Source organism: Arthrobacter sp. KN11-1C (assembly GCF_052180225.1).
Lineage (GTDB): Bacteria > Actinomycetota > Actinomycetes > Actinomycetales > Micrococcaceae > Arthrobacter.
The window spans coordinates 1934048-1991718 of the sequence record NZ_CP197467.1 but is presented as its reverse complement, the minus strand read 5'-3'; the positions used below and the strand labels follow the sequence as shown (position 1 = coordinate 1991718).

The 57671-nt window shown below is 64.4% G+C and carries 44 protein-coding genes (1 of these 44 cut by a window edge); 11 read left to right on the top strand and 33 right to left on the bottom strand.

What is annotated here, in order from left to right:
- Window positions 1–266: 266 nt before the first annotated feature.
- Window positions 267–1229, bottom strand: coding sequence for a heme o synthase (locus ACSBOX_RS09295; protein ID WP_442545734.1), 963 nt, complete (start codon window positions 1227–1229; stop codon window positions 267–269).
- Between the two features lie 481 nt (window positions 1230–1710).
- Between ACSBOX_RS09295 and tkt the strand changes: the two genes are divergently transcribed.
- From tkt to pgl, 6 genes are read left to right on the top strand one after another with little or no spacing between them, the layout of a single operon-like run.
- Window positions 1711–3828, top strand: a complete 2118-nt coding sequence (tkt, locus tag ACSBOX_RS09290; RefSeq protein WP_442546005.1) for a transketolase — start codon at window positions 1711–1713, stop codon at window positions 3826–3828.
- A 56-nt stretch (window positions 3829–3884) separates the two neighbouring features.
- The gene (gene tal, locus ACSBOX_RS09285) at window positions 3885–5003 is read left to right on the top strand and encodes a transaldolase (protein WP_442545733.1); all 1119 of its coding nucleotides are present in this window, start codon (window positions 3885–3887) and stop codon (window positions 5001–5003) included.
- Window positions 5004–5008: 5 nt separating this feature from the next.
- Window positions 5009–6640 (top strand): glucose-6-phosphate isomerase, encoded by a 1632-nt coding sequence (locus ACSBOX_RS09280; RefSeq protein WP_442545732.1) that lies wholly within the window; start codon window positions 5009–5011, stop codon window positions 6638–6640.
- Between the two features lie 15 nt (window positions 6641–6655).
- Complete coding sequence (gene zwf / locus ACSBOX_RS09275; RefSeq protein ID WP_442545731.1) at window positions 6656–8221, top strand: glucose-6-phosphate dehydrogenase; 1566 nt, start codon at window positions 6656–6658, stop codon at window positions 8219–8221.
- Window positions 8218–9141: a glucose-6-phosphate dehydrogenase assembly protein OpcA gene (locus ACSBOX_RS09270; protein ID WP_442545730.1), complete on the top strand. Its 924-nt coding sequence runs from the start codon at window positions 8218–8220 to the stop codon at window positions 9139–9141. The genes zwf and ACSBOX_RS09270 overlap by 4 nt, the downstream gene beginning before the upstream one ends.
- A gap of 8 nt (window positions 9142–9149) precedes the next feature.
- Window positions 9150–9968, top strand: a complete 819-nt coding sequence (pgl, locus tag ACSBOX_RS09265) for a 6-phosphogluconolactonase (protein ID WP_442545729.1) — start codon at window positions 9150–9152, stop codon at window positions 9966–9968.
- Here the strand turns inward: pgl and ACSBOX_RS09260 are convergent.
- The 17 genes from ACSBOX_RS09260 to ACSBOX_RS09180 form a co-directional block, all read right to left on the bottom strand.
- The gene (locus ACSBOX_RS09260) at window positions 9921–10316 is read right to left on the bottom strand and encodes an RNA polymerase-binding protein RbpA (protein ID WP_442545728.1); all 396 of its coding nucleotides are present in this window, start codon (window positions 10314–10316) and stop codon (window positions 9921–9923) included. The genes pgl and ACSBOX_RS09260 overlap by 48 nt on opposite strands.
- A gap of 83 nt (window positions 10317–10399) precedes the next feature.
- Window positions 10400–10657: a preprotein translocase subunit SecG gene (gene secG, locus ACSBOX_RS09255; protein ID WP_074589634.1), complete on the bottom strand. Its 258-nt coding sequence runs from the start codon at window positions 10655–10657 to the stop codon at window positions 10400–10402.
- Between the two features lie 47 nt (window positions 10658–10704).
- Complete coding sequence (gene tpiA / locus ACSBOX_RS09250; RefSeq protein ID WP_442545727.1) at window positions 10705–11520, bottom strand: triose-phosphate isomerase; 816 nt, start codon at window positions 11518–11520, stop codon at window positions 10705–10707.
- Between the two features lie 83 nt (window positions 11521–11603).
- Window positions 11604–12830 (bottom strand): phosphoglycerate kinase, encoded by a 1227-nt coding sequence (locus ACSBOX_RS09245; protein ID WP_442545726.1) that lies wholly within the window; start codon window positions 12828–12830, stop codon window positions 11604–11606.
- A 9-nt stretch (window positions 12831–12839) separates the two neighbouring features.
- Window positions 12840–13850, bottom strand: a complete 1011-nt coding sequence (gene gap / locus ACSBOX_RS09240) for a type I glyceraldehyde-3-phosphate dehydrogenase (protein ID WP_442545725.1) — start codon at window positions 13848–13850, stop codon at window positions 12840–12842.
- Between the two features lie 285 nt (window positions 13851–14135).
- Window positions 14136–14759 carry a superoxide dismutase gene (locus tag ACSBOX_RS09235; protein WP_028267347.1) on the bottom strand — a complete coding sequence of 208 codons (624 nt, stop codon included), beginning with the start codon at window positions 14757–14759 and terminating at the stop codon, window positions 14136–14138.
- 109 nt (window positions 14760–14868) lie between these two features.
- Window positions 14869–15849: a DNA-binding protein WhiA gene (gene whiA / locus ACSBOX_RS09230; RefSeq protein WP_133202987.1), complete on the bottom strand. Its 981-nt coding sequence runs from the start codon at window positions 15847–15849 to the stop codon at window positions 14869–14871.
- A 9-nt stretch (window positions 15850–15858) separates the two neighbouring features.
- Window positions 15859–16875: a gluconeogenesis factor YvcK family protein gene (locus ACSBOX_RS09225; protein ID WP_078108794.1), complete on the bottom strand. Its 1017-nt coding sequence runs from the start codon at window positions 16873–16875 to the stop codon at window positions 15859–15861.
- Window positions 16875–17798: an RNase adapter RapZ gene (rapZ, locus tag ACSBOX_RS09220; protein WP_442545724.1), complete on the bottom strand. Its 924-nt coding sequence runs from the start codon at window positions 17796–17798 to the stop codon at window positions 16875–16877. Before rapZ ends, ACSBOX_RS09225 begins: the two co-directional genes overlap by 1 nt.
- A gap of 88 nt (window positions 17799–17886) precedes the next feature.
- On the bottom strand, window positions 17887–19881 hold the full coding sequence (gene uvrC, locus ACSBOX_RS09215) for an excinuclease ABC subunit UvrC (protein WP_442545723.1): 1995 nt from the start codon (window positions 19879–19881) through the stop codon (window positions 17887–17889).
- 58 nt (window positions 19882–19939) lie between these two features.
- Window positions 19940–20608 carry a lysophospholipid acyltransferase family protein gene (locus tag ACSBOX_RS09210; protein WP_442545722.1) on the bottom strand — a complete coding sequence of 223 codons (669 nt, stop codon included), beginning with the start codon at window positions 20606–20608 and terminating at the stop codon, window positions 19940–19942.
- Window positions 20595–21311 (bottom strand): HAD hydrolase-like protein, encoded by a 717-nt coding sequence (locus ACSBOX_RS09205; RefSeq protein WP_253190919.1) that lies wholly within the window; start codon window positions 21309–21311, stop codon window positions 20595–20597. The genes ACSBOX_RS09210 and ACSBOX_RS09205 overlap by 14 nt, the downstream gene beginning before the upstream one ends.
- Before the next feature lie 100 nt (window positions 21312–21411).
- Window positions 21412–24339, bottom strand: coding sequence for an excinuclease ABC subunit UvrA (gene uvrA, locus ACSBOX_RS09200; RefSeq protein ID WP_442545721.1), 2928 nt, complete (start codon window positions 24337–24339; stop codon window positions 21412–21414).
- Window positions 24340–24404: 65 nt separating this feature from the next.
- Complete coding sequence (locus ACSBOX_RS09195) at window positions 24405–24782, bottom strand: GntR family transcriptional regulator (RefSeq protein ID WP_442545720.1); 378 nt, start codon at window positions 24780–24782, stop codon at window positions 24405–24407.
- The gene (locus tag ACSBOX_RS09190; RefSeq protein ID WP_442545719.1) at window positions 24779–26671 is read right to left on the bottom strand and encodes an ABC transporter ATP-binding protein; all 1893 of its coding nucleotides are present in this window, start codon (window positions 26669–26671) and stop codon (window positions 24779–24781) included. Before ACSBOX_RS09190 ends, ACSBOX_RS09195 begins: the two co-directional genes overlap by 4 nt.
- Window positions 26668–28479 carry an ABC transporter ATP-binding protein gene (locus tag ACSBOX_RS09185; protein WP_442545718.1) on the bottom strand — a complete coding sequence of 604 codons (1812 nt, stop codon included), beginning with the start codon at window positions 28477–28479 and terminating at the stop codon, window positions 26668–26670. The genes ACSBOX_RS09190 and ACSBOX_RS09185 overlap by 4 nt, the downstream gene beginning before the upstream one ends.
- Before the next feature lie 69 nt (window positions 28480–28548).
- Window positions 28549–29328, bottom strand: a complete 780-nt coding sequence (locus ACSBOX_RS09180; RefSeq protein WP_442545717.1) for a trans-aconitate 2-methyltransferase — start codon at window positions 29326–29328, stop codon at window positions 28549–28551.
- A 57-nt stretch (window positions 29329–29385) separates the two neighbouring features.
- Between ACSBOX_RS09180 and ACSBOX_RS09175 the strand changes: the two genes are divergently transcribed.
- Genes ACSBOX_RS09175 through ACSBOX_RS09165 form a run of 3 tightly spaced genes read left to right on the top strand, consistent with a single transcriptional unit; the run spans window position 29386 to window position 33795 of the window.
- On the top strand, window positions 29386–31911 hold the full coding sequence (locus ACSBOX_RS09175; protein WP_442545716.1) for a DEAD/DEAH box helicase: 2526 nt from the start codon (window positions 29386–29388) through the stop codon (window positions 31909–31911).
- Between the two features lie 20 nt (window positions 31912–31931).
- Window positions 31932–32432, top strand: coding sequence for a GNAT family N-acetyltransferase (locus tag ACSBOX_RS09170; RefSeq protein ID WP_442545715.1), 501 nt, complete (start codon window positions 31932–31934; stop codon window positions 32430–32432).
- A gap of 4 nt (window positions 32433–32436) precedes the next feature.
- Window positions 32437–33795 carry an alpha/beta fold hydrolase gene (locus ACSBOX_RS09165; RefSeq protein WP_442546004.1) on the top strand — a complete coding sequence of 453 codons (1359 nt, stop codon included), beginning with the start codon at window positions 32437–32439 and terminating at the stop codon, window positions 33793–33795.
- A 61-nt stretch (window positions 33796–33856) separates the two neighbouring features.
- On the opposite strand, the gene ACSBOX_RS09160 is transcribed toward ACSBOX_RS09165, so the two are convergent.
- The 3 genes from ACSBOX_RS09160 to coaE all read right to left on the bottom strand — a co-directional run bounded on the left by ACSBOX_RS09160 (window position 33857) and on the right by coaE (window position 38424).
- Complete coding sequence (locus tag ACSBOX_RS09160; RefSeq protein ID WP_442545714.1) at window positions 33857–34891, bottom strand: TerC family protein; 1035 nt, start codon at window positions 34889–34891, stop codon at window positions 33857–33859.
- A gap of 179 nt (window positions 34892–35070) precedes the next feature.
- On the bottom strand, window positions 35071–37158 hold the full coding sequence (gene uvrB, locus ACSBOX_RS09155; RefSeq protein ID WP_442545713.1) for an excinuclease ABC subunit UvrB: 2088 nt from the start codon (window positions 37156–37158) through the stop codon (window positions 35071–35073).
- 45 nt (window positions 37159–37203) lie between these two features.
- Window positions 37204–38424 (bottom strand): dephospho-CoA kinase, encoded by a 1221-nt coding sequence (gene coaE / locus ACSBOX_RS09150; RefSeq protein WP_442545712.1) that lies wholly within the window; start codon window positions 38422–38424, stop codon window positions 37204–37206.
- A 22-nt stretch (window positions 38425–38446) separates the two neighbouring features.
- Between coaE and ACSBOX_RS09145 the strand changes: the two genes are divergently transcribed.
- Window positions 38447–39136 carry an IMPACT family protein gene (locus tag ACSBOX_RS09145; protein WP_442545711.1) on the top strand — a complete coding sequence of 230 codons (690 nt, stop codon included), beginning with the start codon at window positions 38447–38449 and terminating at the stop codon, window positions 39134–39136.
- A gap of 335 nt (window positions 39137–39471) precedes the next feature.
- On the opposite strand, the gene ACSBOX_RS09140 is transcribed toward ACSBOX_RS09145, so the two are convergent.
- The 5 genes from ACSBOX_RS09140 to polA form a co-directional block, all read right to left on the bottom strand.
- Complete coding sequence (locus ACSBOX_RS09140; RefSeq protein ID WP_442545710.1) at window positions 39472–40188, bottom strand: hypothetical protein; 717 nt, start codon at window positions 40186–40188, stop codon at window positions 39472–39474.
- 459 nt (window positions 40189–40647) lie between these two features.
- Window positions 40648–42123 (bottom strand): 30S ribosomal protein S1, encoded by a 1476-nt coding sequence (rpsA, locus tag ACSBOX_RS09135; RefSeq protein ID WP_078108781.1) that lies wholly within the window; start codon window positions 42121–42123, stop codon window positions 40648–40650.
- A 166-nt stretch (window positions 42124–42289) separates the two neighbouring features.
- Entirely contained in the window at window positions 42290–43222 is a 933-nt protein-coding gene (locus ACSBOX_RS09130; RefSeq protein WP_442545709.1) for a polysaccharide deacetylase family protein, read from the bottom strand.
- Between the two features lie 42 nt (window positions 43223–43264).
- On the bottom strand, window positions 43265–44581 hold the full coding sequence (locus ACSBOX_RS09125; protein ID WP_442545708.1) for a GNAT family N-acetyltransferase: 1317 nt from the start codon (window positions 44579–44581) through the stop codon (window positions 43265–43267).
- Window positions 44582–44669: 88 nt separating this feature from the next.
- On the bottom strand, window positions 44670–47312 hold the full coding sequence (gene polA, locus ACSBOX_RS09120; RefSeq protein ID WP_442546003.1) for a DNA polymerase I: 2643 nt from the start codon (window positions 47310–47312) through the stop codon (window positions 44670–44672).
- A 163-nt stretch (window positions 47313–47475) separates the two neighbouring features.
- Between polA and ACSBOX_RS09115 the strand changes: the two genes are divergently transcribed.
- Window positions 47476–47943, top strand: coding sequence for a hotdog fold thioesterase (locus ACSBOX_RS09115; RefSeq protein WP_442545707.1), 468 nt, complete (start codon window positions 47476–47478; stop codon window positions 47941–47943).
- Here the strand turns inward: ACSBOX_RS09115 and ACSBOX_RS09110 are convergent.
- The 7 genes from ACSBOX_RS09110 to ACSBOX_RS09080 all read right to left on the bottom strand — a co-directional run.
- Window positions 47896–48492 (bottom strand): dihydrofolate reductase family protein, encoded by a 597-nt coding sequence (locus ACSBOX_RS09110; protein WP_442545706.1) that lies wholly within the window; start codon window positions 48490–48492, stop codon window positions 47896–47898. The two genes, ACSBOX_RS09115 and ACSBOX_RS09110, sit on opposite strands and share 48 nt — an antisense overlap.
- 36 nt (window positions 48493–48528) lie before the next feature.
- The gene (locus ACSBOX_RS09105) at window positions 48529–48750 is read right to left on the bottom strand and encodes a hypothetical protein (protein WP_442545705.1); all 222 of its coding nucleotides are present in this window, start codon (window positions 48748–48750) and stop codon (window positions 48529–48531) included.
- Window positions 48747–49961 (bottom strand): anion permease, encoded by a 1215-nt coding sequence (locus tag ACSBOX_RS09100; RefSeq protein ID WP_442546002.1) that lies wholly within the window; start codon window positions 49959–49961, stop codon window positions 48747–48749. The genes ACSBOX_RS09105 and ACSBOX_RS09100 overlap by 4 nt, the downstream gene beginning before the upstream one ends.
- A 175-nt stretch (window positions 49962–50136) precedes the next feature.
- Window positions 50137–50634, bottom strand: coding sequence for an HAD domain-containing protein (locus ACSBOX_RS09095; protein ID WP_442545704.1), 498 nt, complete (start codon window positions 50632–50634; stop codon window positions 50137–50139).
- 54 nt (window positions 50635–50688) lie between these two features.
- On the bottom strand, window positions 50689–54858 hold the full coding sequence (locus ACSBOX_RS09090; RefSeq protein WP_442545703.1) for a Pls/PosA family non-ribosomal peptide synthetase: 4170 nt from the start codon (window positions 54856–54858) through the stop codon (window positions 50689–50691).
- 29 nt (window positions 54859–54887) lie between these two features.
- Window positions 54888–56288, bottom strand: a complete 1401-nt coding sequence (locus ACSBOX_RS09085; RefSeq protein WP_442545702.1) for a diaminobutyrate--2-oxoglutarate transaminase family protein — start codon at window positions 56286–56288, stop codon at window positions 54888–54890.
- A gap of 109 nt (window positions 56289–56397) precedes the next feature.
- Window positions 56398–57671: the 3' portion of an aspartate kinase gene (locus tag ACSBOX_RS09080; protein ID WP_442545701.1), read on the bottom strand. 55 nt of this gene lie beyond the right edge of the window; only the last 1274 of its 1329 coding nucleotides appear in the window; the start codon falls outside the window, past its right edge; it ends in the stop codon at window positions 56398–56400.

Below are 57671 nucleotides of genomic sequence, written 5' to 3'. Positions count from 1 at the left end.
GCGCCAAACGTGAGAGAGCGTTCGCGAAAACACCGCCAAACGTGAGCGAGCGTCCGGAGCCGGCCGGACGACGTCGGGCCCTGGGAACTGGTCCGCTGGCCTCCCGCACGCACCCCCTGAGCAACCCGGATCGGCGGTGACCGGCGCAACTCACCTTTGCAGCAAAAGCGAGACCCTCCTTCACGTCAAACGTGAAGGAGGGTCTCGGTCTTTACCCGTATAGGTGAGCGGGGGTTTGGGTAAAACGCCCTAAAGGTGAGCGAGCGTCAGCCGCCGACGATCGGGGAACCGATGAACGGGTCCACCGCGAGGGCGATGAAGAGAAGCGTCAGGTAGCTGATGGAACCGTGGAAGACCTTCATGGCTCCCTTGTTCGAGACGTCGCCGCCCTGCGCACGGTTGTAGAGGGCGTGGGATTCATACAGGAACCAGGCGCCCGCGAGGACGGCGGCAATGGTGTAAACCCAGCCTGCGCGGCCGACCGGCACCAAAAGCAACGAGCACACCACCATGGCCCAGGCGTAGAGGACCACCTGGACGGAAACCACCTTGGCGCCGGCGATGGCGCCCAGCATGGGGACGTTGGCGTTGCGGTAGTCCTCGCCGTAGCGCATGGACAACGGCCAGTAGTGCGGAGGAGTCCACAGGAAGATCACCATGAAGAGCACGACGGCGGGCCACTCGACAGTGTTGGTGACCGCCGCCCAGGCGATCAAGACGGGGAAGCAGCCGGCCGCGCCGCCCCACACGATGTTCTGTGCCGTGCGGCGCTTGAGGATCATCGTGTAGATGACAACGTAGAAAACAATCGCACCGAGGCCGAGCCAAGCCGACAGCGGGTTGGCCCCGAACCACAGGATGGCGATGGACGCAGCCCCAAGGATCCACGCGAAGACGAGAGCTTCGCGGGGGGTGACTTCACCCGTCACGAGGGGCCGCTTTTCGGTGCGGTGCATCAACTTGTCGATATCGCGGTCGATGTAACAGTTGAAGACCCCTGCACTGCCGGCGGCGAAGGCGCCGCCCACCAACGTGGCCAGAATCAACCCGATCGAGGGGAAGCCCCGTTGCGCGAAGATCATCGTGGGCAAGGTGCTGACCAGCAGCAACTCGATCACGCGGGGTTTGGTCAGTGCCAGATACGCCTTGAACTTACGGGACATTCCGCCCTTCCCCACAGCCGGGGAAGCGTTGAGGGGCGTATCTGTTGTGCTCACGTTGGCAGTCACTCTGTTCTTTGCTCTGGTGTTCTCGCAGCGGCGGCGCCTGTTCATCCTGGCACCTCGTAATCCGGGGCACGGGGTGAAGCGTGCATTCGATCCCTGCTTGCAATCGATGGCGCACTCGCCGCTGGTGGCCTCCAGTTATCATACCGTGGCCTGTCCGACGCCACGGCACCCGGAACTTTCCGTTGTTTCCGAAAGTTCACCGGCGCTTTGCCGCCGAGGTGATTCATAAAACGGAATATGCGTCCATTTTTTGGGATTCCCACCATTTGGGGCCGCGAACCGGGCTAAGCTGTCTGCAGATCAGCTCACGCAGGTTTCCGAGAAAGCGTATTCTCAGATTTGCATGTCTGGATGATAGATCAACGTTTCAATGGTGAACGGCTGGTAGGAACTTCGCAGCGGGCGCCATCCTGTGCCCGAGGCTTGCCATGTGCCCTCACCAGCCGTCAGCACAGAGAGGGGCTCGGTTTACGTGCCACATTTGGAAGAGCAAGAACTGACTTGGACAAGCCTGGACCAGCGCGCCGTGGACACCGTCCGCGTTTTGGCCGCTGACGCCGTCGAGAAGGTCGGCAACGGTCACCCCGGCACGGCCATGAGCCTTGCACCGGCCGCCTACCTTCTCTTCCAGAAGCTGATGCGCCACGACCCGAAGCACCCGGACTGGCTCGGCCGCGACCGGTTCATCCTGTCCCCCGGCCACACATCGCTGACCCTGTACATCCAGTTGTTCCTTTCCGGCTACGGCCTGGAGCTCAAGGACCTCGAGGCCCTGCGCACCTGGGGATCGCTGACTCCCGGCCACCCGGAATACAAGCACACCGCCGGCGTCGAGATCACCACCGGCCCGCTGGGCCAGGGCCTGGCTTCCTCGGTGGGCTTCGCCTACTCGCAGCGCCGCCAACGCGGCCTGTTCGACGCCGATGCTCCCGCCGGCGAGAGCCCGTTTGACCACACCATCTGGGTCATTGCCTCCGACGGCGACCTCCAGGAAGGCGTCACCTCGGAAGCTTCTTCGCTGGCCGGCCACCAAGAACTGGGCAACCTCGTGGTGATCTACGACGAGAACCACATCTCCATCGAAGACGACACCAACGTCGCCTTCACCGAAGACGTCCTCAAGCGCTACGAGGCCTACGGCTGGCACACCCAGCGCGTGGACTGGACCAAGACCGGCGAATACGTCGAAGACGTCCAGGAGCTCTACGGCGCTCTGCTCGCCGCCAAGGCCGAGACGTCCAAGCCCTCCATCATCTCGCTGCGCACCATCATCGGCTACCCGGCGCCCAAGAAGCAGAACACGGGCAAGATCCACGGCTCCGCCCTTGGTGCCGAGGAAGTCGCAGCCCTGAAGGAAGTCCTGGGCTTCGACCCCGAGCGCTCCTTCCAGGTTGACGAGGACGTCCTGGCGCACGCCCGCGCCGTCGTCGAACGCGGTGCAACAGAGCGCAGCGAATGGCAGGCATCCTTCGAGGCATGGCAGACCGCCAACCCCGAAGGCGCTGCGCTGCTCGAGCGCATCGAGGCCAAGAAGCTTCCGGTCGAGCTCGACGCCGCGCTGCCGGTGTTCGAAGCAGGCAAGGAAGTTTCCACCCGCGCCGCGTCAGGCAAGGTCCTGAACGCGATCGGCCCGGTCCTTCCGGAGCTGTGGGGCGGCTCCGCCGACCTCGCCGAGTCCAACAACACCACCATCGAGGGTTCGCCGTCGTTCATCCCGGCTTCGCGCTCCACCGGCGCCTGGAAGGGCAACCCGTACGGCCGGGTGCTGCACTTCGGCATCCGCGAGCACGCCGCGGCGTCGATCGTGAACGGCATCTCGCTGCACGGCCGCACCCGGGCGTTCTCCGGTACGTTCCTGATCTTCAGCGACTACCAGCGTCCCGCGATCCGCCTCGGCGCGCTCATGGGTGTTCCGTCGCTGTACGTCTGGACCCACGACTCCATCGGCCTGGGCGAGGACGGCCCCACCCACCAGCCGGTGGAACAGCTGTCCACCCTGCGCGCCATCCCGGGCCTGGACGTCGTCCGTCCCGGCGACGCCAACGAGGTCGCGGCAGCATGGAAGACCATGCTGGAGAACCACGAGAACCCCGCCGGCATCGTGCTGACCCGCCAGAACATCCCGACCTACGCACGCGGCGAAGGCGTTGCCGATGGAGACACCTTCGGATCGACCGCCGGTGTCGCAAAGGGCGGCTACGTCCTGGCAGAAGCTTCAAAGGACGGCGCCACGGTCCCGGCCGAGGTCATCCTGATCGGAACCGGTTCCGAGGTCCAGCTCGCAGTGAACGCCCGCGAAGCGCTCCAGGCCGAAGGCATCGCCACCCGCGTCGTCTCCATGCCGTGCGTCGAGTGGTTCAACAAGCAGGACTCCGCGTACCGCGAATCCGTGCTTCCCGCCGCCGTCAAGGCCCGCGTCTCGGTCGAAGCCGGCCTGGCCCTGGGCTGGAGGGAATTCGTCGGCGACGCCGGACGCTCCATCAGCCTCGAGCACTTCGGCGCCTCCGCGGACTACAAGCGCCTCTTCAAGGAGTTCGGCATCACGGCAGAAGCAGTCGCCGCTGCCGCCAAGGACTCCATCGCGGGTCTCAGCAGCTGAAAAGCGTCTGAGAAGAATCCGACAGCAACGAACAGATTTCCAAGGAGATTACAGAAATGACTACGACTCCCACCCAGCAGCTCTCCGACGCCGGCGTGTCCATCTGGCTTGACGACCTTTCCCGGGAACGCCTTTCCAGCGGCAGCCTGCAGAAGCTCATCGACGAGAAGAACGTGGTTGGTGTCACCACCAACCCGTCCATCTTCCACGCCGCCATCACCGCCGGCAGTGACTACGACGCCGTGATCGCCGAAAAGGCCGCCAAGGGCGCGTCCGTCGAGGAGACCGTCTTCGAGATCACCACCACCGACGTCGCGGATGCCTGCGACCTCTTCGCCCCCGTCGCGGCAGCGAGCAAGGGCGTCGACGGCCGCGTTTCCATTGAGGTGGACCCCCGCCTCGCGTGGGACACCGAGGGCACCATCGCCGAGGCCAAGCACCTGTACAAGAGGGTCAACAAGGACAACGTCCACATCAAGATCCCGGCAACCCTCGAAGGCCTCGCCGCCATCACGGCAACCCTTGCCGAGGGCATCAGCGTCAACGTGACCCTGATCTTCTCCCTGGAGCGCTACCGCGCCGTCATCAACGCCTTCCAGTCCGGCCTGGAGCTGGCGAAGGAAAACGGCCACGACCTCTCCACGATCCACTCCGTGGCGTCCTTCTTCGTCTCCCGCGTGGACACCGAGATCGACAAGCGCCTCAATGCCCTCGGCACCGATGAAGCCAAGGCCCTCAAGGGCAAGGCAGGCGTCGCCAACGCCCGCCTCGCGTACCAGGTCTACGAGGAGCTGTTCTCCACCGAGCGCTGGGCAGTCCTGGCCGAAGCCGGCGCACTTCCCCAGCGCCCGCTGTGGGCCTCCACCGGTGTCAAGGACCCGGCATACCCGGACACCCTGTACGTGACCGAACTGGTCGCCGCGGGCGTCGTCAACACCATGCCGGAAAAGACCCTCGACGCCACGTTCGACCACGGCGTCGTCACGGGTGACACCGTCTCCGGGACCTACGAGGAGGCAAACCGCGTCCTCAACGACCTCGAGGGCCTGGGCATTTCCTACAACGACGTCGTCGCAATCCTCGAATCCGAGGGCCTGGACAAGTTCGTCGCCAGCTGGAAGGAACTTCTGGCCGACGTCGAAGGTGCCCTCGCCTCTGCACGGAAGGCTTCCTAACCCACATGAGCACTCTCAGCTACGACGCCAGCGGTGCTGCGCAGCAGGCCATCGAGCAGCACATCCCGGCACTTGTCGAAGACCGGATTGCCACCAGGATTTTCGCCAAGGACCACACTTTGTGGGGTCCGGACGCCGAGTCCGAGTCCGCCATCCGTCTCGGATGGGTGGAAGCGGCAACCGTTTCCCAGCCCTTGGTCGAAGGGATCCTGGAACTCCGGGATGCCTTCCGGGCCGAAGGCGTCTCCCGCATTGTCCTGTGTGGCATGGGCGGCTCTTCGCTTGCCCCCGAGGTCATTGCCGGCACCGCTGGCGTCGAGCTGACCGTGCTGGACAGCACAGACCCCGAACAGGTCGGTGCTGCCCTCGCGGACCGCCTCGCCGAGACCGCCATCGTGGTCTCCTCCAAGTCGGGCTCCACCGTGGAGACCGACTCGCAGCGACGGGTATTCGAGCAGGCCTTCACCGAGGCCGGCATCGATGCCAAGAGCCGTATCGTCATCGTGACCGATCCCGGTTCCCCGCTGGACAAGGCGTCCCGTGAAGCCGGCTACCGTGCCGTCTTCAACGCCGACCCGAACGTCGGCGGCCGTTTTTCGGCGCTGACGGCTTTCGGCTTGGTCCCCAGCGGCCTTGCCGGGGTCGACATCCAGGCGTTCCTGGATGAGGCCGAGGAAGCTGCGGAAATCCTGAACGAGGACTCCCCCGAAAACATCGGGCTCCGGCTCGGTGCCGCGCTGGGCGGAACCACTCCGCTGCGCAACAAGATCGTGATTGTCGAAGACGGTTCCGGCATTGTCGGCTTCGCCGATTGGGCCGAACAGCTCATCGCCGAGTCCACCGGCAAACTCGGCACGGGCGTTCTGCCGGTTGTCGCAGGTCCTTCCGCTCCCGAGGTCAGCAGTGGCGCGGAAGACGTCCTGGTGATCCGCCTTGTCGGTGCGGAGTCCGACGTCGAACTCGGCGAAAACGAGGCAGCCATCGCCGGTGGCCTGGCCACCCAGATGTTCGTGTGGGAGTTCGCCACCTCGGTGGCAGGGCGCCTGCTGGGCATCAACCCGTTTGACCAGCCCGACGTCGAGGCAGCCAAGATTGCCGCGCGCGGCCTGCTGGACGCCCGTCCCGAGCCGACGCCGGCGAACTTCGTCGACGGCGCGATCGAGGTCCGCGGCGGTGCGTGGCTCGGCGACGCTGCCACGGCCGCCGATGCCGTCAAGGCGCTCCTCGGCGAACTCGGCACGGACGGCTACCTGAGCGTTCAGGCATATTTCGACCGGATCGCCTTCGCGGAGCTCGCAGGCATCCGCGACGAACTCGCCGGAGTCAGCGGCCGGCCGGTCACGTTTGGCTGGGGCCCGCGCTTCCTGCACTCCACCGGACAATTCCACAAGGGCGGACCGGCCATCGGTTCGTTCCTGCAGGTGACGGCCGCCGCAACCGGCGACATCGCCATCCCGGAACGGCCGTTCACCTTCGGTCAGCTGATTGCGGCCCAGGCGGCCGGCGATGCCCAGGTCCTCGAGGACCACGGCCGTCCGGTCCTGCGGCTGCACCTCACGGACCGCGGAGCCGGCGTAGCCCAACTCCAGGACATTGTTGCCGCATTGGCCGGCCAGGCCAGCGCGCTCGAAAGCTAAGGCACAAACCCAAACATGCCAGAAACTGAAATCGGTTACCGGTCCACCGGAAAGGCAAGCCACCGCAATCCCCTCCGGGATCCTCGGGACCGGCGCCTGAACCGCATCGCAGGGCCTTCGTCATTGGTGTTCTTCGGAGTCACCGGTGACCTCGCCCGCAAGAAACTCATGCCGGCGGTCTACGACCTCGCCAACCGCGGGCTGTTGCCGCCGAGCTTCGCGCTCGTCGGCTTCGGCCGGCGGGACTGGAGCAACGCGGACTTCGCGAACGAGGTCAAGGAGAACGTCAAGGCGCACTCCAGAACCCCGTTCGACGACGCTGTCTGGAACCAGCTTTCCGAGGGCATCCGCTTCGTCCAGGGAGAGTTCGACGACGACCAGGCGTTCAAGCGCCTCAGCGCCACCCTGGACGAACTGGACGAAACCCGCGGCACCCGCGGCAATCACGGTTTCTACCTGTCCATCCCGCCCAAGGCCTTCGAGCAGGTCTGCCGCCAGCTGTCCAAGCACGGGCTGGCGCAGGCCGGCGACGGCCAGTGGCGCCGCGTGGTCATCGAGAAGCCCTTCGGCCACGACCTGGAGTCCGCGCGCAAGCTCAACGACATCGTGGAGTCCGTCTTCCCGCCGGACGCGGTCTTCCGCATCGACCACTACCTGGGCAAGGAAACGGTCCAGAACATCCTGGCCCTGCGCTTCGCCAACCAGCTGTTCGAACCGCTCTGGAATGCCAATTACGTCGACCACGTCCAGATCACCATGGCCGAGGACATCGGCACCGGCGGCCGGGCGGGATATTACGACGGCGTCGGCGCGGCGCGCGACGTCATCCAGAACCACCTCCTGCAGCTGCTGGCCCTGACGGCGATGGAGGAGCCCATCTCCTTCAACGCCGATGACCTGCGTGCCGAAAAGGAAAAGGTCCTCGCAGCCGTCAGGCTCCCCGAAGACCTCTCCAGCCACTCCGCCCGCGGCCAGTTCGCCGGCGGCTGGCAGGGCGGCGAACTCGTGCAGGGCTACCTGGAGGAAGACGGCATTCCGGCCGATTCCAAGACGGAAACCTACGCGGCCATCCGCCTGGACATCAACACCCGGCGCTGGGCCGGGGCGCCGTTCTACCTGCGGGCCGGCAAACGCCTGGGCCGCCGCGTCACGGAGATCGCCGTGGTGTTCAAACGGGCACCCAACCTGCTCTTCCGCGGCCACGGCGAGGACGACTTCGGCCAGAACGCCGTGGTCATCCGGGTCCAGCCCGACGAGGGGGCCACCATCCGCTTCGGATCCAAGGTCCCCGGAACGCAGATGGAAGTCCGCGACGTCACCATGGACTTCGGCTACGGGCACTCGTTCACCGAGTCCAGTCCCGAGGCGTACGAGCGCCTCATCCTGGACGTGCTGCTGGGCGAGCCCCCGCTCTTCCCGCGGCACCAGGAAGTCGAGGAGTCCTGGAAAATCCTGGACCCCTTCGAGGAATACTGGGCGGGACTCGACGAACAGCCCGAACCCTACGCTCCCGGCAGCTGGGGCCCGGCCTCGGCCGACGAGCTGCTTGCCCGCGACGGACGAACCTGGAGAAGGCCATGATCGTAGATCTTCCCGACACCACCACCTCCAAGATCTCCAAGAAGATCACCTCCCTGCGCGAGCAGGGCGGCGTGATCGCCCTTGGACGCGTCCTGACCCTCGTGGTGGTCACCAAGTCCGGCCTTGAGGAAGAAGCCATCGAGGCCGCCAACGAGGCCAGCCGCGAACACCCGTGCCGGATCATCGTCCTCGCGGACGCCGGCAGCGAAGCGCCCAACCGCCTCGACGCCCAGATCCGGGTGGGCGGCGACGCCGGAGCCTCCGAGGTCATCGTGCTGCGCGGCTACGGTGAACTCGCCAAGGAAAGCGAGTCCCTCGTCGCTGCACTGCTCCTCCCGGATGCGCCGATCGTGGCTTGGTGGCCGCACGGAGCACCCGAGAACGCCTGCGAGACCTCCATCGGACGCATCGCGCACCGCCGCATCACGGACTCCGCCAACGAGGCCGACCCCGCGGCGGCGCTGGCCCGGATCCGGGAGACGTACCGGGCAGGCGACACCGACCTCGCCTGGACACGCCTGACCAACTGGCGGCTCCAGCTCGCGGCAGCTCTGGACCAGGTGGACGAATCCCCCGTCACGGCGATCGCCGTCGAGGGCGCTTCGGACTCACCCAGCACGCTGCTGCTGGCCGCCTGGCTCACCCTGTTCCTCGACGCGCCGGTCCAGATCGTCGCCGACCCGGCAGGCACAGGCATCCGCAGGGTGCGGCTGAGCCGCGCCACCGGCGACGTCCAGCTGGTCCGTCCGGGCCTCACTGTGGCGGAACTGACCCAGCCGGGCCAGCCCGCCCAGCGGATCTCACTGCCGCGCCGCAGCCTGCGGGACTGCCTCGCCGAAGAATTGCGTCGCCTTGATCCGGACGATGTCTTCGGAGAAGTGATTACTATGGGACTGCCCCGAACCAATAGCAAGGAGTGACCGTCCCAGTGAGCGCTGACCCCAGAGTAAGCATCCATCCCGACTCCGCCGTCCTTATGGCCGCGATCGCAGCACGGCTTATCACCAAGCTGGTGGACATCCAGGACAAGCACGGGGAAGCCACTGTGGTCCTCACCGGCGGAACCGTGGGCATCGGCACCCTGCGGGCGGTTGCAGACTCGCCCGCGGCGCCAGCTGTCGACTGGTCCCGGGTGAACTTCTGGTGGGGTGACGAGCGCTTCGTTGGCAAGGACAGCACGGACCGCAACACTGTGCAGGCACGTGAGGCGTTGCTTGCCAGCCTGCCGGTCGACCCGGCCCGCGTGCACGAACCGGGTTCAACGGACGAGTTCGGCACGGCGGACGAGGCCGCGGCGGACTACGCGGCCCGGCTCAAGGCTGCAGCTGCCGCCGAGCACGCCGCCGACACTTCGGACAACCGTCCGGAGGAGGCCGGCGAGTTGCCGCGTTTCGACGTCCTGCTCCTCGGTGTGGGTCCTGATGCGCACATTGCGTCGCTCTTTCCGGAGCAAGCGGGTATCCGGGTGAAGGACCGTACTGTCGTGGGGGTCGAGAACTCCCCCAAGCCGCCGCCGTCGAGGATTTCGCTGACGTTGCCCGCGATCAATTCAGCAGAGGAAATCTGGATGGTCGTGGCAGGCGAGGACAAAGCCGGTGCGGTGGGACTGGCCCTCGCTGGGGCCAACCCCGTCCAGGTTCCCGCCTCCGGCCCTAGCGGCCGGTCAAGGACCCTGTGGCTCATCGACGAAAACGCGGCCTCACGTGTCCCCCAGCAGCTCATCCGCAAGGATCCCGCGGGCGCGTAACCGTTTGAGCGCTCCGGCCAGGACAATCTCGGCGTCCTGGCTGGAGCGTCTTTCTTTAACGTAGTCCAGGTGGCTTTTGAAGACTTCATCGTCCGCACGTTCCATGGTGGCCTCGCCCTGTTCGCGGACAGCAATCAAGCCACATTTCGGGCAGTCCCATCGAATCGGGATTTGATCTTCCGGGAGCTTAACGAAAACAAGCCGCGTTTCATGTCCCTTGGCGCACCAATAGGGAACACGAATACGCGGCAGGCTTTCGCCAACAACAGAGTCGGGTTGGTTTCTCGGGGCCGATCCAGCTGTTGCGCCGGCCCGTGTGCCCCGGAATCCAGAAGTACCATGAACCATCGTCGATCCCCTTGAGAGTTCGGCTGCATGGCGGTGAAGGCCATGCAGCCTAGTCTAATCGGAGGATCCCGACAGGGGCAGTGCTAGGAGTCTCCGCCCGAAGTGAAACGCATGATGAGGCCAAGCCCGATGATCACGACGCCCCAAGTGCAGCCCAAAACGATGGTGAAGCGGTTGAGGTTTCGCTCTGCGACACCTGAAGAACTCAATCCTGAGCTCATGCCACCGCCAAACATATCGGACAACCCGCCGCCCCGCCCCTTGTGGAGGAGGATGAGCAGCGTCAGCAGAAGACTGGTGATGCCCAGCAGGATCTGCAGAATAACTTGAAGAACGTCCACGACGGCCTTTCAGAAGAGCGGAAAACGGGAGCGGAACCTAAAACGGACTAAGCCGCGCTGAGGTGGCTCTCGAACCTGACAATGTTAGCAAACTCGGCGGGGTCCAGGCTCGCGCCACCCACGAGCAATCCGTCGACGTCGCTTTCGGCCATGATCGCTGCCGCGTTGTTGGCCTTGACCGAGCCGCCGTAGAGGAGGCGGGTCTTGCCTGCCACCGCATCGTCGAACAACGATGCGAGCTCCGAACGGATCGCCGCGCACATCTCCTGCGCGTCTTCCGGACCCGCGACTTCTCCGGTCCCAATGGCCCAGACAGGCTCGTAGGCGACAACCAGTTCGCCTGCTTGCTCTGCGGAGAGGCCTTCGACGCCGGCGCGCAGCTGGGCGAGCGTGTGCTCCACATGGGTGCCGGCCTGGCGGACCTCAAGGCCCTCGCCGACACACAGGACGGGCGTGACCTCGTGGCGGAAGGCGGCTTTGACCTTCGCGTTGAGGACCTGGTCGTCCTCGTTGTGGATCGTACGGCGTTCGCTGTGTCCCACGAGGACGTAGGCGCAGCCAAGCTTGTTGAGGAACTGCCCGGAGATATCGCCCGTGTATGCACCGGAGTCGAACTGCGAAAGGTCCTGGCCGCCGTAGACGACGTTCAGCTCGTCGCCCTGGACGAGGGTCTGCACACCGCGCAGGTCGGTAAACGGCGGGAAGACCGAAACCTCCACCCGGCTGTAGTCGTGGTTGGCATCGGACAAGGTCCATGCCAGCTTCTGCAGCAGGGTGATGCCTTGGACGTGGTCCATGTTCATCTTCCAGTTGCCGGCGATGAAGGGCTTGCGGATGAAGTTTCCGTTGGCAGAAGTTGTCACGTGTGCTCCAAAGATGCGTTGAGATAGGGAAAGCCGGCGGGGCGCTTGCCTTCCAGGAAGGGCGCCCCGCCGGCCGTGTAGCCTTAGCGGTCCAGAACGCTCAGGCCGGGAAGATCCTTGCCTTCAAGGTATTCCAGGCTGGCGCCGCCGCCGGTGGAGATGTGTCCGAACTGGGAGTCCTCGAAACCGAGGGTCCGGACAGCTGCGGCGGAGTCGCCGCCGCCCACCACGGTGAATGCCTGCGTCTCGGTCAAAGCCTGGGCGATGGCACGGGTGCCGCCCGAGAAGGCTTCGAATTCGAAGACGCCCATGGGGCCGTTCCAGAACACGGTCTTGGCGGCCTTGATCTGTTCGGCGAAAGCCGCTGCGGATACCGGTCCGATGTCCAAGCCGATGCCGGAGGCGCCGAACGAGCTGTCCTCGATCGCGTCCGCGGCGACCACTTCGTGCTCGGCGTCCGCTGCGAAGCGGCTGGCGACCACGACGTCGGTGGGGATCACGAAGGCGGTACCGGCGTCGGAAGCGCGCTTGAGGTAGTCCTGGACCACGGGGATCTGGTCGGCTTCGAGCAAGCTGCCCGCCACCTTGTGACCAACGGCCGCGAGGAAGGTGAAGAGCATTCCGCCACCGACGAGGATGGTGTCAGCCTTGCCCAGGAGGTTGTCGATCACCGCGAGCTTGTCCGAGACCTTGGAGCCGCCGAGAACGACGACGTAGGGGCGCTGGGTATCCGTGGTGAGTTTGCGAAGAACCTCCACCTCGGTGTGCACGAGGTCCCCCTGGTAGGAAGGAAGCCGCGTGGCGACATCGTAAACGCTGGCGTGCTTGCGGTGGACGGCCCCGAAGGCGTCATCCACGAAGGCACCGTTGTCTCCGGTCAGGGCCACGAGTTCATCGGCGAAGGCGCCGCGCTCGGCGTCGTCCTTGCTGGTTTCGCGGGCGTCGAAGCGGACGTTTTCCAGGACAAGGACGTCTCCGTCGCCCAAAGACCCGGCCAGCTCCTTGGCGGACTCACCGACGGTGTCTTCCGCGAGCTGGACCTTGAATGGCGCGAGCTCCGCAAGCCGAGCGACCGCAGGCTTGAGGGAGTACTTGGCCTCGGGAGCGCCCTTGGGGCGTCCCAGGTGGGCCGTGACGAGCACGCGGGCACCGGCGTCCGAGAGCTTTTCGATGACCGGGAGGGAGGCCTTGATGCGGCCGTCGTCGGTCACTGTAGAGCCGTCGAGCGGCACATTCAGGTCACTTCTGACAAGAATGTACCGCCCGCGGACACCTTCAGCGATCAGTTCGTTGAGGGTGTGAGAAGTCATGTGTCTACCCTAGCCCAGCTTGGATGCGACGAGCTCCGTGAGGTCAACGAGGCGGTTGGAGTAGCCCCATTCGTTGTCATACCAGGAAACAACCTTGACCTGGTTGCCGATGACCTTGGTGAGGCCGGAGTCGAAGATCGAAGAAGAGGGATCGCCGACGATGTCCGAAGAGACGATCGGATCTGCCGTGTAGCTCAGGATGCCCTTGAACTGCTCGGTCTCGGAAGCTGCCTTGAGGGCGGCGTTGACTTCCTCGACGGTCACTTCGCGGGAAACGGTGACGGTGAGGTCCGTGGCGGAACCGGTCGGGACCGGAACGCGGATGGCGTAGCCGTCGAGCTTGCCCTTGAGCTCCGGGAGGACGAGGCCGATCGCCTTGGCGGCACCCGTGGAGGTGGGAACCATGTTGATCGCTGCGGCGCGTGCACGGCGAAGGTCGCTGTGGGGGCCGTCCTGCAGGTTCTGGTCTGCCGTGTAGGCGTGCACCGTGGTCATGAGGCCGCGCTCGATGCCGAAGGCGTCGTTGACGACCTTGGCCAGCGGGCCGAGGCAGTTGGTGGTGCATGAAGCGTTGGAAATGATGTGGTGCGCTGCGGGGTCGTAGAGCTCGTGGTTGACGCCCATGACGATGGTGATGTCTTCGTCGGAAGCAGGAGCGGAGATCAGGACCTTCTTGGCACCTGCATCGATGTGCTTCTGTGCGGCGGCAGCCTTGGTGAAGAAGCCGGTGGACTCGATGACGATGTCAACGCCCAGCTCGCCCCAGGGGAGGTTCGCAGGATCGCGCTCCGCAAGGACCTTGATGATGCTGCCGTCGACAACGAGGTTGCCCTCTTTGACTTCGACGGTTTCGGTCAGCCGACCGCCGACGGAGTCGTACTTCAGAAGGTGGGCAAGCGCCTCGGGACTCGTGAGGTCGTTGACCGCAACAATTTCGAGGTCTGCACCCTGGGCGAGTGCTGCGCGGAAGTAGTTGCGGCCGATGCGGCCAAAGCCGTTGATACCAATACGGGTGGTCACTATTCAGTCTCCTTGGTGCTCTTGCAAGCACACCTAGTGAGTCGGATCTTGATTCCAACTAACAATTCCCGCACATCATTGGGCAGAAGTGATTATCAGATCGGAGGGCGACCAGCCACATTGCTGAAGGCTAACCGCCTTCCGTGACCCATCTTACGTTTAACTACGTCTGCCCCCGCAACTGCGGGGGCAGACAATCCGGTATTTGGGCGAAATTCACCTGAATGTGAAGTTTGTTACATCCCTGTGTATTCCGCGTCACGCACCGATGTGGCGGGCGTTTCCCTAGAGGACAATCAGCCCTGTGGCGTTCGCGCGGGCGGCTTCGAAGCGCTTCGCGACGTCTGCCCAGTTGACGATGTTCCAGAAAGCCTTGACATAGTCAGCCTTGACGTTCACGTAATCCAGGTAGAAGGCGTGCTCCCACATGTCCAGCATGAGCAGGGGCGTGGTGCCGACGGCGACGTTGCCCTGCTGGTCGTAGAGCTGTTCGATAAGCAGGTTGCCACCGATGGGCTCGTAGGCGAGGAAGCCCCAGCCGGAACCCTGCAGGCCAAGGGCGGCTGCAGTGAACTGGGCGCGGAATGCATCGAAGGAGCCGAAGGCGTCGTCGATGGCTGCAGCCAGCTCGCCCTCGGGCTTGTCGCCGCCGTCCGGGGAGATGTTGTTCCAGAACACGGAGTGGTTGATGTGGCCACCGGTGTGGAACGCGAGGTCCTTGGAGAGGCGGTTGATGTTGGCGAAGTCGCCCTTGTCGCGGGCCTCGGCCAACTGGGCCAAAGCGTTGTTGGCGCCTGCTACATAGGCAGCGTGGTGCTTGCTGTGGTGCAGCTCCATGATCTTCGCCGAAATGTGCGGCTCAAGTGCTGCGTAGTCGTAGCCGAGCTCCGGCAGTACGTACTCTGTCACGAAATCCTCCAATGTAGTGGACCGGGGTCCGGTTGGTAACTCTCGTTTTGTTCATCCGGCCGGCGAACCGGCCGGAAATCCACACCCTGACGATTCTAGGACGGGAGCTTTATTCGTCCATCATTTCGGGGGTCACATTTGCCTCGGTGCCCGGGATCCCCAGGTCACCGGCCCTCTTGTCCGCCATGGCCAGGAGCCGGCGGATCCTCCCCGCGATGGCATCCTTGGTCATCGGCGGGTCGGCAAGCCGGCCCAATTCATCCAGGCTGGCCTGCTTGTGGGCCACCCGGAGCTCGCCCGCGTACTTGAGATGGTCGGGGACGTCGTCGCCAAGGATTTCCAAGGCCCTGTCCACGCGGGCGCCGGCGGCGACGGCGGCCTGGGCCGAACGCCGCAGGTTGGCGTCGTCGAAGTTCGCGAGGCGGTTGGCCGTAGCCCGGACTTCCTTCCGCATGCGGCGTTCCTCCCACACCATGAGGGCGTCATGGGCGCCCATCCGGGTGAGCAGGGCGGCGATGGTGTCGCCGTCGCGGATGACCACGCGATCCACTCCGCGCACTTCCCGCGCCTTGGCCTGGATGCCGAGGCGGCGCGCTGCGCCTACCAGGGCAAGTGCGGATTCCGGCCCGGGGCATGTGACCTCGAGGGATGAGGACCGGCCCGGTTCGGTGAGGGAACCATGTGCCAGGAACGCGCCGCGCCACACAGCCTCCGCGTCCGACGCCGAACCGTTGACGACGGCGGACGGCAAGCCACGCACAGGCCGTCCGCGGCCGTCCAGGAGGCCGGTCTGGCGGGCCAGGGCTTCGCCGTCGCGCACTACGCGGACGACATAGCGGCTACCGCGCCGGAGTCCCCCGCCGGAGACGACGATGATCTCGCTCTGGTGCCCGTAGACTTCGGCGATCGCGGCGCGCAGCCGCCGCGCCGTCGAGGCGAGGTCAACCTCTGCCTCGATCACGATGCGGCCCGAAATGATGTGCAGTCCGCCGGCAAAACGCAGCATGGCCGAGACTTCGGCCTTGCGGACGGACGACTTCTTGATGTCCAGCCGGGAAAGTTCTTCCTTGACCGATGCGGTCAGTGCCATCGCATGTTCCTAACTATTCCCGAAGATATCGTGATACGCCGATGCCAGACGCAGCGGGTCGTGGACTGGACGGCGGCTCGACGCCCCCACTTTACCCAAGACCACCTCGGCACCGATCATCCCGGCCGCGCGTTCGAATTCCTTGAGGTCCGATATCGACGACGGATCGGCCAGGACAACGTCCACGCTGAACTCCGGCGCGTAGTGGCGCAAGGCATCCAGATGGTCGGCAGCGGACATCCCGGAGGTTTCCTTGGTGTCCATGGCGAGGTTCATGGTGAGGCAGCGTTTGGCGGGTGTGTCGCAGAGGGCCTGACGCATTTCGGGCAGCAGCAAATGCGGCAACACGGAGGTGTACCAGGAGCCGGGACCCAGAATGATCCAGTCGGCCAGCTCGATGGCAGTCAGCGCTTCGATGCAAGCTCGCGCATCTTCCGGGAGGAGCCTGACGTTTTCGAGCGAACCGGCAACGGCGCACTTGGCCTGGCCCTTGACGGACTGGAGCTCGTAGCCGCCGCCGGGCAAGGGCACACGGACGTCCCCTTCGATGTTCAGCGGTTGGGAGGACATGGGGAGGACCTGGCCGCGGGCACCCAAAAGGGCACCTGCCCATTTCAGGCCCGCGACGGCGTCGCCCAACAGCTCCCAGAGGGTGACAATGAGCAGGTTCCCCATGGCGTGGTCGTCAAGGGAACCTTGGCGGCCGCTCGGCGTCTTGAAGCGGTGCTGCATGACGTCCCGCCAGGTGCGCCCCCAGTCGGTGTCATCGCACAGGGCGCTCAGCGCCATGCGAAGATCGCCGGGCGGAAGGACGCCGTACTCCTCGCGCAGCCGCCCGGAGGATCCGCCGTCGTCGGCAACGGTGACGATCGCGGTGAGCTCCGAGGTCAGGAGCCGCAGCGCTGACAGCGAGGCGGAAAGGCCGTGTCCGCCGCCGAGCGCCACCACGGTGGGACCCTTGGCAGGCTGGCTGCCGGGGGCGCCCTTCGGTGGAACCAGCGGCAGGGGTCCGGTCAGGACCCCCATTACTCGCGACCCAGATCGCGGTGGCTCGTGGTGACGGTGACGCGGGGATATTGCGCCAGCCGTTTGGAAAGTTCGACGGCGACCGCGACTGAACGGTGCTTCCCGCCCGTGCAACCGACGGCAATCGTCGCGTAGTGCTTGTTTTCCGTCCGATAGCCGTCGAGGACGGGCTCCAAGGCAAGGACGTAGCGGTCGATGAAGTCCTTGACTCCATCGGCCCCGAGGACATACTCGCTGACATCGGCGTCGAGTCCCGTGTGCGGACGCAATTTCGGAACCCAGTGCGGGTTGGGAATGAAACGCGCGTCCGCCACGAAGTTGGCGTCCACGGGCAGCCCGTACTTGAAGCCGAAGCTCATGACGTTCAAGCGCAATGCCACGGGGCCCGTGTCGGTGAAGAGTTCGGTGATCGCGGTCGCCAGGCCGTGGACGTTGTACGTACTCGTGTCCAGGACGACGTCGGCCGACTCCCGGAGTTCCTTCAGGACGTCGCGTTCCGCCGCGATGCCGTCCAGGATCCGGCCTCCGCCCTGGAGCGGATGCGGGCGCCGGCCTTGTTCAAAGCGGCGCACCAGGACGTTGTCGCTGGCATCCAGGAAGAGGAGGCGGAAGGTGATTCCGCTGGCGCTGAGCGCCCCGAGCGCGGTCCTGATATCGGTGAAGAGGCCTTTGCTTCGTACGTCCACGACGACGGCGAGCTTGGGGATGGACTGGGGCGCGTGCGAGACGATTTCCGCCAGCGTTCCGAGCATCTGGGGCGGGAGGTTTTCGACGACGTACCAGCCGTGGTCCTCCAGGGCGTCCGAGGCCGTGCTGCGGCCTGCTCCGGACATGCCGGTCACCACCAGCAGTTCCGCTTCGACAGGCTTGACGGGTACCAGACCGTCCTGCTCCGCGCCGGATCCTGCTGTTGGCTCTGACATCAAGTTTCCCCGTTTCTGAGATGGTCCAAAGTTTGTGGGATGGCCCAAAGGCGGACCACTTTCGGGAGCGGTCCGCTTATTACCCTAGCTAAATTTCAAGGATTTCGCCGGTGGTCATGTTCACGGCAGGAGCAGCCTCTCCGGAGGCGCCTGCTGCGGCCAGATGGTTGACGACGGCTTCAGCCAGCGCCGGGCCGATCCCCTTCGCGGCTGTGAGCTCGAGGGCGGTTGCCGCCTTGATCTTCTTGAGGGAACCGAAATGGGCCACGAGCGCCTTCCGTTTGGCCTCGCCGAGGCCCGGAACGCCGTCGAGGGCGGAGACCGTCATGGCCTTGCCGCGCTTCTGCCGGTGGAAGGTGATGGCGAACCGGTGGGCTTCGTCGCGAATGCGCTGGAGCAGGTAGAGTCCCTGCGAAGTGCGGGGCAGGATCACCGGGAAGTCGCTGTCCGGCAACCAGACTTCTTCGAGGCGCTTGGCGAGGCCCACGACGTAGACGTCGTCGATCCCCAGTTCCGCGAGTGCCCGCGCGGCCGCGTTCACCTGGGGCTGCCCGCCGTCGACGACGACGAGGTTGGGCGGATAGGCGAATTTCGCCTTGGCTCCCGTGAGGGCGGCGTCGTCTGACGGCGGTTCCCCGGCGCCGGGGTTCGGGACCTCTCCGCTCTTGGGAAGCTGGGCGGATTTATCCTGCAGGTAGTGCCTGAAGCGCCTGGTCAGGACGTCGTGCATCGCCGCCGTATCGTCTGTTGCGGCAGCGCCGGTGATGGAGAACTTCCGGTAGTCGGCTTTCTTGGGGAGTCCGTCCTCCACCACCACCATGGACGCAACCACGTTGGTGCCCTGCACATGGGAAATGTCGTAGCACTCGATCCGGAGCAGCGGCACGGGAAGTTCGAGGGCTTCCTGCAGTTCCTGGAGCGCCTGGGAGCGGACGGTGATGTCGCCGGCACGCCGGACTTTGTGAAGCTTCAGGGCCTGCTCGGCGTTTTCCCGGACGGTGGACATGAGGGCAGCCTTGTCGCCGCGCTGCGGCACGCGGATATCCACCTTGGCGCCCCTGAGGCCGCCGAGCCATTCAAGCAGTTCGTGATGGTTGCTCGGAACCTCCGGCACGAGGACTTCGCGGGGAATGCGGCCCTGGTTGTCGCTGTCTTCCCCGTAGACCTGCTGCAGGAGGTGCTCGATGAGTTCCGGAGTGGTGGCGTCTTCGACCTTTTCGACGACCCAGCCCCGCTGGCCGCGCACCCGGCCTCCCCTGACGTGGAAAACCTGCACGGAAGCCTCGAGGTCGTCTTCGTGCAAGGCGAAGACATCCGCGTCCGTGTCCTCGGAAAGCACCACGGCGTTGCGCTCGAACACCTTGCGCAGGGCGACGATGTCGTCCCGGATCCGAGCTGCCCGTTCGTAGTCCAGCTCGGCGACGGCGGCGCCCATATCCTTTTCGAGGCGCGTGATGAAGCGTTTCGCTTCGCCACCCATGAACGAGCAGAAGTCTTCGGCAATGGCCCGGTGCTCCTCCGCGGTGACGCGGCCGACGCACGGGGCCGAGCATTTGTCGATGTAGCCAAGCAAGCACGGCCGGCCGCTGGCCTGGGCCCGCTTCAGCACGCCGGGACTGCAGCTGCGGACCGGAAAGACCCGCAGCAAGGTGTCCATGGTCTCGCGGATGGCACCGGCCGTATACGGCCCGAAGTAGCGGGTTCCTTTGCGGCGTTCACCGCGCATGACCTGGACCCGCGGGAGCTTCTCCCCCATGCTCACGGCGAGGTACGGATAGGTCTTGTCGTCACGGAAGACCACGTTGAAGCGTGGCTTGAATTCCTTGATCCAGGTGTATTCGAGCTGGAGCGACTCCAGCTCGCTGCCCACCATGGTCCACTCGACGCTGCTGGCGGCGTGCACCATGGCATACGTCTTCGGCAGCAAGCCGGCAGGGTTGGCGAAGTACGAGTTCAACCGGGAACGGAGGTTCTTTGCCTTGCCCACATAGATGACACGGCCATGCGGATCCCGGAATCGATAGACGCCGGGGGTGGTGGGGATTTCTCCGGTCTGGGGTCGATAACTCGCTGGATCTGCCACAGATCCAGTCTAGTAAGGGAATCGCACTCCCCCGTACGGGCCGGCCGGCCCGCTGAAGCTACTCCGCGGACTTGCTCTGGTTGTAGCTGGCTGAGCGTTCCTGGCCGCTCAACACCGCGATGGCATCCATGATCTTGTCAGTCACTTCGCGCCGGGCAGGCAAGGAATGGTCCGGACCGGTCTTCTCGAAGTAGAGCGGCTCGCCCACCTTCATGGTGAAATGCTGCGGACGGACAGTATTGCGGTCCACCGGCTGCAACTTGTCCGTGCCGATCAGGCCGACCGGGATGACGGGCGCGCCAGTGGTCAGGGCAAGCCAGCCGACGCCGGTACGCCCGCGGTACAGCAAGCCGTCACGGGAGCGGGTCCCTTCCGGATAGATTCCGATGCCCCTGCCGTTCTCCAGGATGTCCAGGAGGGTCTTGAGGGCCTGCACGCTGGCTGCCTGCTCGCCACGTTCCACCGGAATGGACCCCACTGCCTGGAAGAACGCCTTCATCGCGCGCCCTTTGAAGCCTTTGGTGGTGAAGTATTCGGCTTTGGCAAAGAAGCCCACCGGGCGGGGCATCAAGGCCTGGACGATCACGCTGTCGAGAAAGGACAAATGGTTCGGGGCCACAATGAACGGCCCTTCCTTGGGCACGTTTTCCAGGCCGATGACCGTGGGCCGGCACGTGCCGGAAATCAGTCCGCGCGTGGTCCAGCGGATGACATCAAAGGCTTCCATCGTTCTGCACCTCACTCAGGGCCGCCGCGCGGACAGCGTCAAGTTCTTCGATCTTCTTCAGCAGCTGCTCCGCGGTGTCGACGACGGCGACGGCGCCCGCCTCCCGAAGCTCGCCGTCGGGCGCAAATCCCCAACTGACCCCGATGCAGTCGAGCCCGTTGGCCATGGCACCTGCAACGTCCTGGTGGCGGTCCCCGACCATCACGGCAGGCTGGGAATGCAGGGTGGCCAGCGCCGCACCAACGATTGCCACTTTGCCCGGAGCCGTATTGGCGGCCATTGACTCGTCGTCCGAAGCACCGCAGATGGAGGCGAAGAAACCGGCAATGCCGTGGTGTTCCAGGACGACGCGCGCCAGGCCCTGGGGTTTCTGGGTGGCCACGGCAACCGGCCGCCGGGACTCCGCGAAGAACTCCAGGAGCTCACGGATGCCCGGGTAGAGCCGGCTTTGGCCGATTCCCTCGGAACGGTAGTAGCCGCGGTACAGCCCGATGACTTCGTCGACTTTTCCCGCGGGAACCCCGGCAATGTGCTCCAGGGAATCGCTGAGCTTGGGTCCGACCATGGAGTCCAGCACGGCTTGTTCCGGGACACGGAGGCCCATTTCGCCCAGGGCCGCGGCGATGCCGCCGGTTATGCCACCTGCAGGATCGACAAGGGTGCCGTCCAGATCAAAGATTACGGGCACCATTGTTTGAGTCACCGGGTTAGTTTCTCACGAGTTGAGGCATGCCTGAAACTCACATGCCGGCCAGGGAATTCTTCGAGCGCACCCGAAATTTTCCCCGGCCGTTCACCCAGGACTAGGCGAGAATCTCTGCGAGGAAGGTAGCGGTGTGGCTTTCCGTCGACTTGGCAACCTGTTCGGGGGTGCCCGTTGCCACGATGCGCCCGCCGCCTGAACCGCCATTGGGACCAAGGTCCACAATCCAGTCTGCGGACTTGATGACGTCAAGGTTGTGTTCGATGGTGATGACCGTGTTGCCCTTGTCCACCAATCCCTGCAGCACCATGAGCAGCTTGCGGATGTCCTCGAAGTGGAGGCCCGTGGTGGGCTCGTCCAACACGTAGACGCTCCGGCCATTCGAACGCTTCTGGAGTTCCGAGGCAAGCTTCACGCGCTGCGCCTCGCCACCGGAAAGCGTGGTGGCGGGCTGCCCGAGCCGGACATAGCCGAGGCCGACGTCGACGAGGGTGTTCAAATGCCGGGCGATGGGGGTGAATGCCGCAAAGAACTCGGCACCCTCCTCGATGGGCATGTTGAGCACGTCGGCGATCGTCTTGCCCTTGTAATGGACCTCCAAGGTCTCCCGGTTGTAGCGCGCGCCATGGCACACCTCGCAGGGAACATAGACGTCCGGCAGGAAGTTCATCTCGATCTTCAGGGTGCCGTCACCGGAGCACGCCTCACAGCGGCCACCCTTGACGTTGAAGGAGAAGCGTCCCGGCTGGTATCCGCGGACCTTGGCTTCGGTGGTCTCCGCGAAGAGCTTCCGGATGTTGTCGAAGACGCCGGTGTAGGTGGCCGGGTTGGAACGCGGGGTCCGCCCGATGGGGCTCTGGTCCACGTGAACCACTTTGTCGAGGTGCTCAAGGCCCTGCACAGAGCGATGCCGGCCGGCGACCTGCTTGGCCCCATTGAGCTTGTTGGCAAGCACCTTGTAAAGGATCTCGTTCACCAGGGTGGACTTCCCTGAACCGCTGACTCCCGTGACTGCCGTGAAGAGGCCCAGCGGGAAGGCGGCGTCGACGTTGTTCAGGTTGTTTTCGCGTGCGCCGATGACCTTGAGCTCGCGCTTCTTGTCGTACTTGCGCCGCTTTGCCGGGATGTCGATCTTGCGCCGCCCGGACAAATAGTCGCCGGTCAGCGAGTTCGTGTTTTCGAGAAGCTCCTTGTAGGAACCGGAGTGCACCACCTGGCCGCCGTGCTCGCCGGCGCCGGGTCCAATGTCCACCACCCAGTCGGCCTCGTGGATGGTGTCTTCGTCGTGTTCGACCACGATGAGCGTGTTGCCCAGGTCGCGAAGCCTCGTCAGGGTCTCGATGAGGCGGCGGTTGTCCTTTTGGTGCAGTCCGATGGACGGCTCGTCGAGGACGTACAAGACACCTACCAAGCCGGAGCCGATCTGTGTCGCGAGCCGGATGCGCTGTGCTTCGCCACCGGAGAGGGTTCCGGAGGGCCGTTCGAGATTCAGGTATTCGAGTCCGACGTCCAGGAGGAACGTCAGGCGGGCCTGGATCTCCTTGAGGACCTGGTGGGCAATCTGGGCTTCGCGGTCAGTGAGCGTGAGGCTGCCGAGGAAGTCGGCGCAGTCCCGCATCGGGAGGGCCGCTACTTCGGCGATGGACTTGCCGTTGATCAGCACGGAGAGCGAGGCCGGGTTAAGCCGGGCGCCGTTGCATTCAGGGCAAGGAATCTGCCGCATGTACTCTTCGTAGCGGTCGCGCGCCCAGTCCGAGTCCGTTTCGCCGTGCTTGCGGTGGACGTACTGGATGGCGCCTTCGAAGCCCGTGCTGTACTTGCGCTCCCGGCCGAACCTGTTGCGGTACTGCACCACCACCTTGTGGTCTTTGCCGTACAGCACCGTTTGCCGCACTTCCTGCGGCAGCTTTTCCCAGGCGGTGTCCATGGAGAAGTCGAGCTCCAGGGCGAGGCCCTCGAGGAGGCGGTTCCAGTACTCCGTGGTGGCAGTGCCCAGGGACCACGGCGCAATGGCGCCCTGGTTCAAGGAGAGTTCCGGGTTGGGTACGACCAACTCTTCATCGACTTCGAGCTTGGTGCCGATACCGCTGCAGGCCGCACAGGCGCCGAAGGGGTTGTTGAAGGAGAACGAGCGTGGCTCGATTTCGTCGATTGCCAGCGGGTGCTCATTGGGGCAGGCAAGGTTTTCGGAGAAGGCCCTGATCCGTGCGGGGTCTTCGGTGTCGAGGTCCACGAACTCGGCCAGCACGCGGCCTTCGGCAAGTCCGAGCGCGGTTTCGATCGAGTCGGTCAGTCGTTGGCTGATTCCTTCCTTGACCACCAGACGGTCCACGACAACTTCAATCGAGTGCTTGAATTGCTTGCCGAGCTTGGGCGGATCGCTCAGCTGGACGAGGTCTCCGTCAACCCGGGCGCGTGAGTATCCCTTGGCGGTGAGCTCCTTGAAGAGCTCGACGAATTCACCCTTGCGTCCGCGGACCACGGGGGCGAGGATCTGGAAGCGGGTGCCGGATTCGAGCTCCAGCAGCTGGTCCACGATCTGCTGCGGCGTCTGGCGCGTGATCGGTTCGTGGCACACCGGGCAATGTGGCCGGCCGACACGTGCCCACAGAAGGCGCATGTAATCGTAGATCTCGGTGATGGTGCCCACCGTGGAGCGCGGGTTCTTGCTCGTCGACTTCTGGTCGATGGAGACTGCCGGGGAGAGGCCCTCGATGAAATCGACGTCCGGCTTGTCCACTTGGCCGAGGAACTGGCGGGCATAGGCCGACAGTGACTCCACGTACCGGCGTTGGCCCTCGGCGAAGATGGTGTCGAAGGCCAAGGACGACTTGCCGGATCCCGACAAGCCCGTGAAAACGATCATGGCGTCACGGGGAAGGTCGAGATCGACGTTGCGGAGGTTGTGTTCACGCGCGCCCTTGACCACGAGCCGCGACAGGTCATGTCTTACGGGCGCGGCGGGTGGTTGCGCGGAAACGCTTGCGAAGGATTCGACGGCGGGGACTTCAGCTACGGCTTTAGGCACCCACTAATGCTAATCGAAAACTTCTTCGAATTTCCATGTGGCATCCCACACCCTACCGACGGGTATCAATCGGCGTCGTAAGCGGCGGCCAGAAGCTGCACCGCCTCGGCGAAACTCGCGCCCTGCGCCTTGGCCGCCGCCGAGTAGCCCGCAGCCACTGCCGCCAACGCGCTCCAGCGGTCATCCCGCGCGCACACGACGGTGCCGTTGCGCCCACGGGTTGCGACAACTCCCGCAGCTTCAAGTTCCTTGTAGGCACGGGCAACCGTGTGCGGGGCGACATCCAACTGTTCGGCCAAGCTCCGCACGGCGGGAAGCTTGGTGCCGACAGCCAGGGTGCCGCCGTCGGCCAATTCGATGACGCGGAGCCGAAGCTGCTCGTACAGGGCAACGGTGCTGGACTGGTTGGGACGCCACGAACCGGGAAACTCAAGCGGGCTCATGAGGCTTCCCTCTCTCCCTGGCCGGCGCGATGCTTGGCGGACCTCACCGGTATCTCGGCGAGCTCGCCGCCTCCGGAGGCAAACTGTGCTTCATGCAAGCGGGCGTAGTGCCCGCCAAGCTCCAGCAAGGAATGATGGGTGCCGTGTTCAACGATCCGTCCGTGGTCCATGACGAGAATTAGATCAGCGTCGCGGATGGTGGACAAGCGGTGCGCAATGACGAAGGACGTCTTGTTGCTCCGCAGCCTGTGCATCGCTTGCCGGATGAGGACTTCCGTGCGGGTATCCACCGAACTTGTCGCCTCGTCCAGGATCAGGATGGGGCGACCCGAGAGCCGTGCGCGCGCGATGCTCAGCAATTGCCTTTGGCCCTGGCTGAGGGGATCCCCTCCGTTGCTCAGCATGGTTGAGTACCCGTTGGGCAGCGAGCGGACAAAGTGGTCAACGTGGCTCGCTTCGGCGGCGGCCACGATTTCCGCCTCGCTGGCGCCCGGACGTCCATACTCGATGTTCTCCCTGATGGTCCCGGTGAAAATCCACGGGTCCTGGAGGACGACGCCGAAATTCCGGCGGAGCGCGTCACGGCGCATGCCGGCAATGTCCATGCCGTCGATCGTGATCCTCCCGGACGCGAGTTCGTGGAAGCGCATGAGGAGGCTGATCAGCGTGGTTTTGCCTGCGCCGGTGTGCCCGACGATGGCCACCGTCTGTCCCGGTTCAACATGGAAGGACAGGTCCTGGATCAAGGGGGCATCCGGCCGGTAGCTGAAGGAGATTCGTTCGAAGGCAACCCTCCCGGCAGGGAGGTCAAAGCGGTCATCAAAGCCCGGGCCGGCGTCGGCCCGCGAACCAGCGCCCGGTTCCCCGGGTTCCCCTGTTATTTCATCGGCGTCCAACAGCTCGAAGACCCTGCTCGCGGAAACCGCGCACGATTGCAGTACCTGGGCCATGCCGCCGATCTGGCCCAGCGGCTGGCTGAACAACCGGTTGAACTGGATGAACGCTTGAATGCCGCCGATACTCATCGCCCCGGCAAGGAACTGGAGGGCACCAACAATCGCAACCCCCACATAGCTGGCGTTCGACACGAAAGCCATGAGCGGTACCAGCAATCCCGAAGCGAACTGTGCCTTGGAACTGGCGGCGTACAGGCCGTCGTTGTGGGCAGCGAAGCGGGCCGCCATGGCGGGCTGGGCGTTGAAAAGCTTGATGGCCTCATGGCCTGTTGCTGTCTCCTCCACGAGTGAGTTCACGTCTCCCGTGGCCTCCCACTGCCGGACGAAGTATTTCTGCGAGCGTCGGGTCACGACAATCGACGCCAGCGCCGATACCGGAACGGCCAAGAGGGACACGACGGCGAGGAGGGGCGAAAGCAGGAGCATCATCCCGAGGGAACCGAGGACCATCAACGTTGAGGTCAAGAGCTGGGAGAGGAGCTGGTTGAGCGTCTGCGACACGTTGTCGAGGTCGTTCGTGGCACGGCTCAGGACGTCGCCCCGGGAACGGCCGTCGTAGTACGCCACGGGAAGGCGGTGCAGTTTCGCTTCCACGGCTTCCCGGAGGTCGTGCGCGAGCCGCTGCACGGCGAGGGCGTTGAGGCGGCCCTGCGCCCAACTGAACAGCGCCGTGACGCAATACATGGCTGCGGCCACGAGCAGCAGGGAGACAAAGCGCCCCGTGTCGAACTTCGCGCCGAACACGGCGGCAGCGATGACGTCGGTGGCGTCGCCGAGGATTTTGGGGGCCGCGACATTGAGGGTGACGAAGCCGCAGATGCACAGGATCGCCGCGGTCATGATTCCCCGGGCGGGCTTCATCAAGCCCACCAGGCGGAGGAGCGACCGCGATGGTTTCCCTGTGACGGCGAGGAGCTCGCTTGCGTTGCTCACGCGGCTTCTTCCGTTTCAAGCTGGGACGCCACGATTTCCCGGTAGGTTTCCGAGGAACCGAGAAGTTCGTCATGGGTCCCGCGTGCCACCAGACGGCCCTCGTCGATGAGCAGGATCTGGTCCGCCGACACCACGGTGTTGACGCGTTGGGCCACGATGATGATGGTTGACCCGCGCAGTTCCGGCTCCAGCGCGGAACGCAGCTTTGCTTCCGTGACGGTGTCCAGCGCCGAGAAGCTGTCGTCAAAGAGGTAGACGGATGCAGGGCGCAGAATGGCGCGGGCTATGCACAAACGCTGTCGCTGGCCGCCGGAGAGCCCGGCGCCGCCTTGGGACAAGGTGGTTTCCAATCCTTGCGGCAGCTCGTTCACGAAATCCGCGGCCTGGGCCGTCTCAAGGGCATGCCACAACTGGGAATCCGTCGCCGAGGGCAGCGAAATCCGCAGGTTTTCGGCGATGGTTCCGCGAAACAACCAGCTCTCCTGGGGCACGACGCCGAGCTGCTCGCGCAAGGCCCCGAGGGGAACGCTGGCGACGTCCCGGCCATCGAGCGAAATGCTTCCGCTGCTCACCTCGAGCAGTCTCGGCACAAGGCTGACGATGGTCGACTTGCCGCTTCCCGTGGAGCCGATGACCGCCGTCGTGGTCCCCGGAGCCGCATGGAAGGTGATGCTGTCCAATACGGGCGTTTCGGCGCCAGGATAGGCGAAAACGACATTCTCGAAGCGCAAGCCTTCGGGCCTCGCGGGGCGGACCAGCCCGCCGGCATCGTTGCCTGGCGAGACCGTTTCGGATTCCGTATTAAGCACTTCGGTGACGCGTTCAGCGCTGACAGCCGCGCGGGGCGCCGTGCTCAACACGTACATCGCCATCATGATCGCGAGGAGGATCTGCATGATGTAGGCGATGAATGCCGTGAGCGCACCCAGCTGCATGTTTCCGGCGATGATGCGGTGGCCGCCGAGCCAGACCACGCCTGCGGAAGACAGGTTGACCACGATCATGACGAGTGGAAGCATGGCCGCGACGATCCGGGCAGAACGGAGATTGTTCTGTGTCAGGGCGTCGTTGGCGGCCTCGAACCGTTTCATCTCAAACGGCTGGCGGACGAAGGCCCGGATGACCGCGGTCCCTAGGATCTGTTCGCGGAGCACGCCATTGATCCGGTCCACCAGGTTTTGGCCCTCGCGGTACAGCGGGACGAGCTTGCGCACTATCAACAGCATGATGAGCAGCAGCACGGGAACAATGGCGAAAACGATCCAGGACAGCGCCACGTCCTGTTCGACGGCGAGGATGACACCGCCGATGCCCATGACGGGCGCTGCCACCAGCATGCTGAAAACGAGCACCGTGATGTTCTGCAGTTGCAGGACATCATTGGTGGTCCTGACCACAAGGCTGGCCGGTCCGAAGGCCGCGACGTCCTGGTCCGGCAGGGTATGTATTTTGTCGAAGAGTTCCTGCCGCAGTCCACGGCCGACCTTCATGGCGACAATGGCTCCAAGGTAGCCGGCCAGCACGGCGGCCAGCACCTGGATGATCGTGAGGACCAGCATCCACCCGCCCAGGCGCAGGATCACCCCGCTGTTCCCGGCGACGAGCCCGTCGTCGACGATCTTGGCGTTGAAGGTGGGCAGGAGCAGTGTGGCGCCGGTCTGGACAAGCTGCAGGAGCACAATGGCCAGTACGTGGCTCTTGAAGGGAGCCAGGCGCTGCAACAGCAAGGATGCCAGCACATTGCCTCCAATCGTTGGCCTCCGGAGCCGCGGATTCCACACGATGCCGCCCCTAGATCGCGTTGCCATTGTAGTTCAGATCACTGTGCGAAACCTTGTCATACGGGCGTTTCCGGAGTCCTTTGGACCAGGGCCGGCTCAGCCTTGTTTTTGCGCCACCGCAAAAATCCTGCGGAAGGCAAACAGCGTGCCGTGCCGCTCCCTTGGGTAGGCCTCGCGGAGCGCCGCCGCATACTGGTTTTCGAAGGCGCACGCTTCGGCTTCGGGGAGGGCCGCGAGCACCGGACGAAGGCCGGTTCCCCGCACCCACTCCAGGACCGGATCGGCTCCCGGCAGAAGTTGCTGGTACGTGGTTTCCCAAGCGTCGGCCGCGCATCCGGCGTCGAGCATGATCCGCAGGTAGTCGGCCGGTTCCCCGACCGCGTCGTCGTGGCGGAGCACGCCGGACAGCCTCCCGGACCATTCCGGCGAAGCGGCCAGTTCGCGCATGAGCACGTGGGAAGGCGCCCCGAAATTTCCTGGGACCTGGAGCGCAAACCATGCTCCCGGTTTCAACGCTTCAAGCCATCCGGCGAGCATCGTCAAGTGCCCCGGCACCCATTGCAGCGCAGCGTTGCTGACCACGACCTCGGTGTCCGTTTCCGGCATCCACCCGGCGATGTCGGCGTGCACGAACGAAAGAGCCGGGTGTCCGGCGGCAAGGACGTGGGCTTTGGCCAGCATTTCCGCTGAGGAGTCCAGCCCGACGACGGCGGCGCGGGGCCACCGCGTCGCGAGCGTCGCCGTCAAGTTCCCCGGACCGCAGCCCAGGTCCACGACGTTCCGCGGATCCTCCGCCAGGATCCTCGAGGTCAGGTCAAAAAACGGCCGGTCACGGTGATTGCCGAACTCGACGTACTTGGCTGGATCCCACTTCACTGCATCCTCCATCGTCGGTCTCCGTGGTCTGCTCCACCCACACTAAGCTGGAAGGCAATGAAACTTCTTGAGCAGCTCCCAGACGGCGCACGCGTTGACCCGGACGAAATCTACACACGCTTCGTCGAATGGACGGAGAGCCGCGGGCTCCAGCTGTACCCTGCCCAGGACGAGGCCGTCATGGAACTCGCGTCCGGATCCAACGTCATCCTGGCCACCCCCACCGGTTCCGGAAAGTCGCTCGTGGCGATCGCCGCGCATTTCGAGGCGATGTCCCGGGGCTTGCGCAGTTACTATACGGCGCCCATCAAGGCCTTGGTCTCCGAGAAGTTCTTCGCGCTCTGCGACATCTTCGGAGCCGAGAACGTCGGCATGATCACCGGCGATTCGGGAGTCAACCAGGATGCGCCGATCATCTGCTGCACCGCTGAAATCCTCGCCAACATCGCCTTGCGCGAAGGCAAGGAAGCCGACCTCGGCACGGTCATCATGGACGAATTCCACTTCTACTCCGATCCCCAGCGCGGTTGGGCGTGGCAAGTGCCGCTCCTTGAGCTCCCCCAGGCGCAGTTCCTGCTGATGTCGGCCACCCTGGGTGACGTCAGCCGCTTCGAAGCCGGCCTGAGCGAACTCACCGGGCGGTCCACTACCACCGTGAGTTCGGCCGAACGGCCCATCCCGCTGCACTACTACTTCCAGGAAACGCCGGTCCACGAAACCCTCGAGGAGCTGCTGAGTACCAAGCAGGTCCCCGTGTACGTGGTGCATTTCAGCCAGGTCGAAGCCATCGAGCGGGCCCAGAACCTCATGAGCGTCAACATGTGCACCCGTGAGGAGAAGGACAAGATTGCCGAGCTGATCGCCGGTTTCCGGTTCGCGGCCGGCTTCGGCAAGACCCTGAACCGGCTGGTACGCCATGGCATCGGCGTCCACCACGCGGGCATGCTGCCGAAGTACCGCCGCCTTGTGGAGCAATTGGCACAGGCAGGACTCCTGAAGGTCATTTGCGGCACCGACACCCTCGGCGTCGGGATCAACGTTCCCATCCGCACTGTCCTCCTGACGGCGCTCAGCAAGTACGACGGCGTCCGCACCCGCCTGCTGAACTCCCGGGAGTTCCACCAGATCGCGGGCCGCGCCGGCCGTGCGGGCTATGACACTGCCGGAACGGTCGTGGTGCAGGCTCCCGAACACGTAGTGGAAAACGCGAAGGCGATGGCGAAGGCCGCCGCCAAGTTCGGCGACGACCAGAAGAAGCTGAGGCAGGTGGTGCGGAAGAAGCCGCCGGAGGGCTTCGTCTCCTGGGGGCAGCCGACCTTCACCCGTTTGGTGGAGTCCGTGCCGGACCCGTTGACCTCGAGTTTCACCGTGACCCATGCGATGCTGCTCAACTTGATGGAGCGCCCCGGCGACCCGTTCGCCGCTGCACGCCGCCTCCTGACCGAAAACCACGAGGCGCGCCCTGCCCAACTGCAGCTCATGAAGAAGGCCCTGGGCATCTACCGCGAGTTGCTGGCTGCCGGCGTGGTTGAACGCATTCCCGAGGCCGAGCAGGAGAAGGAAGGCCGCTCCGTGCGGCTGACCGTTCACCTGCAAGCCAATTTCGCGCTGAACCAGCCGCTTTCACCGTTCGCCCTTGCCGCGCTCGAACTCCTGGATCCGGAGTCGCCGTCGTACGCCTTGGACGTGGTGTCCGTGATCGAGTCAACCCTCGAGAAGCCCCGGCAGATCCTCTCTGCGCAGCAGAAGAAGGCACGCGGCGAGGCCGTCGCCGCGATGAAGGCCGATGGCATCGATTACGACCAGCGCATGGCGATGCTCGAAGAGGTCACCTACCCGCAGCCCTTGGCGGAGATCCTGGGCGAAGCGTTCGAGGTATACCGCAAGGCCGCGCCCTGGGTGGGCGACTTTGAGCTGGCTCCGAAGTCGGTGGTCCGCGACATGTATGAGCGCGCCATGAATTTCGGTGAGTTCGTGCAGTTCTATGGGCTGGCCCGCTCCGAGGGAATCGTGCTGCGGTATTTGGCCGATGGCTTCAAGGCCCTGCGCCAGACCGTCCCCCAGGATTCCCTTCGCGAAGACCTCGAAGACCTCATCGCCTGGCTGGGTGAACTGGTCCGCCAGGTCGACTCCAGCCTGCTCGACGAGTGGGAAGAGCTCACCTCCGGGGTAGCCCCGACGCCGCACGACGCTCCGCCTCCCCCGCCGCCGTCGCTCACCTCCAACATCCGCGCCTTCAGGGTCATGGTCCGCAACGAAATGTTCCGGCGTGTTGAGTTGTTCGCGGACGAAGACGCGGCCGCTCTGGGCGAGCTCGACGCCGGCAACGGCTGGGATGCGGAACGCTGGGAAGACGCTTTGGACGACTACTTCGACGAACACGACGACATCGGAACCGGCCCCGATGCCCGGGGCCCGGGACTCCTCATGATCACCGAGGAACCCGGAGTCTGGCGCGTACGGCAGATTTTCGATGACCCGGCCCGCAACCACGACTGGGGAGTCTCCGCCGAAGTGGACCTGGCGGCCTCCGACGAGAGCGGCACGGCCGTGGTCAGGGTGACCGCGGTCAACCGTCTCTAGGCGCCTAGTAAGCTCGAATCATGAGTGTTATCCGCCCAGCCACATTGTCCGATGTCCCCGCGATCCTGCAGATGATCCACGAGCTTGCGGTCTACGAAAAAGAGCCCGACGCCGTGAAGAACACGCCGGAAATGCTCACCGAGGCTTTGTTCGGCGAGCATCCGCGGGTGTACGCGCACATGGCGGAAAACGCGCCCGGGGATGTCCAGGGCTTCGCATTGTGGTTCCTGAACTACTCCACGTGGGAAGGCGTCCACGGCATCTACCTCGAGGACCTCTACGTCACCCCCGCTGCGCGCGGCGAAGGCCACGGGAAGGCGCTCCTGCAGCATCTGGCCGCGACCGCCGTCGAACGTGGCTATGCGCGGGTGGAATGGAGCGTCCTGGACTGGAACGAACCGTCCATCAACTTCTACCGCAACCTCGGTGCCGTTCCGATGGACGGCTGGTCCACGTTCCGCCTGAGCGGCGACGCCCTGGGTGCCTTCGGCAGCGATGACAAGGTCATGGCCCGTGGCTGAGCGCATGGTCGAGGGTCTCGCTGAGCCCATGGCTGGGCAAGCGGCGCACACCATCCGGGCACGGCACGAATTCCGGGGCGTCCGCACCACCGAGCATTTCTTCACTGTCCCGCTCGACCATTGGGCGTCAGAGGGTATGGAGGCTCCCGGCACCGCGGAAACGATCACCGTCTTCGCCCGGGAGTTCGTCTCTGCCGAGCACTCGGAGGAGGCCGCGGACAGGCTGCCATGGTTGCTCTACCTCCAAGGCGGCCCCGGCGGACGCGGCACCCGGACCACCTCCCTGTCCGGCTGGATGAAGGCTGCCGCAAGGAGTTTCCGCATCCTGATGCTGGACCAACGCGGCACGGGCTTGTCCACGCCGGCGGACCGCAACACCTTGCCGCTCCGGGGCGACGCAGCAGCGCAGGCTGCCTACCTCGCGCACTTCCGGGCGGACTCGATCGTGGCCGACGCCGAAGTCATCCGGAAGGCGCTGGGCTCGGAGCCGTGGACCGTCCTTGGCCAGAGCTTCGGTGGTTTCTGCGCGCTGACCTACTTGTCCTTCGCGCCGGAAGGGTTGAGCGAAGTGCTCATCACGGGCGGACTGGCGCCGTTGGAAGGCCCGGCCGAGCGGGTCTACCGGGCAACCTTCCAACGGGTTGCGGAACGTAACGCGGAATACTTCGCGTGGTATCCGGAGGACCGTGGGCTGGTCACCCGGATTGCGCGGCACCTGGAGTCCACGGAGGAGCGGCTGCCCAGCGGGGAACCCCTCACCCCGGAGCGCTTCCAAATGGTGGGATCGTTCCTGGGCGGAAACGCCCGGGTGGATGCCCTGCACACCCTCCTGGAGGATGCCTTCGTGCCCACGCCGGAGGGAGAACGCCTCTCCGACGCGTTCCTGGAACAGGTCCACGGGCTCGTCTCCCGGGCATCGAATCCGCTGTACGCGGTGTTGCACGAGTCCATCTACGGCCAGGGCCAGGCCACCGACTGGGCGGCGTGGCGGGTACGTGCGGAGTTCCCCGTGTTCCGGCCTGACGCCGCAGAGCCGCTCCTGACGGGGGAAATGGTCTACCCCTGGTATTTCGAGCAGGATCCGGCGCTTGTGCCCCTTCAGGAAGTAGCTGCGCTGTTGGCCGCCAAGCAAGACTGGAAACCCCTCTACGATGTGTCCCGTTTGAAAGCGAACACCGTGCCGGTCGCGGCTGCCGTGTACCGCGACGACATCTACGTCGACTTCCAACTGTCCATGGAAACGGCAGCGGCGGTACGCGGACTGCAAGCCTGGACCACCGGAGACTTCCACCACGACGGCATCGGCGAAGACGGGGAAGGAATCTTCAACCGGCTCCTGGGAATGGCCCGCGGCCAGAACTGAGCCCCGGCCATGGCGCTGACCGGGGCTCCGTTCCACAGGTATTCAGTGGCTCGACAGTCGCTTAGTGGCCGCTGACCTTGTTCATGCTCTTGCGGGAGTCTTCCTCGAGCCGGGCGTCCAGTTTGGATTTGGCCGCCGCCGGGGTCAGGAGGCTCGCGACAACCGCCACCACGATGGTGCCGATGATGACCGCCAGGGACACATAGGTCGGGATCTCCGGCGCCCACTCGATATGGTGCCCGCCATTGATGAAGGGCAGTTCGTTGACGTGCATGGCGTGCAGGACAAGCTTGACGCCGATGAACGCGAGGATGACAGACAAGGCGTGCTTGAGGTAGATCAAGCGCGTCATGAGGCCGCCCAGCAGGAAGTACAGCTGGCGCAGGCCCATGAGGGCGAAGATGTTCGCGGTGAAGACGATGAAGGCGCTCTGCGTCAGTCCGAAGATGGCAGGAATGGAATCCACGGCGAACAGGAGGTCCGTCATGCCGATGGTCACGAAGACGATCAACATGGGCGTGAACAGCTTCTTGCCGTCGACCGTGGTCCTGAGCTTGCCGCCATCGAACTTCTCCGCCATCGGAACAACTTTGCGGATGCGGGCGATCAGCGGACTTTCGGCGGCGTCTTCCTCATCTTCGCCGTTGTCCGTGGCCTGCTTCCATGCGGTCCACAGCAGGAACGCGCCGAAGATGTAGAAGACCCAGCTGAACTGCTCAATCACCACGGCGCCAAGGGCAATGAAGATACCGCGCAGGACCAGGGCAATGATGATGCCCACCATCAAGACTTCCTGCTGATACTTACGGGGCACCGAGAACCGCGCCATGATGATGATGAAGACAAAGAGGTTGTCGATACTCAGGCTGTATTCGGTCACCCAACCGGCGATGAACTGGCTGCCATGCTCCGGGCCCGCAAAGGCGAACATCGCCCCGGCGAACACCAAAGCGAGGGTGACGTAGAAGGCGACCCAGAGGCCTGCTTCCTTCATGGAGGGTTCATGCGGACGCTTGATCACCAAAAGAAGGTCGACAAGGAGGATGATTCCGAGAACGACGAAGGAGCCGATCTCAAACCAGGCGGGGAGTTGCATCAAGAATGCCTTTCGCAGGTACGCCGAAACGGCGTAAGTCTCTCCGACCTGCCTGCGTGTCCATGCTCAAGGCAATCAACGTTCAAACGGCGATCCGCTAAGCCCGGCGAGGCGTCTGTGCCTTGCGTGTTGACGGACTTAGCGCTTGGGATACTCCCCTACGTAGGCCCAACTTTACCCTAGGCGTGCCCGGCGGACTGCATCTGGCGGAGTTCGCGCTTGAGGTCTCCCACTTCGTCACGGATCCTCGCCGCGATCTCAAACTGGAGTTCGGCTGCGGCCGCATGCATCTGCTCGGTCAGTTGTTCGATCAAACCCACGAGGTCTTCGGCCGGCGCCGCGGCAAGGCCATCTTGCCGGACCTTCGAAGCGCCCTTGCCCTTGCCGGTCCGGCCGCCCTTTCCGGCTGCGGCCAGCAACTCCCGGGTGTCGGCGTCTTCGCGGGCAAGCTGATCGGTGATGTCTGCGATCTTCTTGCGCAACGGTTGCGGATCCACACCATTGTCCGTGTTGTACTTGACCTGGATTTCCCGGCGGCGGTTGGTTTCCTCGATGGCCTTGGCCATGGAGTCGGTGATCCGGTCCGCGTACATGTGGACCTGGCCCGAGACGTTTCGGGCCGCGCGCCCGATGGTCTGGATGAGGGAAGTGGCCGAGCGGAGGAAGCCTTCCTTGTCGGCGTCGAGGATGCTGACGAGCGACACCTCGGGCAGGTCGAGGCCCTCGCGGAGCAGGTTGATGCCCACCAGGACGTCGAAGCTGCCCATGCGGAGTTCCCGGAGCAGTTCCACGCGTCTGAGGGTGTCGACGTCGGAGTGCAGGTATTGGACCTTGACCCCATGGCCCAGCAGGTAGTCGGTGAGGTCCTCGGCCATGCGCTTGGTCAGCGTGGTGACCAGCACGCGTTCGTCGCGCTCGACGCGCGTCCGGATTTCCCCGAGGAGATCGTCGATCTGGCCCTTGGTCGGCTTCACGATGACTTCGGGATCGATCAGCCCGGTGGGGCGGATGATCTGCTGGACGGTCCCATCGGCCTTGCCGAGCTCGTACTTGCCGGGGGTCGCGGAAAGGTAGACGGTCTGGCCCACCCTTTCCAGGAATTCATCCCATTTGAGCGGCCTGTTGTCCATGGCGGAAGGAAGCCGGAAGCCGTGGTCCACGAGGGTGCGCTTGCGCGACATATCGCCTTCGTACATGGCGCCGATCTGTGGAACAGTCACGTGGGATTCGTCGATGACCAGCAGGAAGTCGTCCGGGAAGTAGTCGATGAGGCAGTGCGGGGCCGTGCCGGAGCCGCGGCCGTCGATGTGCCGCGAGTAGTTCTCGATGCCGTTGCAGAATCCCATTTGCTGCATCATCTCAAGGTCGTAGGTGGTGCGCATGCGCAGCCTCTGGGCTTCCACCAGCTTGTTCTGGCCTTCGAGGACCTTGAGCCGCTCCGCGAGCTCTCCCTCGATGGCGGTGATGGCGCGCGACATGCGTTCGGGGCCGGCGACGTAGTGCGAGGCCGGGAAGATGTACATCTCGGTTTCCTCGCGGATGACATCACCCGTCACTGGATGCAAGGTGTAAATGTTCTCGATCTGGTCGCCGAAGAACTCGATGCGCAGGGCCAGCTCTTCGTACATGGGAATGATTTCCACGGTGTCTCCCCGGACGCGGAAAGTGCCGCGGTGGAAGTCCATGTCGTTGCGGGTGTACTGCATGCCGACAAACTTCCGGAGGAGATCGTCCCGGTTCATCTCGGCGCCCTTGCTGAGCGTGACCATTCCGGCGATGTACTCCTCCGGGGTCCCCAGGCCGTAGATGCACGACACGGTGGCCACCACGATGACATCCCTGCGGGTGAGCAGCGCGTTGGTGGCCGAGTGCCGCAGTCGCTCGACTTCCTCATTGACCGAAGAGTCCTTCTCGATGAAGGTATCCGTCTGCGGAACGTAGGCTTCGGGCTGATAGTAGTCGTAATACGAAACGAAGTACTCCACCGCGTTGTTGGGCAGCAGTTCCCGGAACTCGTTGGCAAGCTGCGCGGCGAGAGTCTTGTTCTGGACCATCACCAAGGTGGGCCGCTGGACCTGCTCGATCAACCAAGCAGTGGTGGCGCTCTTGCCCGTGCCGGTGGCGCCGAGCAGCACGACGTCTTTTTCGCCGTTGTTGATCCGTTCGGTCAGCTCCGCAATAGCGGCCGGCTGGTCACCTGCCGGTTTGAATTCGCTGATGACCTCAAAGGGCGCGACGACGCGGTTGATCTCCTGGGCAAGACTCATGAATCCAATCTACCCCCGCCCGCGGACAGTTACTGTCCGCGTTTTCTAGGCTTGCGCCACGGAGTACGACGGCGGCTGCCAGCCGCTGTTTCTGGCCCAATCGTCCATGAGCGGCGACGCGACGTCGGTGAACCACGGCTCCTTCGCTTCCGCGTATGCCAGGGTCCGGCGGTCGCCGGCGTGCAGTGCGGCGAGTTCGTGCTTCAGCTCAGCGTACATACGCAGGGCGTCGGGGTTGGCCCGGAGCCAATCGCGGAACAACAAGGCATAACGCCACCCCGGACTTCCAAGGACCCGGACATGGACGTTCGCGGGCCGTCCGGGGTCGGCGTTGCAATGGAACCGTTTTTGCCAGGCCGATGGGTCCAGGTCCGGCGGCTTGGGGGTGTCGCGGGCTGAGGCTTCCCGCAACGGGAAACCGGCCTCGCCCAGGGCCCGGGCTATCCGGTCCGCGGCGTCCAGCGAGGACACATTCACTTGCAGGTCGATGACGTCCTTGGCAGGAAGGCCTGGAACCGACGTCGAACCGATATGGTCTGCACCCAGGACCTCCGGAGATGCCCGCCGGATCCTGGCGAGCAGCCGTCCAGCCTGAGCCGGCCAGTCGGGGTTTGGCGGGGACAATACGGGGCCGCTGGTCCGTGGCGCCGGCCGGTAGGCGGCAAGGTTGCGGGCGAACGGGACCAATCGTCCTTCCCACAATGTGTCCACGAGTGCTGTGACGTCCTCGACCCTTCCCGAGTTGTCCACCACGATGTCGGCCGCCGCCAACCGTTCATCCCTGCTGGCTTGAGCGGCCATGCGGGAGACCGCGTCCTCGACTGTCATGCCGCGGTTCTCCGTCATGCGTCGGATCCGTTCCTGGTCCGGAGCATCGACCACCAGCACCAAGTGGAAACTGCTGCCCTGCCCGGTTTCGACCAGCAACGGAATATCCTGGACGACGATGTCTCCGGGTTTCGCGGTCGCGAGCATCGCGGCAGCACGCTCCCTGACGCGCGGATGGATGATCGCGTTGAGCGCTTCCCGGCGATCGGGCTCGGCGAACACAATCGCGCCGAGGCGTGCACGGTCAAGGCGACCCCCGGCGTCGACGATGTCTTCACCGAACTCGGCCACGACGCCCGCCAAGCCCGGCGTGCCCGGCTCCACGACCTCGCGGGCCAGAGCATCGGCGTCGATCAAGACGGCCCCCAACTCCCTGAGCCGGGCGGACACGAGTGATTTGCCGGAGGCGATCCCGCCGGTAAGTCCAATCTTCAGCACCCCTCCACACTAGACTGGGTCGGTGGCAGAACAGGAAGAAAGCCGGGCGACCGCGTACACAACGTTGGCCCCCGGGGACGATTTCCGCCACGAACTCGAGATCAAGCGTTCGCGCTTCATCACCGTGCTGCGCCGCGCCTCCGACGAGGATGCCGCCCGCGCGTTGGCGTCCGAACTGCGCAAGGAATTCCATGACGCCCGGCACCACTGCTCGGCATTCGTCCTGGGCCCGGATCGCGCCATCCAGCGTTCAAACGACGACGGCGAGCCCTCCGGAACTGCCGGCATCCCCATGCTCGAGGCGCTCATCAAACGCGAGACGCTGCCCGGGGTGACCGACCTCAGCGACGTGAGTGTCGTCGTCGTGCGCTATTTCGGCGGGATCCTCCTTGGCGCCGGCGGCCTGGTTCGCGCCTACTCCGAGTCAGTATCGGCCGCACTGGACTCCGCTCCCCTGGTTCAGCGACGCCGCCTGCGGATGTGCGACATCCCGGTGCCCCACCATGCGGCCGGCAAGCTGGAAAACGATCTGCGCTCCGCGGGCTACGTCATGGCCGAAACAAGCTACGGGCCGTCGAAGACGATCCTGCGCGTGGCTCTGCCCGACGAAGCGAACGCAATCGCCGACGCCGGAGAGCGGCTTGCATCCATGACCGCAGGCGCCTCGGGACTCCAGTTGCGTGGAACGGAATGGGTCGACGTCCAGGGCTGAGCATCCTCCCAAGGGACATGCCCTCCGCTGATCTCCAGCACTGGACATAGTGGGTATATGTCCAGTCCTTGCTGCGACCGCGGGGCATGTCCCGTGGGTGGGATCCATACCGCATTGAGTTCTTGAACTGGCAAACTGTTATTTCAGATCGTGGTTGTCCTGCGATGCAGTCCTTCTGAGTGAACTCTGCGGGAGCGCCTTGGACCTTGCCTTTCGGAATAACTTGATCGTGTAGAAAGTCATCATCGCCAGCGCTGCAAGCAAGAGGAAAGCCAGCGGGGCAAAAGAAAGTACCGCTTCTGGAAAAGTTGGAACCAAGGGGTTCATGAGTCTGATCACACCCATCCGCACGAGACTACTCCGGGGCCGTTGGTAACCAGTCGGAGATTAGCGGATCTCGTGGAGTGGTTCCACCCGAAGATGGACCGGGTCACGGTCACTGTGGTCTGGAAATAGCCCCGTCCGCCAGAAACGTAGTGGCTGAAGTTACTAAAGGATATGCTCGATCCGGGCTCGTATGAGTGCACAACATATGCAGTTGCACCGTTCGTGCTCAACACGACGCCGCTTCCCATAACGTACGTCCCGGTCAGGCGAACCTTCGTCACGCTAATACCCGCGAACCTGAACTCCTCGTCACAGTTGGCAGTGACGTTATTCGTCGAACGAAGCATGGCTCGTGAGCCGACCCCTGCAATGGGTGATGTGCATTCGCCGGTTCGGACGATTTCAACGCCGCTGCCCGGGCGCTGAGAAGCTTGAATGATTCCCTCGTCCAGGAGGATCCTAGCGAGTTCCGATTTCTGCTCCTTATCGAGCTTGCCTAGCGCGCTGAGAGAGTCTTTAGCGGTCTCGTCCCCGTCCATCGCCGCAGACGCGATCTTCTGCGTCAGCTCATCCAGAATCCCCTGCTCCGGTTCCCCCAGGTAGGGCTTTGAGGTGTTCTCGACAGCCTTCTCGGAAGTCCCGGCATAGGCCGGAACAGCCGCCCCTGCGGCCAGCAGGGTCGATAGCGAAGCGATCATAAGGCCGGTCTTGATATGTTTCAGCACAATGACTTCCCCTCAGATTCATTGACTTGTCCAAAGAGCCAACCACATGCCCACAACAGGTGGGATATATCTGATAGGTCGTTATCAGTTAGTTATCCGCACGGCAAGGCCCAGAATGGGTGAACGTCCAGGGTTGACCTTCCATCTGGAGGGACATGCCCTCCCCTGATCTCCACCACTGGACATAGTGGGTATATGTCCAGTCCTTGCTGCCACCAATGGGCATGTCCCGTGGAGGCCCCGGGGCAATGCGGAAGGACATGCTCTCCCCTGATCTCCACCACTGGACATAGTGGGTATATGTCCAGTCCTTGCTGCGAACGCGGGCCATGTCCCGTGGGGCCTGGTCTTGAGAAGTCCAGGCAACACGAAGCAGGGTTAAACAAAGCGGCCCCCGCGATTCGTGAATGAATCGCAGGAGCCGCTTTGGTCCGGCCCGGGAACCCGGGCCAGGGGCAATCAGTTGCCGGTCAGCTTCTCGCGCAGAGCTGCGAGGGCCTCGTCGGATGCCAGGGTGCCCGCGTTGGACTCGGTGACAGCCGGCTCGGAAGAGTAGCTGGTGGTACCGGAGTCGCTCTCGCCGGAAGCGGCAGCAGCGGCGTCGTCAGCAGCGTGCTGGGAAACCTGCTTCTTGTGAGCTTCCCAACGTGCCTGGGCGTCAGCGTACTGCTGCTCCCAAGCGGCGCGCTGCGTCTCGTAGCCCTCGAGCCATTCGTTCGACTCGGGGTCGAAGCCCTCAGGGTACTTGTAGTTGCCCTCTTCGTCGTACTCAGCGGCCATGCCGTACAGAGCCGGGTCGAACTCGGTGCTGTCAGCGTCAACGCCCTCGTTAGCCTGCTTGAGGGAGAGGGAGATGCGGCGGCGCTCGAGGTCGATGTCGATGACCTTGACGAAGAGCTCGTCGCCAACGGAGACGACCTGCTCTGCAAGCTCAACGTGGCGGACAGCCAGCTCGGAGATGTGCACGAGGCCTTCGATGCCGTCTTCGACGCGAACGAATGCACCGAACGGAACCAGCTTGGTGACCTTACCCGGAACAACCTGGCCGAGGGCGTGGGTGCGGGCGAAGGTCTGCCACGGGTCTTCCTGCGTAGCCTTGAGGGACAGGGACACGCGCTCGCGGTCCAGATCCACTTCGAGAACCTCGACGGTGACTTCCTGGCCGACCTCGACAACCTCGGACGGGTGGTCGATGTGCTTCCAGGACAGCTCGGAAACGTGAACCAGACCGTCTACGCCGCCAAGGTCCACGAATGCACCGAAGTTGACGATGGAGGAAACGACGCCGGGACGAACCTGGCCCTTTTCCAGCTTGTTGAGGAACGTGGAGCGAACCTCGGACTGGGTCTGCTCGAGCCAGGCACGGCGGGAAAGAACAACGTTGTTGCGGTTCTTGTCCAGCTCGATGATCTTGGCTTCGATCTGCTGACCGATGTACGGAGCAAGGTCGCGGACGCGGCGCATCTCGACGAGGGATGCGGGCAAGAAGCCGCGCAGGCCGATGTCGAGGATAAGACCACCCTTGACAACCTCGATGACGGTACCGGTGACGACACCGTCTTCTTCCTTGACCTTTTCGATGTCGCCCCAGGCACGCTCGTACTGAGCACGCTTCTTGGAGAGAATCAGTCGGCCTTCTTTGTCTTCCTTGGTGAGCACCAGGGCTTCGACCTGATCGCCAACGGAGACGACGTCCCCGGGGTCAACATCGTGCTTGATGGAAAGCTCACGGGAAGGGATGACACCTTCGGTCTTGTAACCGATGTCGAGCAGAACTTCGTCGCGGTCAACCTTGACGACGATACCTTCGACGAGGTCTCCGTCGTTGAAGTACTTGATGGTGGCGTCGACAGCTGCGAGGAAGTCCTCAGCGGTACCGATGTCGTTGATCGCGACTACGGGGGTACCGGGCTTCTCGGTGGAGGTGATGGTCATGTAGTAGGGGCTCCGTTGTGGATAGAGTATCGGTCAGGCAAACCGCCCGCTTTCCGTCGCCGGTCCGCAGGACACGGCAAAACGCCGGGTCATCCTGAATTGTGGATTGTAAATTGCGCGCACGTAGTATGCGCCCGTTCATTCTAGTCGTTCGCCTCAAGGAGGGTCAAAGCGGCAGCGTGTCACCAAGCCGCGCGAACGTCACGCCACGGTCCAGCAAGCTTGGGAGGGCTCGTGCATATCCCTCGGCGGTGCCGCTCGCGGGCTGGTTGAAATGCGAGATCACAATGTGGCCGGCGCCCCGTCCTGCGGCGATTTTTCCCACCTCGCCCGCGACCGTCGGCGCCGGGAAGGTCGCGCCGCCGTCGCCATTCACCGTGAAGCTCACCGGAACCAGTCCGAGGGAATTGGTGATCGCTGCCGCGACGTCGTCGTAGTAGGCGGTTCCGGCCCTGAAGAAGCGGGGTGCCTTGCCGCAGAGCCGCTCCATGACTTCCTGGTTGCCCATGATTTCGTCATAAACCTCGCCGGCGTTGGACGTGCCGGGGATGCCGTATGCCGAGCGCCCACTGACCGAGAGAGGCTGGTGCCGGAAGCCGTGGTTGCCGAGCTCGAACAAGGGATCGGCCGCGAGATCGGCCGCCAGCCCGGGGTTCGCCTTGATCCACCGACCGTTGACAAACAGCGTGGCGGGAACGTTGAACTTACGCAGGGTCTTGAGAAGGCGTTGATCGCATTCCGAACCGTTCGGGCCGCCGCAAGCATCAAACGTCAGGACCGCATGGGCGGACGCTGTCTTCGACACCACACCGACGACGTCAAGCCCCCATTCGACGGGCTTGCGCCTGGAGTATTCGGCCACAACCTGTGATCTCGACGGCAGCGCGGGCTGTGTTTCGGGCACGACCGGATGCTGGCCTATATCCTCGACGACCGGCGTTGAACCCGATGCGGGGCGGGATGCGGGTGCGGCTGCCGGTTGTTGGGCGCAAGCGGCCAGGCCGGTTACGGCGAGTCCGGCGGCAGCAGCCAGCAACGACCGCCGGCCCGGCAGCCTTGATAGGCCGGCGGAGTCTCCCCCCGGCTGGAATTCCCCCATGGAATCCTCTTCTGTTGGTAGGTTCTGCGTACGGAGATGTGCCTAGAAGTGCGTTAGGCAATGGGCCGGACGTTCGACGGCGAACATGTGCTGGGCAGCCAAAGCTGCTCCGGGCGTGTGCTCGCGGATCCGGCCTGCCGAAGCCAAGATTACAGGACTGACGGCGCCCAAAAAGACAGACCCCAGATCCGTGACATCCATGCTCAGGTCCGGGCTCAGGTCTTGGCTCCCGCCACCCGCCTCGCGGACGGCCACGACGCCGCCGTCGGACGTCAATTCCCACGTACCGTCGGCAAAACCCAGCGTGTCCCTGACTTCCAGCACCAACCGCCCATCGGCCCCGAAGCGCCGTGCCGACAGGGCTGCAGGGACGTCCAGGACGCGCAGCCACAACATGTCGCGGTAGTCGGATGACGTTACGCAGCGCCCATCCACAAGCGCCCATGCGAGGGGGTCTTCGACGGGAGCGTCAGGCCAGGAAACCTGTTCGACGAGGTCGAGGCTGCCCAGGAATTGCCACAGTTCCAGGTAGGCGGAGTCTGACGCGGCGACGAGGTCCACGATTTCCACCGTGTATGGCTTCGTGTCCCAACCGGCGAACTTGTAGGACACGTAGCCGTCGACCGTGGCGTCCGGTGCGTAGTGGAGCGCGCATTTGATGGCCTTGTCTTCGCTACCGTCGCGCTTCATTGCCCCGGACACGTGATGGCGGTAGGAGTCCTGCCTCACGATCGACCCCGGCGTGCGGTGGTGAACCTGTTCGAAAACCTCGGGTGCGAGCTCGAGGAGGACCTTTGGATCCGCGATCTCCACCCGGCCAACGGGCTCGTGCCGGATGCGGAATTTCGGCCCGGTGTCCACCTTGATGCTCCGCTCGAAGGTTGCGACGCCGAAGCCGAAGCGGCCGTAGATGGAGGCTTCGGACGCGGTCAGGGCGGCCATGGCGAAGCCGTCGTCCTTGGCATCGGCGAGATCCGCGGTCATCATGCCCCGCAGGATGCCGTGCCGCCGGTGCGTCCCGCGGACGGTGACGGCGGTGATCTGGCGGGTCCGCAGTTCCTGGCCGAAGCCGACATTCAGCTTGTTTTCCAGCGTTCCAAAGGTCGCTACCGGAAATCCCGGGTGAAGCGCATGCAACGGTGGCTCGTCGTTGACGTAAACGCCGGTCAGCTCACGGTTGTCCGTCTGGTACATCGCGAGAATCTTGTCGATGAGTTCATCGCTTCGCTGCTCGTCGTGGAATCCGAAGCCGACGGCCTGGAGCCACTCGCGTGCTTGTCCGTAGTCCGGGTTTTCCTTGCCGACGGAACGAAAGCGCTTGACGTTGTATTTTTCGTTTGTTTCCTTGGGATCAGCCACGTCCCGAGCCTAGCCAGACAGCATGGGGGCACGCCACCCTATCGGCGGCGTGCCCCGTGCAGACCCGCAATACGCTCTTGCGCGCCTATTAGTGCCCGGCGTCGTACCAGCTGGAGCCGACGCCTACCTGCACGTCGAGCGGCACCGTGAGCTGGGCCGCCGTCCCCATTTGTTCGGTGACGAGCTTTTCGACGGCTTCGCGTTCGCCGTGCGCCACCTCGAGCACGAGTTCGTCATGGACCTGCAGCAGCATCCGCGACTTGAGCCCCTGGCTGGTCAGCTCGGCCGAAACGCCGAGCATGGCCCGCTTCATGAGGTCCGCCGCCGAACCCTGGATCGGCGAGTTCAGTGCAATGCGTTCGGCGATCTCACGGTGCTGGCGGTCGGTGCTGGTCAGGTCCGGAAGATAGCGACGGCGGCCCTCGATCGTGGCGGTGTAACCGTCGATCCGGGCCTGCTCCACGACGCCGCGCAGATAGTCGCGCACGGCACCGAAGCGGTCGAAGTAGTCCTTCATGAGGGTTCTGGCTTCGTCGACCGAGATTTCCAGTTGCTTGGACAGACCGAACGAGGTCAAGCCATACGCCAATCCATAGGACATGGCTTTGACCTTGGAGCGCATGGCACTCGTGACGTCTTCCGGTGCCACGTTGAAGATGTGCGAGCCGACATAGCGGTGGAGGTCCTCACCCTCCTTGTACGCCTCGATGAGTCCTTCGTCGCCGGACAGGTGGGCCATGATGCGCATTTCGATCTGCGAGTAGTCGGCCGACAGCAGGCATTCGTAGCCCTCGCTGACGACGAAGATCCCGCGCACGCGCCGGCCTTCCTCACTGCGTACCGGGATGTTCTGAAGGTTGGGGTTGTTGGAGGAAATGCGTCCCGTGGCCGCGACGTTCTGCGCGTACGTGGTGTGGATGCGGCCGTCCTCTGCCACTGATTTCTTGAGCGTCTCCAGCATTTGGGCCAGCTTGGAGGATTCGCGGTGGGCCATGAGCTGCACCAGGAACTCGTGGCCGGTCTTCTCGAGGAGGGCCTTCAGCGAGGCGGCGTCCGTTGTGTAGCCGGACTTGATCTTCTTGGTTTTGGGCAAGCCGAGTTCTTCGAAGAGGACCGTTTGGAGCTGCTTGGGCGAGCCGAGGTTGACCTCGTGGCCGATTGCCGCAAATGCCTGCTCCTGGGCGTTGTCGATGACCTTGGCGAGGTCCGCGAGCTGCTCGTTCAGGCGCTCCGTGGAGATGGCGATGCCCGAGAGTTCCATCTGGGCCAGGACCCGTGCGACCGGCAGCTCCAGGGTGGTCAGGAGCGCCTCGGCCTTGCGTTCGGCGAGCTCGCTTTCGAAGTGCTTGCTCAGCGCGTGCACGACGGCGGCCTGCTGGACGAGCGCGCTGGCCGCGGCACCGTCCGGCCCATCGCCCAGTTCGAACTCCAGCTGGCCGGTTGGCGCCGCCACAGCAGCGACAGTGATCCTCAAGTGGTGCTGGGCGAGCTCAGCGAGCTCGTAGCTGCGGCGGTCCGGTTGAATCAGGTAGCCGGAAATGGCGGTGTCGTCCACCACGCCCTCCAGGCCAAGTCCACGGTGGTGCAAGGCCTTCAGGGCGTCCTTGAACTCGTGCATGACCTTGGCCTCTTCGGGATCCCGCAGCCACTTGGCCAGGACGGCATCGGCCGCCGCGTCCAGGGACGACAACTCGATAAAGGCAGCCCCGTTGGACCGCACGATGGCGAGGGCAGCGGCGTCGTCGCCAATCCTCCCCGGAACCAACTGCACGGCGACGGCGGCACGGCTCCCCGCGCCCGCCGCGAAAAAGGCCTCCAGGCTGGCTGCGTCTTCCAGGACCGCGTAGTCGGGCGCATCGATGGTTTCCGGTGCCGCGCCGGCGGTGTCGTCGCCATAGAGTGCGAACAGCCGGGTGCGGAGCGTCCTGAACTCGAGGGTGTCGAAGAGCGTCTCCACCTCCTGGCGGTTCGGGCGCGGTTCCTCGAGGTCGGCGAGTGTCACGGGGAGTTGGAGGTCGTGCAGGAGTCGATTGAGGCGTCGGTTCCGCTTCACGGCGTCGATGTTTTCCCGGAGGGCTCCACCCACCTTGCCGCCGATGGAATCCAGGTTCTCCAGGATCCCTTCGAGGCCGCCATAAAGATTGATCCACTTGGCTGCGGTCTTGGGGCCGACGCCGGGAACGCCGGCAAGGTTGTCTGCGGACTCCCCCACCAGAGCGGCAAGATCGGAATAACGGGACGGCGGAACGAAGTACTTCTCTTCGATGGCGGCCGCATCCATGCGCGGAATGTTGGAAACGCCCTGTTTCGGGTAGAGAACGAACACGTTGTCCGTGATGAGCTGGAAAGCGTCACGGTCCCCCGAAACCAGGAGGACTTCGAAGCCCGCCGCATCTCCCTGCGCCGCAAGGGTGGCGAGGATGTCGTCAGCCTCGTAGCCGGGCATCTTGATGGTCTTGATGCCCCACGCTTCCATGACTTGGTCGATGAGATCGATCTGTCCGCGGAATTCGGCCGGCGTCTCGTTACGGCCACCCTTGTATTCGCTGTACTCCGCCTTGCGGAACGTGGTGTCGTCCGAGACGTCGAAGGCCACTGCAACGTGGGTGGGCTTCTGGTCCTTGATCAGGTTGATCAACATCGAGGTGAAGCCATGCACGGCGTTGGTGTGCTGGCCCGAGGAAGTGGCGAAGTTCTCAGCCGGCAGGGCATAGAACGCCCGGAACGCCATCGAGTGTCCATCGAGGACCAGAAGCCTCGGGCGGCCACCCGCCGCGGTGCCCGCACTGGTTGTTGAAGGGTCTGGCGCCGTTGCGGTGGCAGTTGACGTTGACGTTGCCGTTGGAACTGAGTCCGGTTTGGTTGTTTCGCTCACAGGTGCCAGCCTAGTTGCCATGATGGACAATTTCACGCCGGGCCCGTTCACTGACGAACTCAATGCGGCCGGCGTTCCGCCGGAGTTGCACGGTTGGCTTTCCCGCTACGGGGTGGGGTCGCTCGTGGCGAAGATGGGCATCAGGTTCCTTGAGCTGGGCCCGGAACGGACCGTGGCCACGATGCCGGTGGAGGGCAACACCCAGGTTGCCGGCATCCTCCACGGCGGAGCCCATGTGGTTCTCGCCGAAACCTTGGGCTCCTTTGCGGCCGCGCTGCATGCAGGAGCCGGACGCCACGCGGTGGGAATCGAAGTGGGCGCAACCCACCATCGCTCCATAGCGAGCGGCCTGGTCACCGGCACATGCACGGCCATCCACTTGGGCGGTACGCTCGCCACCCATGAAATTGTCATGACCGATGAACACGGCCGACGACTGTCAACGGCCCGCATCACCAACATGATCCGGGAGAACAGGGTCCACTGACCCGGCACGGGCCGGGAACCGGTAGCGCATCTCGACGGCCGCGGCACCAAGGGTGCGGGACGAGATCAACTCGAGCGGCGCCGTCGGGCTCTCGACCGGCAAGAGGCGCTTGCCCGTACCTAAGGCGACCGGGATGAGGGTGACAATCATCTCGTCCAGCAGCCCGGCCTTGGCGAACTGTGCCACCAGGTTTCCGCCGCCGACCAGCCACACGTTCTTGTCTCCGGCGTCGGCAATCAGGTCCGGCGCGAATTCCGCGACCTCGCCGCGCACGAAGGTGACGTCCGCCCCGGGCGGCGCGGCATATTCGCGGTGGGTGAAGATCCAGCATGGAACACCCGGATAGGGCCATTTGCCCGGTTCGTGCTCCATGAGCCAGCGATAGGTCTGGCCGCCCATGACGATGCAGCCGATGCCCGCCATGAAGTCTTCGTAGCTCTCGGTGACGCCCTCGGCCTCTTCGAACTGGAGCAGCCAGCCGAGATCGTCTTCATTCGTGGCGATGAACCCGTCAAGCGAGGATGCCACGTAGTACTGGAAGTCCGCCATGGCACCACCCTACCCATGAGGCAGCGGCGTTCCCAGCTACTTCGTGAAGTACGGAACGATCAGGTAGATCCCGAAAAGCACGGCAATTCCACAGGCCGCGAAACACGCGTACGCAAGGGACCGGACCATGGCCGGCGACTTCTGCCGGGCGTCGCCCGCGATGGCGGTGAGCCGGACGCCGAGCGAATACAGCACCACCAGGACCACGGCCGCCACGAGGGTCGCGCCGGCTACCTGAACCAGATCCAACCACTTCATGCCTGGATGTCCTCACTCGTGCTTTTGCTCAGACTTTGTTTATTGGCGTTCTTCTTGCGGAAGCGGACGGCGGTGCCGGCTTCCTCGACTTCGACGGCGTTGTGGTGGCCCACGTGCGACTTCCTCGAGTAGATGAACATGTAGACAACGACGGCGGTGCCCACAACGGCGGCGATCACCACGCCAGCGGTGCCGATGCCGATGAGGAACGCGGTCAGGGCGCCCACGATCGCGGCCGCGGGGAGGGTGAAGAGCCAGCCTGTGGCGATGCGCCCGACAGTTCCCCAGCGCACCGTGGTGCCTTTGCGTCCGAGACCCGAGCCGATGACCGAGCCGGAGGCCACCTGTGTGGTGGACAGCGCGAAGCCGAGGTGGGAGGACGCGAGGATCGCCGAAGCCGTGCTGGCTTCCGCGGAGAAGCCCTGGGCCGGCTTGACGTCGGTCAGTCCGGACCCCATGGTCCGGATGATGCGCCAGCCGCCGGCGTAGGTTCCGATGGCGATGGCAAGTGCGCAGGCCCCGATGACCCAGAGCTGGGGTCCGCTGCCTGCAGGCTGGGTTCCGGCGGCGATCAAAACCAGGGTGATGATGCCCATGGTCTTTTGCGCGTCGTTGGTGCCGTGGGCCAGCGCGACAAGGCTGGAGGTGAAGATCTGGCCGGTACGGAACCCGCCGCGCTTCTGGGTCAGCTTGTCGCCGGTTTCGGGGTCATGGCGTGACGTGAGGGCGTAGGCCAGTTTGGTGCATATGTAGGCGACGGCACCCGCCAGCAGCGGCGAGAAAACGGCGGGAAGGATGACCTTCTGGAGCACGGTGTCGAAGTTGACGGCGTTGAATCCGATGCCGACGATCGCCGCACCGATGAGGCCGCCGAAGAGAGCATGCGATGAACTGGACGGCAGGCCCTTGAGCCACGTGAACATGTTCCACAGGACCGCCCCCATCAGCCCGGCGAAGATGATCTCCGGCGTGATGTGGACACCGTCCGTGCCCTCGCGGATCAGGCCTCCCGAAATGGTCTTTGCCACCTCGGTCGACAGGAATGCGCCCACGAGGTTGAGCACCGCGGCCAAGGCGACAGCCGTCCTGGGCTTGATGGCCCCTGTGGCAATCGGAGTCGCCATGGCGTTCGCAGTGTCGTGGAACCCGTTGGTGAAGTCAAAAAATAAGGCCAGCGCTATGACAAGCGCGACCATGAAGGTGATTCCCACCTGGTGCCCAATCTGCAGAGTCGACGATGCGCAGTTCCACTTCCCCGGGGCCTGCCTGACGCAAAACAGTTCAGCAGGCATTCATCTGACTGTACTGGCGGAATTAACTATGGCGGGCGTGGAACCCTAAGAATCCTACGTGCCATTGACGGCAGGGCAAAACGTAGGCCCAGCATCATCCAAGGAATTGCCGGACAGCCTCGATATCTCGCCGTGACAGGCCCCGCCGCGGGTCTGGTGAGATCCAAAGCACACGGGGGCCGAGGAATTCCGCCCAGGACCGGGCCTCGGCTTCATGGTTCAGCTGATCATCCATCCACACGATGCGATCGGCTCCGGACTCTTGGACGTCCTTCTGCAAAACGTCGAACTTCCACCAATCGGCGGTCTGGTCCCAACCGTCGCTGCTGAGGACGGGCCAATGCTCACCGTGGAGGCCGATGGCCGGGCACAGGAACTCAGGGGCCAGCCGCTGCCACGTGGTCAGCCAGACAAACCTCGCCGCAGGATGCGCGGCCAGCTCATTGAGCTCATCGACCAGTTCGGAGGCGTAAACGACGTCAAGTATCCCGGCGTCGGCGATTTTCCATTCAGTACCCCAATCGGTGAAGCCCATGGGACCGAAGGGGTTCACCACGCCGTCGACGTCCAGGTACAGCGACACGCTGCTCATGCAACCCCCTCCCCGGACGCGCCCATTAGGGCCAGCGTAAGCCACGCGCCGGCGTTAGAGCAGTCCGGGGACAGCCTTCCTGGTCAGCTCCCGTGCGGGATTGCCGCCGAAGATGCCGTAGGCAGGGACGTCCTCGCCCTTCATCAGGAACGAATCGTCTTCGAGCTCGGAACCTTCATGCATGGTGGTGCCGTAGTGGACGAATGCGCCCACCCCAAGCGTGCAGCCGGTGCCCACGTTGATGGAATCGAGTTTGAAGGCGCCGTCCTCCATGGAATGGCATTGCGCGACGGCGTAGGCGTTGAGGGTGCAGTAGTCGCCGATGGTGACGAGGGTCCTTTCCGGGATTCCGCAACCGTCGTCGAAGACCTTCTTGCCCATCCGGACCCCCAGGATCCGCCAGATCACGGGTTTGAAGGGTGTGCCGTTGAACATTTGCACAATGCCGCCGGCGCCGAGTTTCCAGAAGCGCTCATGCCGCCAGAAGGACACTTCGTAGATGGAGCAAAACGTCGGCGAGAGCCTTCCAAATCCAAGGGATGCCCGCTCCACGAGGACCATCAGGGCGCCGGTGGTGACCACCATCGTTCCCACCGCGACCACCGCGGCGAGCCCTCCTGCGCTGGGGAGGAAGGCCTGCGATGCCCAGGCGGCGAGGAGGATCACATACAGCTCGGCCCACCGGGCCAGCAGGTAGAAGACCACCGTGACGGTATTGTGCAGGTTCTTTGCCGGGATCCGGCGCCGTAGTTCCTCTGCCGTCCTGAACCGATCAAAGGCATTGTCACGGTCAACGGTGCGCGGGATTTCGAAGGGCGGTGAGCCCAGGAGACCCACCCCCTCGCGGAGCGGACCGTCCAAAGGCACCATCGTCTTGGTTCCCAGAAGGCAGTTGTCCCCCATTCTGGCCCCGGCGGGATAAGCGATGTTGTTTCCGAAGAAGCTCCTGGCCCCGATGACGGTGGGGCTGAGGCGGAAAGCGGTGTTCGAGTAGTCGGCATTGATGATCGAAAGGCCATCCGAAACCATCGTGCCGCTGCCGACAGTCGTCAGGGTGGGGCTGTCATGCTTCAGCCCGACGCCGAAATTGGATCCGGTCTGCACCAGGTCCGGTTGGTGGTAACCCAGGACGTTCAGGTAGTGGACGATCAGGGAACTGTCTCCGGTGAGCTGGAGGAGGGCTTTGAGGTTGGTCAGGCGCTGGGCTGTCCGCAAGAGTCCGAAGCGGACGCCGTAGAGGGGATAGTCCTTGCCCGGAACGAGGAGCAGGGCAATCAGCCTGGGAAGGGTGGCGGCAACGGCGAACGCGGCCAGGATACTGCCGAAAAGAAGGACGGCCGAGATCAGCAACAGCGCTTCCCAGAAGAGCGGCCGGGCCGGGTTCGTTTCGCCCGCGGGGAGGAAGGCGAGAAGGACGTCGATGACTCCAAGCCCGATGGAAGACACCAGGACCACGTGGACCAGCACGGTCCAGAAACTGAAACTGGCCCGGCGGGCCGTCCCGGAAGCGGCTTGTCCCGCCCTGCGGTAGCTGGTGCCGGTGGGCTCGGCCGGTGAGCCGGCCCAGGCTGCGCCGGGCGGAACTGCCTGGAAGCGGTACAAGCAGGAGCTGTGCCCCAGTTGGGCGTCGTCGCCCATGGCCGTATCAATATCCAGGGTCGTCTGTTCGCCGATCAGGACATTGCGGCCCAAAGTGACGGGCCCCGTCTGGATCCGGCCGGCGCGGGCACGGTAGCAATTGAATGTGGAATCCCGCCGGATCACGGTGTCCGCGCCCACTGTCAGCAGGTCGGTGCAGGCTGGAATCCTTGAGGAGAGGATGGTTACTCCCGGGCCGATCCTGGCCCCCAGGGCCCTGAGGTACAGGGGGAAGACCGGTGTCCCGACGAACAGGCGCACCGGGCTTGTGTTAACGAGAGTCTTGACGAACCAGAAGCGGACATACCGCAAGGACCAGAGGGGGAACTCCTCGGCCTTCCACCGGCCGATGAGCGCCCATTTGAGCGCAATGGGCATGACTGCCAAGGCCAGGAACGATATGGTGCCGACAGCGACGGAGCGGGCCGCGAGGACGCCGGGCTGCCGGGAGCCGCCGATCCACTGTTCGCCGGCGGAGGGGATGAGGACGACGAGGTAGGCGTAGGCCAGGCCCGCCAAAGCCTGCAAAATCCCGCACAGCAGGTACTGGGCGGTCCCGACGCGCAGGAAGGGTTCCGCCGTCGCCATTTCCCGGCCCTCGACGTCGGCTCCCGCCGTCGATCCTTCACTCGCGGCGTCCAACGCGGCCGACAGCGCGGCGATGGTCGGATGCGCATAAATATCGCGCATCGAGACTGAAGGTGGGTTGGCGACCTTACGGACGTTGGCGCAGAAATGCGCCATCAACAGGGAGTTCGCCCCGAGGTCGTTGAAGAAGTTGGCCGTGGTGGAGACAGACGTGAGCTGGAGCGCATCGGCCAAAGCCGGGGCGAGGATCCGTTCCATGGGCGTCACCGGGCTTGTGTCGGCGAACCCTGTACTGACCGCGCGCGGGCCGGTGGGATCCGGCAGGCTCCTGCGGTCCACTTTCCCGCTGACCATCATCGGCATGGTCCGGAGGGACTGGAAATACGCTGGCACCATGTAGGCGGGGAGCCGCTCGCGCAGCCAGGCGCGGATGTCCCCGCCTTCCACCGCAGGTGCATTGTGGTGCAGCGTGTAGTAGGCGGCAAGTTCGGTGATTCCCGGCTCGGGCTCCCAGGTTTTCACAACAGCCGCAGCCATCCCCGGCATCTGCAGGAGCACGCTTTCGATTTCGCTCAGCTCAACCCGATAGCCCCGGACCTTCACCTGTGTGTCGGCGCGTCCGTGGTACTCGATTTCGTCGTGGTCGTTGAAGCGGCCCAGGTCCCCGGTGCGGTAAATGCGATGGGACGGGTTGTCCTCCAGGCCAAGGAAATCGGGAATGAATGCCCTTTCAGTCAACTCGGGCCGGTTGATGTAGCCCCTGGCGAGCCCTACGCCCGCCAGGCCGATTTCGCCCAACTCGCCGTGGGCCAGGGCCCGGTCCTGAACGGGATCCAGGATCACTGCCGCATAGCCGGGCAGGGGCTTGCCCAGCGTCACGGGCTTGCCGGGCTCCGCCGTGCCCCAGGTCGCCGTCACTGTCGCTTCGGTTGGCCCGTAGACATTCAGGAAGCGACGGCCGGGCCGGTGCCAGCGCTCCACAAGGTCCTCGGGGCAGGCTTCGCCGGAAACGAGCAGGAACCGCAGCCCGGGCACGTCGTCGTCGAGCGTGGCGAGCAGGGTCGGCACACAGCAAAGCGCGGTGATGTTCCGGGCCTCGATGAACTCGGCAAGGTCAGGCCCGAGGAGGTTGTTCCCGGGCGGCCGGGGAACCAAGGTGGCCCCGACCATCCATGGCACCCAGATCTCCTCCACGGAGAAATCGAACGCCGTGGTCATGCCCTGGTAGACCCGGTCGCGGGCATCGTAGCCATAGGTTTCGGCGGCGGTCCGCACGAAGTGGCAGATGCTGGCGTGGGCTATGGCCACTCCCTTGGGCCGCCCGGTGGATCCAGACGTGTAGATGATGTAGGCCAGTCCGTTGGCCGGTGACTCCTGCCCGGCCCAGGCCAGTCGGGAGGTTTCGAACGCGGCAATGCGGCGGTCCTCCTTGTCCAGGCGAACCGCGAGGGCCGCGCTCGCCGGCGGCAGGCTGTCCGCGAGGCGGGAGACAGTCAGGATCATGGTGACGTCGGCATCGGCGGCAATGTACGCAATTCTTTCGGCGGGGAACGCCGGGTCGAGGGGCACGTAGACGGCACGGGCCTTGAGGACCGCAAGCATGGAGACATAGGACCGCACAGCGTCGTCGAACAGCAGCGCGATTTTGTCGCCCGGGCTTGCCCCGCGGGCCTGGAGAAAGCGGGCGAGCCGGTTGGCCCGGGCGTCCAGTTCTTCGTAGCTGAGCGAACCATCGGCTGTTTCCACTGCCGGATGATGCCTGCGTCCTTCGGCCCGTTGCCGGTCACACCGGTCCTCGAACAGCTCCTCGAGCCGCTCGCCGGGGCTCCACCGGATGGTGGTGCCGCTGGTGATGTTGCCCGGTGCGCTGCCGAGGAGGACCGGGGCGCCGTCCCTGAGTTGGATCATGGGTCCGGCGCTTGTGGCCGTTTCGCCGGAGGTCCGGCCGTGGTCCGTGTGCCTCCCCATCATCCCCTCCTGGTCTCGCCAATGGGTCATGCCAATTCGTCGTGGCAATTCGTCGTGCCTTATCGGGCCGCATCCGTCGTGGTCCTGTGTTCTGCCATGGCGCTTTGTTCGGCAATGGCGGCCAGCAACAGCTCGCAAGCGGCATCGACGATTTCTTCCGTGATGTTCAGCGGCGGCAGGAGCCGGACCACGCAGTCGTCGCGTCCTCCGCATTCGAGTATCAGGCCCCGCTCCAGGGCATTTCGCTGCACTGCCCGGGCCAGTCCTCCGGCAGGACGGCCTGTCTCCGGATCAGCGAGCTCGATCCCCCACATCAGCCCGCGGCCCCGCACTTCGCGCACCCAGGGGTTGCTGGCCAAGGGCGCGAGAAGCCGGGCAATCTGCGCACCGCGGCTGCGGACGTTGCCAAGAACGTCGTCGCGCCGGATGATCTCGACGGCGGCAGCCCCGGCGGCGAAGGCGAGCTGGTTTCCACGGAATGTCCCGGTGTGGGCGCCGGGGAGCCAGCGGTCAAGGTCCTTGTTGTAAATGATCAGGGCGACGGGGAGGCCTATCCCGCTCAGGGCCTTGGATGCCACGATGACGTCGGGCTCGATCCCGAACTGCTCGAACGCGAACCAGGTTCCGGTACGCCCGCACCCGGTCTGGATCTCATCGACAATCAACGGGATATCCAGCTCACGGGTCACCCTGCGGACGGTTTGCGCGAATTCAAGGGTGGCCGGAACAACTCCCCCTTCGCCTTGGACCATTTCCATGATGACCGCTGCGGGAAGCGGGATGCCCCCGAGCGGGTCCTTGAGGGAGTGTTCGAGGAACTGGACACAATTGGTCGCGCAGGTCTCGGGGTTCAGGCCCACGGGACACTGGGCACAGTAGGAATAGGGGAAGAAGTGCACTCCGGGTATCCCGTTAGCTACCGGCCGCTTCTGCTCGACCAGCCCGGTCAACGCCATCCCGACCGCGCTGCTGCCGTGGAATGCTCCCTGGAAGCAAATGACGTCCCCCCGCCCGGTGGCCGTCTTGCACAATTTGATGGCGGCATCGACGGCATTTGCACCGGTCGGTCCGCAGAAGTGGACCTTCATCCGTTCGGCGAGTCCGGGAGGAAGCATGGACAGCTGTGCCCGCATGAAGGCGTCCTTGGCCGGCGTCGGGAAATCAAGCCCATGACTCAAGTTCCGCACTTGTCCGGCCACCACCTCAACCAGTTCCGGGTGGCTGTGCCCCAATGTCAAAACCCCGGCACCGGCCAGGAAATCAAGGAAGACATTGTCATCGACGTCCCGCACAAAGGCGCCGGAACCTTCCGCAATCGCAATGGGAAGATGCCGTGGATAGGTGCGGGCGTTGGATTCGGTTCGTTCCTGGCGCGCCAACAATTCGGCAGATCTGGGTCCTGGCAGGGGTCCGGTGACATGTGCCGAGGTCAAGGTAGCCTGCTGCGGGTGTGTGTACATGGCGATCGGGTCCTTATCCCGGGGATCCGCGGAGGCGGATCGATGACTGGGCGCTTCCCGCGCCTTGCCTGCGGCGCGGGGAGATGGGGGTGCCGGTACTGCGGCCGCCCTATGGCGCGCTGATGGCCTCCTCTCCTGCCTGGTCGTGTCCTGCCTGGTCGTTTCCCGCCTGGTCATTTCCCGAGGGGTCCAGCCCGAACGCCAACTGCACGGCACGCTGTGCGTCCTCGAGCACCGCAACGCGGACGACGACGTCGATGCGGATGTCCGACGCCGAGATCAGCTCGACCTGGGCTCCGGCGTCCGAAAGGGCCTTGAAGAGCCGAGAAAATACCTGGGCGTCAGTGCGCATGCCAAGCCCGATCAGCGACAGCCTCCCGATCTGGCCGTCGTATTGGAGGTCCAGGAAGCCGATGGCCGCCTGGGCAGCGGACAAGGCCGCCCGGACGCGGAATCCGTCCCGGCTGGGAACCGCCAACGAAATATCGCTTCCGCCGGCGCGCACGGACGAGGTGTTTTGAACTGCCATGTCGACCTCGGCGCGTTCATCGGCGAGAAGCCCGAAAATTTCCGCGGACTTTCCCACGCCATCCGCGACGCCTATGACCTTCAGCTTCGCCACGGACGTATCACACAGAACCGCGGACACCACTGGCTGCTCCAAGGCCGGAGCCCGTTCCCAGATGGGCTTGTGGTCCCATTCCGCCTCCTGGTCCTGGCCCGGAAGGATCAGCGTTCCCATGGCACGGTTGAAGGACGAACGCACATGGATGGGGACGCCGAACCGCCGGGCATACTCAAGGCATCTGGTATGCACCACTTTGGAACCGGACGCAGCCAACTCGAGCATTTCCTCGTTTGAAATGACGTCGATTTTCCGCGCGCGGGGAACCACCCGCGGGTCGGCCGTATAAACGCCGTCGACGTCGGTATAGATTTCGCACATACCGGCGCCCAATGCTGCGGCCAGGGCGACGGCGGTGATGTCCGAACCGCCCCGGCCCAGAGTGGTGACTTCCTTCTTCTTGAGGCCCTTCCCCTGGAAACCAGCCACGATGGCAACCTCTTCGCGCTTCAAGCAAGCGCGGATATGGTGCGGGTCCACGTTGACGATGTGCGCTTTGCCGTGGATGCCGTCGGTAATCAGTCCGGCCTTTTTGCCGCTGAAGGTCCGGGAAGGAACACCTAGTTCGGCCAATGCAATCGCCAAGAGCGTCACGGAGATCCGTTCACCCGTGGTCAACAACGCGTCGAGCTCGCCCGCCGGAGGGCTGGGGCTGAGGGACGCGGCCAGGTCAAGCAGTTCATCGGTGGTGTCGCCCATGGCCGAAACCACCACCACTAGAGGATGCCCGGCCTCGCGGGTCTCGGCGATCCGCCGGG

Coding starts and splice junctions, on each gene's coding strand:
- rapZ (WP_442545724.1), bottom strand. CDS start 17,798: ATGTCAGAGCCAACAGCAGGATCCGGCGCGGAGCAGGACGGTCTGGTA.
- ACSBOX_RS09210 (WP_442545722.1), bottom strand. CDS start 20,608: ATGGAAGCCTTTGATGTCATCCGCTGGACCACGCGCGGACTGATTTCC.
- ACSBOX_RS09245 (WP_442545726.1), bottom strand. CDS start 12,830: ATGACTTCTCACACCCTCAACGAACTGATCGCTGAAGGTGTCCGCGGG.
- polA (WP_442546003.1), bottom strand. CDS start 47,312: ATGGCGTTCCGGGCGTTCTATGCCCTGCCGGCTGAGAACTTCGCCACT.
- ACSBOX_RS09160 (WP_442545714.1), bottom strand. CDS start 34,891: ATGCAACTCCCCGCCTGGTTTGAGATCGGCTCCTTCGTCGTTCTCGGA.
- ACSBOX_RS09280 (WP_442545732.1), top strand. CDS start 5,009: ATGAGCACTCTCAGCTACGACGCCAGCGGTGCTGCGCAGCAGGCCATC.
- ACSBOX_RS09270 (WP_442545730.1), top strand. CDS start 8,218: ATGATCGTAGATCTTCCCGACACCACCACCTCCAAGATCTCCAAGAAG.
- tal (WP_442545733.1), top strand. CDS start 3,885: ATGACTACGACTCCCACCCAGCAGCTCTCCGACGCCGGCGTGTCCATC.
- ACSBOX_RS09165 (WP_442546004.1), top strand. CDS start 32,437: ATGGTCGAGGGTCTCGCTGAGCCCATGGCTGGGCAAGCGGCGCACACC.
- ACSBOX_RS09225 (WP_078108794.1), bottom strand. CDS start 16,875: ATGGGGGTCCTGACCGGACCCCTGCCGCTGGTTCCACCGAAGGGCGCC.
- ACSBOX_RS09170 (WP_442545715.1), top strand. CDS start 31,932: ATGAGTGTTATCCGCCCAGCCACATTGTCCGATGTCCCCGCGATCCTG.
- ACSBOX_RS09175 (WP_442545716.1), top strand. CDS start 29,386: ATGAAACTTCTTGAGCAGCTCCCAGACGGCGCACGCGTTGACCCGGAC.
- ACSBOX_RS09115 (WP_442545707.1), top strand. CDS start 47,476: ATGATGGACAATTTCACGCCGGGCCCGTTCACTGACGAACTCAATGCG.
- ACSBOX_RS09090 (WP_442545703.1), bottom strand. CDS start 54,858: ATGACCCATTGGCGAGACCAGGAGGGGATGATGGGGAGGCACACGGAC.
- ACSBOX_RS09260 (WP_442545728.1), bottom strand. CDS start 10,316: ATGGTTCATGGTACTTCTGGATTCCGGGGCACACGGGCCGGCGCAACA.
- rpsA (WP_078108781.1), bottom strand. CDS start 42,123: ATGACCATCACCTCCACCGAGAAGCCCGGTACCCCCGTAGTCGCGATC.
- ACSBOX_RS09105 (WP_442545705.1), bottom strand. CDS start 48,750: ATGAAGTGGTTGGATCTGGTTCAGGTAGCCGGCGCGACCCTCGTGGCG.
- ACSBOX_RS09110 (WP_442545706.1), bottom strand. CDS start 48,492: ATGGCGGACTTCCAGTACTACGTGGCATCCTCGCTTGACGGGTTCATC.
- ACSBOX_RS09185 (WP_442545718.1), bottom strand. CDS start 28,479: ATGGCAACGCGATCTAGGGGCGGCATCGTGTGGAATCCGCGGCTCCGG.
- whiA (WP_133202987.1), bottom strand. CDS start 15,849: ATGGCACTGACCGCATCGGTCAAGGAAGAACTTTCCCGGCTGGACATC.
- uvrB (WP_442545713.1), bottom strand. CDS start 37,158: ATGAGTCTTGCCCAGGAGATCAACCGCGTCGTCGCGCCCTTTGAGGTC.
- ACSBOX_RS09195 (WP_442545720.1), bottom strand. CDS start 24,782: ATGAGCCCGCTTGAGTTTCCCGGTTCGTGGCGTCCCAACCAGTCCAGC.
- zwf (WP_442545731.1), top strand. CDS start 6,656: ATGCCAGAAACTGAAATCGGTTACCGGTCCACCGGAAAGGCAAGCCAC.
- ACSBOX_RS09095 (WP_442545704.1), bottom strand. CDS start 50,634: ATGAGCAGCGTGTCGCTGTACCTGGACGTCGACGGCGTGGTGAACCCC.
- ACSBOX_RS09130 (WP_442545709.1), bottom strand. CDS start 43,222: ATGGGGGAATTCCAGCCGGGGGGAGACTCCGCCGGCCTATCAAGGCTG.
- ACSBOX_RS09085 (WP_442545702.1), bottom strand. CDS start 56,288: ATGTACACACACCCGCAGCAGGCTACCTTGACCTCGGCACATGTCACC.